Origin of the sequence: Algoriphagus antarcticus (genome assembly GCF_002150685.1) — a bacterium.
Classification (GTDB): domain Bacteria; phylum Bacteroidota; class Bacteroidia; order Cytophagales; family Cyclobacteriaceae; genus Algoriphagus; species Algoriphagus antarcticus.
This window is the reverse complement of record NZ_MSSW01000045.1, coordinates 57672-115342: the sequence shown is the minus strand read 5'-3', so window position 1 is coordinate 115342 and position 57671 is coordinate 57672. Positions and strand designations below refer to the sequence as shown.

Genomic DNA, 57671 nt, shown 5'->3' with positions numbered 1-57671 from the left:
CACAGATTCCTGACCGACGATGACTTTTGCTATCTCTTTTTTGAGCTGAGGGATTTTTCCCACCAGCTCTTTATATGCTGTTAAATCTGTGTTTTCCAAAATCATTGTGTTAATGCATAAACCACTATGTTGACTCCAAACTTGGTATTATCAACCTTTAAGAAGCGCTTGTTTCTAAAGTCATAATCCCATTCGCAGCCATAATCTTTATTGCTATAAAGAACTCCTATCCTGCCATTTACTGTAATTGCTTTCAAGTAATCATGAACAAGGTCATCTCCCCAGCCATTGAGCTCAAATGAGGTAGCTGGTGGGCCATCTTCAAATTCAAAGAAGGAGGAATATATTGGGTGGTTATTGGGAATTTTCTGGAGCGCATCTTCTCCAAAAGTCTTGGACATCTCGGCTTCAAAAGATTTTGCGAAAAGCCCATCGATGTCATGATTGCAATCATCGGCAAATACGAAGCCTCCGTTTTCTACATAAGTCTTGAAGTTCTGCCGCTCTTCGGAGGAGAACTCCACCAACTTATGTCCGCTGATATAACAAAAGGGACTTTTGAAAATCTCCATGCTGCTCAGCTCTACTATTTTCTCCTTCTCATCCACTGGAATGGTGGTGTACTCTACCAGAGAGTTGAGCAAGTTGATCGGCATACGCTGATCTGTATCCCAATTGCCCGAATTGTATTTTATTCTGGTAAAAAAGAAGGCTTGCATTGTAGTTTTCAGTTAGCAGTTAGCAGTCGCAGTATTCAGTAGGCAGTCCCAGTAGGCAGTCCCAGTAAACAGTGAGCAGTAAACACTGACAAGATGGAAGTCCCATTAGGCAGCGGGCGGAGATTTCCATAGTGCAGAAAACAAGAGTGGAGATCGAAGATAATCTCATTCAGTAAACACACTCCCTCAAGTCTACTACTGATACTGCTCACTGCCCCACTGATTACTGCTCACTGACTCCGATAGCTGTCAGGGACTGCCCACTGAATACTGCCCACTGAATACTGAATTAAACGGCGTCAGATAAACTGGTGAAGGTAAAGTCCCGGATTTTCATCGCAGGTATCAAATCACCACCTACTCGCTGCTGCTGTCCAAGTGCTTCGATATTGTTCAGCATGATGATTGGACTTTCGTTGAAACGGAAATTCTTCACAGGGAATTTGATCTGGCCATTTTCTATGAAGAAAGTACCGTCACGAGTCAAGCCTGTGAAGAGCAAGGTTTGAGGGTCTACCGCTCTGATATACCAGAATCGAGTAACAAGAACCCCCCTTTTAGTGTTTTTCACCATGTCGGCGATCGACTGATTCCCTCCTTCAATTATTATCCCGCTAGGTCTTCCTGTAGGCTGTACGCCTTGCTTCTCCGCCCAGTAGCGAGAATAGAACATGTTTGTCACAGCTCCATTTTCAACCCACTTCATAGGTTTCTGAGGATATCCTTCTTCATCCCATGGTGAACCCGGGATCTGCGGACTTAATGGATCGGAGTAGATGTTGACACGCTCATCAAATAGCTTTTCACCCAGGCGAGTTCCTCCACCTTTTTTACTAAGGAAACTCCTGCCCTCGTCAGCGCTTCTTGCATCAAGACTTCTGGTCAATAATCCCATCAAATCTCCGGCTGCTGTCGGCTCAAGAATTACTGTGTATTTGCCGGGCTCTATCGCTTGGGCATTTTGTGATGCTTGTGCTTTCTGCATGGCAATGCTTGTGACATCTTTGGAGTTCAAGAGATTCACGTCATTGAAGTCCCGGATGGCATAGCCTGATCCTGTTCCATCCTCCGTTCTCACGGTGATGGAGAAATCCACTGAGGTTCTTTTATTGTAGCCAAAAAGGCCTTTGCTGTTCCCCTGAGCCACAAAACCCGAGAAGTCCTCTAGGTAACCTGCCGAAACAAGATTCTTCTCACTGCTTGGCCCAATACTGTCAGCTGCGATTTGTGCGCGCTTGTCTGGATCGATTTGATCGGTAGAGCTCACGAAAGTCTTGCTTTCCACATATTCTTGTGGGCCTAGCATTGGCATATATTCAGGATTCTCCGGTGCCAACTGTGCGATTTCTTCAGCTCTGGCCACAGCCTTTTTGAGAGATTCGTCGTCAAGTTCGTTAATCGTGGATGAGCCTGATTTTTTACCATAGACTGAGGTGATACTCAATCCTATTTCGTTAGTCTCTCCGCTGGTGCTCACCGAGTTTCTTGCATAGCGGATATTTCCGGTTCTTCCACCCGATACCGTCACTTCAGTCTCATCAGCTTTAGCGTAAGAAAGTACTTTATCTATAATTTGCTTTGCTTGTTCTTTAGTCAAAATGGCCATAATTCTTGAATTGAGGTTAAATATTTCTTCCCGTATTGATCACATTCACACCGTCGAAACGGGTGGTAGAACTACCATGTGAAACTGCTGAGGACTGCGAAGGCTGCCCTTTTCCATCAAAGAAAGAGCCGAAGAATCGATAGTCATCTTTATCACAAATCTGGGAACAAGAATTCCAGAATTCCTGAGTATTGGACTGGTAAGCCACATCCTCAAGCATACCTACGATTTCGCCATTCTTGATTTCGTAGAATAACTGACCTCCAAACTGGAAGTTGTAACGCTGCTGATCTATGGAGTAAGATCCACGACCTAGGATGTAGATTCCTTTTTCCACATTCTTGATCATCTCCGCAGGATCCAATTTCTCCGTACCTGGGCGCAAAGAAACATTCGGCATGCGCTGGAATTGTACAGAACTCCAGTTATCCGCGAAGCAGCAACCATGAGATTCTTTCTCTCCCAAAATGGCCACTTGATCGCGAATAGCCTGATAGTTCACCAGCACGCCGTTTTTGATCAGATCCCATTCTTTGGTCTTTACGCCTTCATCATCATATCCAGTATTTCCCAGGGAAAAAGGCTGAGTCTTGTCAGCGACGATGTTTACTTTATCAGAACCGTATTTGAAATCACCGGATTTCCACTTGTCCAAAGTCGCGAAGCTAGTTCCGGCATAATTCGCCTCATAACCGAGCACACGATCCAACTCAAGCGGGTGCCCTACAGATTCGTGAATAGTCAATCCCAGGTGATCAGGGTCCAGTACCAAATCGTATTTGCCAGGAACCACTGATTTGGCAGAGATTTTCTCCTGCGCATGCTTGGATGCGTTAGTGGCATCTTCTACAATGTCGTAGGTGTTTTTGTAACTGTTGAAACCAGCCGGGTTCATGATTTTGTCGGCAGCAAGGCCATCCATGTATTCGTATCCCATTCCCATTGGAGCGCTGAGCGCCTGTCTGGTCCGGAATCCTCCCGACTCCTTGTTTATCGCAGTTACGGTGAACGTAGGCCAGATTCTGTGAATATCCTGATCGATGTATGAGCCATCTGTAGAAGCAAAGTACTTCTGCTCATTGATCATAAACAGCGCGGAATTGACAAAAGCAGCTCCATTGTCTATAGCGGCATTATTTGCATTCAGCAAAAGATCTATTTTCTCCTTTACCGGAATTTCCAAAGCATCCTTCTTGATCGGGGTATTCCAAGTCACTTCTCCGTGACCTGGTTCTGGAGCAAGCTCAACAGGCTCTTTCTGAAGTTTGGAATTCGCCTTCGCGATGGCAACGGCTGTTTCAGCACATTGCTTAATCCCCTCTGGTGAAACATCGGACGTGGACGAGAAGCCCCAAGTACCATTAGCAATTACCCGGATTCCAACTCCAAAAGTCTCTCCATTGGAGATGTTCTGGACGTTTTTGTCGCGGGTAAATACATTTTGCCTTAAGTATCTTCCGATTCTGACATCGGTATACGTGGCACCCATTGACCTTGCCGAATTTAAGGCGATGTCAGCAAGCACTTTTTTGGCGGCGGCATCAATCCCTGGCACGAGCAATTGCTCTGCTGAGACTGGATTCCCCATCATGATAAGTCCGGAAGTAGCTAGGGCACCGAGCCCCATTCCGGAAAGGTGGATAAAATCTCTTCTTTTCAATTGACCTCCTGGTTAAAGTTTATGGATTTATACTCCTAATTAAATTCTCTCGTAAGTTGTTTAAAAATAGGTTTATCTCACTTGGAAGAGAATGAATAATACAGGCGTGGTAAAATGTCGGTTTATGCGCAGGTGATTATTTTATGGAATTACGCGCCTTTATTAACCTGAGGTAGATTTAAAAGCGAAAAAGTATTTCAAAATGAAATCATATTTTTTTGACTTCAATTTAAAAAGAGCGGGGTATCAGCGTAATCCATCTTGTATTCACGTCACTCCGAATCAGTTTTAATACTTCAGGGTTATTTCAAGACCCAATTGCGCATTGGCTAATATGATTGTACTGAATAATGCCAGAAGCATCCCTAGTGAGAAAAATCTTCCAATTTCAGTTGTGACTTTGACCAAAAAAAAATGTCTCATAAAAACAGTTAGCGCCTCAATTCACAAACAACTCATCTACCAATAAAAGGCCGCCAGCTCCCTTTCGACCACTCCAGTCTCCTATTTTTTCCACAGGCTTGGACACTACCTTAATATACTTTGCCGTGATTGTTTTAAACTCACAGGTAACGAGTTCTATGTAGGGTTCGCCTTCCTTAGTGGGTTGTTTGGGTCTCATCTTACCAATCAGCTTTAAGGAATTTGGATCATCGCCACCCCAGATTTCAATGGATTCAGGAGGAGAAATAACATTGCTTGGTTCCACCAATACGCGCATGCTTACAGAACTGACTTCCACTTTTTCATCATATTCCAAAAGCAATTCCATAGGATTACCACGAAAACCTGCCCAATTGTTCGCCCATGCCGGGCTGTTTGCATTGAAAGTTCCCTGCTCTGTATCAAAGAAAGTTTTGGATCCATTCGCAGGGTGAACCCTACTCAATTTGCTCAAAAGCATCACGGTATCTGGAAGGTTTCTGTTTTGATAGACATTAAAAGTAGCTACCTCACTGTTGCCCCAACCTTCCTTGTATGCCCTTGCTTTTACCAGTTTTCCTTCGCTCAGGACCGTTTCACCGAAAACAAACTTGGTTGAATTTTCTCTGTCCGGTTCAGAGCCATCCAGGGTAAAACGGATTTCAACATCTCGGATAGGGTGACCGATTTCCAAGGTAAGGGTATCCTTGAAAATATTGGAGACATTGGAAAGTCGGGGTAAGTTCAATTGCAAAATATCCTCATCCAGGTCTTCTCTTCCGGATACCCAATTGATGTTTTTAAACTCATCTCTGAGTGTTTCCAATTCAGGCTTCGACACGGGAGTATCCCAAATAGTTACCGTTTGCAAATTTTCGAAATCCTTAGCCGCCACCTTTAAGGAAACAAAATCCACCTTGGTTCCCGAAACAGAAAGCTGTCGAAGATTTTTAAGCTTTGCCAAATCAGCAAGCCCATTTCCTGTAATTTCTGTAAAGTTCAGATTTAGCCGAATAAGATTTTCAAAGCGCAAAATGGACCGCATATCCTGATCTGTAACAGGCATTTTATTCAAGTTTAGCGCTACCACTTGCTCACTCACTTTCACAAGTTCTTCGATGGAGGCCGGAGTATAGTTTGCCGCGCTGAAAAGCACCACGTCCAACGCAGGTGAATCCTTGGCAAAAGGAATAACTGCCCGATAAGAGGTGTTAAGTTCTTGGATCGTTTTGGGATCTGCAGCAGAGAAATCAAACGACGGTTCAGAAGATTGTGAATTAAAAAATCCCATTGCAATTACCCGCAATTCATCCGACTCAGGAAGTGACACGAGCATTGTCTCTGGTTCTAGATTAGATTTAATCCACTTTACCAAAAGAGCTTTTTCTTCTTCCGTCAACTGGGGTTTTCCGGATGGAGGCATGTGATCATCATCGTCCTCGGGTAAATGGATTCGGGTCAACAGTGAACTTTCTTCAGGTTTTCCTCCAACAAACACTACCCCATTTTCTCCCCCTTTTAGCAAGGTTTTTATACTTGTCATGATCAACTCTCCTTTTGCTTTAGAGGAATTGTGACAGGAATTGCACTTATTTTCCAAAACCGGCAGTATCAAATGATCAAAAACCTGTGCTTCTTCAAATGGCACCATCTTTACTTCGTTCGCGAGAACTGGCTCAAGTATAAAGTTTTCGCCATGCGTGAGAGTAGCTCCAAAATGTCCTGCCAGAATAATTGAAAGTGTGGTTATTCCTATTCCTACTTTGGCCACTTTTTCCCGGTACCACTGATAATCTCGAAAGGCATAAATCAAGGAAGCTAAGAAAACCATTCCTGCGCCGGACCATTTATGCCAATTCAACATTTGACCGGAATACCCTTCCTCCTGAGACAAAAACAGTCCCATGATGGCAGCGATCAATCCTGTCAGGATAGAAAATAGCAGGAGAGATCTGGAAAAATTCTGAAAGAAAGGTTGGGACTGGAATTCTGGCCTAAAGCGGAAAAACTCAAGCAAAAGTGCCAGCAACATCAATGCAATGGGAAAATGCAGCATAATAGGATGCATCCGCCCTATAGGCTGCATCCAAAGGGGAATATGGATATATGACTCAAACAGCAGGAAAAAAAGCAGCAGGATACTGCCTCCAAATAAAATTCTCTCTGCAATGCCTATGAGCTTGCTCTTCATAAATGGGCTAGTGTTAATAGACGGGTGAATTTTTCTACGCAATCAAATCTTTGACCACATGACCGGAAACATCTGTTAATCTGAATCTTCGGCCTAGGTGTTTATAGATCAGTTTTTCATGGTCTAGCCCCATCAAGTGCAGCACGGTAGCCTGAAAATCATGGACATGTACAGGATCTTTGGCCACATTGTATCCCAATTCGTCTGTTTCGCCATAAATCAGTCCAGGCTTTACTCCTCCTCCTGCCATCCAAATACTAAAGCATCGGGGATGATGATCACGTCCGTAATCGGCAGGATCCAATTTTCCCTGGCTGTAATTAGTCCTTCCAAATTCTCCTCCCCAGATTACCAAGGTCTCATCAAGAAGACCACGTTGTTTCAAATCGGTCACCAATGCAGCTGATGCCTGATCTGTATCCTTGGCTTGATGGGTAATTTCATAAGGCAAGTTGCCATGCTGATCCCATCCTTGGTGATAAAGTTGGACAAAGCGGACCCCGCTTTCAGAGAGTTTTCTGGCCAAAAGGCAATTTGCCGCATAAGTCCCAGGAACCAGGCAGTCAGGCCCGTACAATTTGATCACAGAGTCAGGTTCTTTGTTAAGGTCCATGATTTCCGGTACTGTCGTCTGCATTCGGTAAGCCATCTCATATTGTTGGATTTTGGCGTTGATCTCGGGGTCACCTAATTTTTCATGGGAAATATGATTCAGCTCAGAAATATTATCCAACATCACCCTTCTTTCCTCCCTGCTCAATCCCTTGGGATCTTTAAGATAAAGTACTGGATCTTCCCCACTGCTGAATTGTACTCCCTGATGGACAGAATCCAAAAAGCCATTAGTCCAAAGCTTAGAATATACTCCCTGACCGTTACCTATTCCTCGGGAAAGCAATACGGTAAAAGCTGGCAAATTTTGGTTTTCGCTTCCCAATCCATAACTCAACCATGATCCCATACTAGGTCTATTGCCCTGCTGAGCACCCGTCTGGAAAAAGGTAAGCGCCGGGTCATGGTTTATAGCCTCTGTATGCATAGAACGCACGATGCATAGATCATCGGCAATTTTTGCAGTGTATGGCAAAAGGTCACTGATCCATGCTCCGGATTGGCCATACTGCTTGAAATCAACAAAGGATCCAACTAGGGGAAATGAAGACTGATTGGCCGTCATCCCAGTCAATCTTTGACCTCCCCGAACAGAATCAGGAAGCTCCTGCCCAAACATTTCCTTCAGCTTAGGTTTGTAATCAAATGTCTCAATCTGTGAAGGAGCTCCATTTTGGAAGAGGTAAATCACTCGTTTGGCTTTGGGAGCAAAGTCCCGCAATCCAGGAATCATATCGGCATCCATACTGCCAGTGCCTTTAAATAAGTCAGGCATCAATAAGGAACCGAGCGCGACACTCCCCACTCCCATGCTCAGGTGTGATAAAAACCTTCTTCTATTAATGTTTAATCGGTGTTCCAAAATATCTTTTTCCATATCAGGTTTTAGAAATGGTTTCTTCTAGATTATATAAAGTGGTAATCACCTGCATGAGAGAGGCAACCTGGATAGCGTCCAAGCCCTCAGGAGCTGGATATTCTCCCACTGCCAGCAGTTCTATTGCATCTGTCTCTTTCAGGAGCTGCAATCTTCCATCATAGTAATTTTTGAGAATAGCGACTTCCTGCTCGGTAGGTTTTCGACAAACTATGAGTCGGAAAGCCTTTCGGATGTTTGTTTCAGAATTGCTGGATTCTTGAAGTAATTTTCCTGCCAAAACCCGACTTGCTTCCAGAACAGTAGGATCATTGAGCATCACCAAAGCCTGAAGAGGAGTATTCGTAATCGGTCTTTGCACCTCGCATTGATCCCGATTGCTGCCATCGAAAATGGTCATGGCAGGAGGAGGAACAGTCCGCTTGATGAAATTGTACAATCCACGACGGTACAAGTTTTCATGGTGATCCTGTTTGTATGTCGATAAGATTCCCCTTCCTGAGGTTGCACCTTCCCAAAGTCCGTCCGGCTGATAAGGTTTTACACTTGGCCCGCCTATTTCCCGGTTGAGCAAGCCACTGCTCGCCAGGATTACGTCACGGACAAATTCTGCTTTAATGCGATGACGGGGAGCCCGGCCAAGCAATATATTGTCGGGATCTTTTTCTAGCTGTGTTTTGGTGATAACAGCAGACTGACGATACGTCGCCGATGTAACGATGTATTTGATCAGTCGCTTCATATCCCAGTTGTTTTCCATCAAGTCCACAGACAACCAATCCAAAAGTTCCGGATGAGTGGGCAAAGCCCCTTGCATCCCAAAATCCCCAGGAGTAGTAACAATTCCACTACCAAAGATTTCCTGCCAAATCTGATTTACAAAAACTCTGGAAGTAAGAGGATTATCCCTACTAAACATCCAATCAGCCAATCCGAGTCGGTTTTTCTCATACTTTGGACCAAAAGAAAGAATTGCTTCAGGGGTTTTGACAGTCACTGTATCCCTTGGCTGGTCATAAGCCCCACGTTCCAGCACATAAGTGGGCCGAAGGGAATCCAGGTCTCCCATCACGGAAACAATCAGGTCAAGGGTATCTTTTTTATTGATAAAAGTCAGAATAGAATCCACCTCAGCATTGCTTATTTGCATCAGGGGACGTTTTGCATAAGTTTCAGGACCTCCTACAGAAGATTCAATCCCTCTTTCTTTGATGTTATTAAAGAAGGAATAAAATGAATAGTATTCTTTTTGAGAAATGGGATCGTACTTGTGATCGTGGCAACCTGCACACTCCATGGTGATCCCCAAAAGAGATTTGCTTACTGTATTGGTTCGGTCAGTTACGTACATTACCCGATATTCCTCATCCACAACACCTCCTTCTTCGGTGATTTTATGGTTTCGATTAAATCCGGTTGCCAGGATTTGTTCCTTAGTCGCTTGTGGTATTAGATCTCCTGCCAACTGCCAGGTAATAAACTTGTCATAGGGCATATTTTCATTGAAGGCATGGATCACCCAGTCTCTCCAAGGCCATTGGCTCCGGTAGCTGTCATCCTGAAATCCGTGAGAATCAGCAAAACGAGCGATATCCATCCAATAGACGGCCATCTTTTCTCCATAAGCAGGACTTGCAAGCAGTCGATCCACTAGTTTTTCATAGGCATCGGCAGAATTATCAGCCAGGAATGCATCCATCATTTCTAGTGTAGGAGGCAGACCCGTAAGATCTAAACTCGCCCTTTTCAGCAGAGCTTCCTTATCGGATTTCTCATTAGGCTTCATTCCGGACTCCTCCAGTTTGGCTAAAATGAAATAATCAACTTCGTTTATGGGCCAGGATATTTGCTCTATTTTGGGAAGTCCGGATGATTTGGGAGGCACGAAGGCCCAATGCGGCTCATATTCAGCCCCCTGTCGAATCCATTTTTCAATCAGTTTGATTTCCCGATCGGTTAGTTTCAAGTTGGATTCAGATGGCGGCATCATAATAGCGGGATCATCGGAAGTGATTCGATGGTAAAGCACCGATTCTTCGACATTGCCTGCGACTAATGCAAATTTACCTTTGGACTCTTTTAATGCTGAATAAGCACCTTCTTCTGTGTCAAGCCTTAGGTCTGCTTCCCTTTTATTCGCATCCGGACCATGACAAGCATAGCAGTTGTCAGAAAGAATCGGGCGAATATGAAAATTATAGCTGACCTGATCTGGAATTTTAAGATTTTCAGTGCCAGACCCTACTTCTTTTTCGCAAGAAGGAAAGAAGAATAACGCCAAAACAAGCACTACTCCCAGTAGATATAATCGGCTGTGCATAAATAAATTATCCTAAATAAGCAGATGACAAGTGAAGCGATTTTTTTGAAAACACTTCATAATATATAGGTTAAAAATTGATCAAGTATCCTACTCTGTCCTTTTCGTAAAAATTTCATTTAAGAAAATCCTCAATCCTACTAGTCGCCAAATTTTATTTTGCTTAAATCCCAAAATGGTTTGAAAAACTCACCATCCGAGCTCACCTAAATACCCTTTTAATCAAATCCCACTGTTAAAATTTCACACCTTTGTCATCGGGATCTTTCAAGCTCTGGTAAACGGCTGCTGTTCGCATAAGTACTATAGAAACAGCTAGCAACCTTTTAAGCTGACCTCAATTTCTTAATCTTTTAGAATCAACATTGAATATTCGGGTGGCAGAGTAAATCCAATGGGAAGCAGAGAGTTAGGTTGATTTGAAAGAAATGGAGAAATGGTTATTTTGACTTAGTCGTGAAAGATTGAATAAGCTTCTATCAAATACTGGATGGTGTAAAGTAAATCCATCGAAGAAAGACAGGATACGGAAGTCTTCAAATTTGAAAATGGCGAGTATTGAAGGCTTGAAAACTGAGTCAAGGACTAGCTGAAAATAAATACTTGTCTGTGCCATAGACACAAACTATGAGTAAATAATATTATTAAAAAATTCATTGGGCGTGCCGAAGTTACGCTCCTAGGCCTTTATTTCAGAATTTCGAGCAGTCTGAAGACAGATTTATTTTAGATCAGACTGAAGTCTTGAACCAGATAAGTCAAATTCACCTTACAATCGTCCTAAAAGTCAAATTAACCCTTGGCTTCGAAACGAGCTTTGTGGGTGGAAGTCGATGAACCCAGTGTGTTTGGGTAGTTCCTTTCATCACCAGCAAACTTCCATTTTCCAAAACCTGTGAAACTGTCTCCTTAGACACTTTATGCCTGAAGGCAAACTTACGCTCAGCACCAAAGCTGACTGAAGCAATGGCACCATTCTTTTTCATATCCGTCTCTGCGTCGCTGTGCCAGCCCATCCCCTCAGATCCATTGTGATACAGATTAAGCAAACAGGAATTAAAAGTCTCCCCTGTTTTCTCTTCTACTAGTACTTTGAGAGATAGCAATTCTTTTGTCCAAGGCAAGGCTGTTTTAGTGGTATTGGAATAGGTATACTCAAAAGCATTCTCTGCATACCAAGCTACTTTTCGCTTGGTTTCTATTCGTTTCCCAAAAATAATCGCCACATCATTCGTCCACTGAATCTCATTCAATAAATAATCTAGGTAAGTCAAAGCTTGGGGAATGGGCATAATTTTGCCAAAGTAATTCACTGTACCGTCTTTGGGTAAAAGGTTTTCCTTCTCGACAGAGTCCTGATTAAATAAATCCATTTCTTTGTTTTAGCCTTCTCCATTTAGCTGGGCAGCTTCCCAACCGATAATAGCTGATTTCCTGGTATTCCCCCACATGTAGCCTCCAATAGTTCCGCTTGACTGAATCACTCGATGGCAGGGAATCAAGAAAGCAACGGGATTACTTCCGATGGCAGTTCCAATAGCTCGTGAAGCTTTTGGTTTCTCTATCTCTGTTGCAATGCTACCATAGGTTGTCAGGTTACCCATTGGGATCCTCAATAATGCTTCCCAAACTTTCAATTGAAAAGCGGTGCCATGGAGATGCAACTTTATCTGATTGAGTTTGTTCCAATCATGCTGAAAAATAAACAAAGCTTCCTGCTGGATTTCATCTACCAATTGATAGTAAGAAGCATTTGGAAAGCGAGCTTTCATCGTCGCTTCTCCTTCGGATTGATTTGAGAAAAAAGCAAGGTGGCAAATGCCCTTTGGTGTAGAGGCCACGATGATTTCTCCAAAGGGACTGTCAGCAAAGCTGTAATTGATCAGGAGGTTTTCCCCTCCATTCTTAAACTCTCCCGGAGTCATTCCCTCTATTTTCACAAACAAATCATGAAGTCTTCCCGTCCCTGAAAGTCCTATTTCCTGAGCTGCTTCAAAAAGAGTTGCCTCCCTACCTTGCAAAAGCTGCTTGGCATATTCCACGCTGAGGTATTGCATAAACTTCTTGGGACTCACTCCTGCCCAATCACTAAACATGCGCTGGAAATGAAAAGGACTCAGATGAACCTGCTCGGCTATTTCCTCTAAGGATGGCTGCCTTTTGAAATTGGCCTGTATATAGGCAATCGCTTCGGCTATTCGCTGGTAATTTATGGGTTGGCTTTGGCTCATGTTCTGACTGCTAGGTTATCCAAAAGTAAATGGATTCAAAGAATACCAAAACCCGAATCTTGCGGAGATTGGGAAATTTAGGGATGAAAAATACGGATCGTGCCTTTGGCACTCTATAAATATATCAAACATACATATAACCCAGAATTGCATTCTGGGCTTTTACAGGCCTTGCCGTTGGCAAGGTTTCGAATATTAATAATTACCCAATAAGGAAAATCGGTGGCATCTATGATTCCAGAACAAACGAAATTCACATGCTAACATGGCTGTTATTGCCTTGACCTTTTGCCAACGGCAAAACTCATAGCAGCCCCGAATACATCGCAGCGAAATTCGGGGTATCAAAGCCAAATGGAAATTACCAGAGTGCCAACGGCACGATCGGCAATAGACCTATTCTTGCGACCTCCGCAAAAAACTCCGCGCTGCCCGCGGTTAAAAATTCACGAACTGCTAAAATATATTAATGCTGAAATCTTAAATCTTTCCCAATGCACTTGCCAGATCATTCTTCAGATCTTCGGCATCCTCCACTCCCACACTCAATCGGATCAGGGAATCCACCAATCCTACTTTCTCACGCTCTACCTTTGGGATACTCGCATGAGTCATAGAAGCCGGATGTCCGCAAAGTGATTCAACGCCGCCAAGAGATTCAGCAAGAGAAAACAAATGAAAGTTTTCCATTACTTTTCGAGCATCTGATTCCTTATTTCCTACCAAAGTAAAAGAGATCATTCCTCCATAATCTCGCATCTGCTTCCTCGCAATTTCATGATTTGGGTGATCCTCAAAGCCCGGCCAATAGACCTTTTCTACTTTTGGGTGGTTTCTCAGATATGCCGCGATGGTTTTGCCATTTTGAGAATGACGCTCCATACGGAGATGAAGAGTTTTGATTCCTCTCAAAACCAAGAAACAATCCTGAGGGCCTGGTATCGCACCAGAGGCATTTTGGATAAATTTCAGTTTTTCTGCGAGCTCATCTTCATTTACCACTAATGCTCCCATCACCACGTCGGAGTGACCACCAAGGTATTTGGTCACCGAATGCATCACGATATCAGCTCCAAGATCGAGCGGGTTTTGCAGGTAAGGAGAGGCAAACGTATTGTCCACAGCAAGTATGATTTTGTTTCCACTACTTAGCTTTGCCACCGCTGCGATATCGATGATATTCATCATCGGATTAGTAGGCGTTTCCACCCAGATCATTTTGGTTTTGTCTGTAATATGGTCAGTGATTCCCCCAGCATCTGACATGGAGACGAACTTGAATTTGATCCCATATCGTTCGTACACTTTGGTGAACAGACGGTAAGTTCCGCCATACAAGTCATTGGTGCTGATGATCTCATCACCTGGATTGAAAAGCTTGACCACCGCATCGATGGCTCCAAGACCAGAGGAAAAACAAATGCCATGCTTTCCATTTTCCAGCGCCGCCAAGTTATTTTGCAAAGCAGTACGGGTGGGATTGTGGGTGCGCGAATACTCGTAACCCTTATGGTCACCAGGTGACGTTTGCACGTAGGTGCTCGTCTGGTAAATCGGAGTCATAATTGCCCCTGTGGCTGGATCCGGTTCTATTCCGGCATGTATGGCTTTTGTTCCAAATTTCATTCGTAATTAGTTTAGATTTTTTTTGGCGTTTGAGAAAAAAACCTTTTGACATTTTCGGGGTGATTTTAGGCCATGCATGTTAAACTTGCAGACTTTCCCAGTGAAAAGCTATAGATGATAAATCAAATATGACAAAAATGGGCAGCATATTCAAAACAATCCGTAGCTACTTCGCCACTCATCCTGCCGGGATTTTTGCATGGCTTTGGGTTGTCGCAATGCCTATTCTGGGAAGTGTCATTTTTGCTGCTAATTATGATTTTCTGGAAGCTTATCCTCTCCACACACCCTTGGACTACCTTGCTTATTTAGTGATTGGAGCTCTGCTGATGGGCTTGGCACTACTTCCCACCACATTGATTGCCATAGCTTCAGGTTTTTACTATGGATGGGTTTCTTTGCCATTTTTGATTTTGGGTTATTCGCTGGCTTCTGTGTTGGGTTATTCTTTGGGAAAAATCACCAATATGGCTTTCACTGAACTACTGTTTAAGAAAAACCCAGGCTTTCGAAAGGCAGTAGAATCCAGAAAGGAAAAAGAAGGTTCGCTGGTATTCTTCGTAAGAATCTCCCCTGTTGTTCCTTTTGCCATTTCCAATTTTCTCTTTGCATCCATGAATATCAAGCTGTGGAAAGTACTGGCCTATGGTATTCCAGGTATGCTTACCCGCACGGTTATCGCCTTTTCAGCCGGTGTACTAGCGAGTTCTTTCCTTGCTGCCAAAGAATCTCTGAACAGTCCCTCGCAATGGACTATTGGAGCAGCTATGCTAATAATCGGTGTGGGAGGGATTTATAATTACTTGAGGAAAAAATGATTACTTGTCAATTGAGAATGTTCAATTCTCAATGGTCATTAAATTTTGCTAAGGCTGGAAATATCATTTTGGTTTTATTCCAAGTCAAGTATAATCTTTAAATTTTCTTTTACTTGCTCAATTAAATCCGATGGAAGATTTCCAATTTTTTTGATTAATCGCTTATTATCTATCGCCCTAATTTGGTCAATTAGTACATCACAGTCCTGATGAAGGGTTGCCATTCCACTTTTTAAGTGAACTCTCAAAATATCCACACCTTCGATAATATTTGTAGTGATTGGGCAAATCAGCGTTGAAGGATGAGGTATATTGTTCAACAAGTTTGTCTGTATTATCAAGATAGGTCTCGTTTTTCCAGGCTCTGTTCCGATTTGAGGATTTAAATCAGCGATCCACAACTCATACTGCTTAATCTGCATAGTCAATTGCTTCAAATTCTTTGAGAACGCTCATTGATTCATTTTTCACCATCTCAGATTCCTTTTTAAGCTTTTTCTCCAGAAGTTTACGTCTTTGAAATCGATTATAAAATTCAAGCGCTTCATTGATGTACCTATTTCGAGGCTTCTTGAGGTGAGCAAGAATTTTTTCAGTTTCTCCAAAAATGGAGTCGTCAATCTTTAGAGATACAGTTTTCATATTTTAAATATATATACTATAAAAGTATATACCAAAATGATGTTAAAAAAGAAAGAAGGATAAGGCTTGACGAATGCAAAACACAAAATCAGAGCTAATTTAGTGATTATAGGAGTTCGTGAAATGTACATTGAAACCAAACGAATAGTACCACAAGCCAAATAAAATCTTTAGACACCTCAACAAGCTCTGCATCCGGAGATATTTAATCTAGATGAGGGATCTGTCGAGGCCATTTGGGTAAATATTACCTAATTACCTACTGGCAAAGATGCTTATAATCATAATTTACAGTTACTGGCAGAAAAGAAAAAATAGCTTTGAACAAAGTTCAATCATCAATAATCAAGGAATAATAGCTGTTTTGAGACGTTACCTTTTGTTTAGCCAAGTGAATTACTCTTATTTCTTCGACACTTCTCACTACAGTACTTCACCTCTTCCCAGTTCTTTTCCCATTTTTTGCGCCAGGTAAATGGCCTTTTGCAAACCAAGCAAACCTTGGTGGGTAAGTCAGCCTTTTTCATTCGAAATCGGGAATTTCATCCTCTCGTACATAAGGAAAGGAATCCAGTTTATTTAAACTATAATAGGTGTTCAACCCCGAAATCCCAACGCCTGAATAGCCCTCCAAATTCAATTGCCCCAAGTCATTGATCGTATGATCGGGAATGACAATCATTTCCACCGAACCGATTACAAAAATGCATCCATTAGGCAAGGGAACGCTATCCATATGCTTCATCCCGATTTTGACTGCGCTGTCCCTTACAAATGGCGCATGAAATTCTCCGATATACTCTTTTTCCAGTTTCATCCGATCAAATTCAGATTCTCCCCTTTCCAATTTGGCTGAGGTATAATGCGCCTTTTTGATGAATGATTCTGACACATGGTTGATCGTGTAAAACCCCGTTTCCAAAATATTGGAATAGGTATCGCGTGGGATCTCTGACTGTGGACGCATGATAAAAGCGAGTTGAGCTGGACTAGAACCCAAATGTACCACGGATGAAAAAATGGCAACATTCTCCTTCTCGTTTAAGGATTTGGTACCTATCAGATTTGCTGGCTTGACTCCTGAAATCGAGTTGATCAGATTCAGTTTATACTTTTGCTCCAGACTTTCAATTTCCTCTTTTTGTAATTGCATTTGTTATTTATTGATGCTGTTTCTTTTGAGAATCCCCCTTATTCCGACTTAAAATCTATCTCCTTTTTACATTTTTTCCAGAAGGCAAAAAATGAAGGATAATAACCTTCCACGCTGCTCATCCACTCTCTTGACTCTTCTTGCCCTTGGTAATGGCTGTTCGTGGGATGCTCCTTGAAAATAAGATTTTTAGAATTGATTTGTTCTGCCAATTCTGAAAATTCACCTACAAAGATTTTTGTTCCTTCTATGTTTTTAGATAGATCGAGAGCGAAATCAAGACACTTTTGACTCACTGGATTCTCTTTAAAAAAGGACGGTTCCATCAAGAATACCCGTTGCACATCTTGCCCCTGATGCCAGTAGGGATCGATGTTGTAATAATTATAGATGAGTGTGGTTTTATGCTTCTCAAGAATTGGAACTTCCCGACTTGGTAGGATTGTCTCCAGTTCGAAAGGAATTGTTTCGAGCAGTTGACTTGGAACTTCCAGATTCTCAAATACCTCGTATTCCACATCCAAAAAGGTGTTTTGCTGGGTTCCTCTAAAATACTTATTGATGTTCCATTGATTGGCGTAGTATTTCTTGCTGGAAAAAGCCCCTGCTACCCACTGCCAACTTAAATGATTGCTCGCCAAATCTCCATCCAAGAGATGGAAATACAGCCACTTTGCTGGTTGAAGCCAATGAGAATTGGCAACATTGCAGCAAATCGAAGCAACATACATACGCATGTGATTATGCATATAGCCCGTCTCATATAGTTGTTTGATCGCCTGATCTACCTCTTCGATTCCAGTTTCAGCATTGACTATTGCTTCAGGAACTTGGTGATTTGATATGGGGCTTTGCTCTTGTTTTAAATCTTGCTTGATCCCCTCTCCTTTCGCTCTCCATACCTGCTGCCAATAGTCCCTCCAGGCTAATTCCTGAATGAGTTTTTCGGCTTGATACCACTTCAAATCCAGCGTTTTGATGTACTCAAATACTTGCTTGGTGGAAATCACTCCGCGTGAGATATAGGGGCTCAAACGAGTCACCGCTCCGTCTTTATGATTTCTGCTCGCAGCATAATTCACAGGATCAATGGATTGAATCCTCTTTTCTATAGATTCTAAATCCGTTGGAAAATGATTCATTAGCTGAATTTATTCAAAGAAATACTTCGTTGTCTGGTGCATTTGAAGCGCTCAATATCAGGATTTCTCTTTTTTAGATGCTTCTGACTCACTCCGCTATTCACGCGCTTTCGCCACATTTTGAAAGAACTTTCTTTGAGTTCCCTTCGCATCAGCTTGATCACGTCAGATTCACTGATACCAAACTGGATTTCTATTGCTTCGAATGGCGTTCTATCTTCCCAAGCCATTTCTATAATTCGATCTGTTTCTCGCTCAGTCATTAGTAGTGTTCTAATTGTTAACCTCATTTTCCGAAGAAAATAGGGCTTCATTATTTACTACGTTTAAAGCAAGCAGCCGTCAGAAATGTTTTGACAAAAGGAGATTTTCTTAACTAGCATCTTGATCCCAGCACTAGTATGTATTAGTGCCAAAAGAAACTTCCGATTGTAATAAAAGTGCATAGCGCCAGAGCCAAAAGACTCACAATTGTTAATAAGCGCTTTTCATTATTCAAGATGAATTTTACCCCAATGACTAAAAAAACCAGCTGGGCGAGCAGAAATGGAATTGTCAGTAGTTCCACAAAAACTCCAATAATAGCAAAGTTTATTTGAAAGTAGTTCACCAGCCAAAGTAGTATGAAATAGCCAAGAATTAAAAAATTGATACTTGTCAAGGTCTTGTCATTTATTCCTCCATTCATTAACTAGGCTTGTTTAAATTTATAGCTTGGCGGTATGCAAACTATCTAATATCTAGAGCTTTCTCTCTTTGAAGACTTTCTCCAGAGCTGTGTACTTAATCTTATTTCTTGCAGCGATAGGCAAGTAAACTAAAGGCAGAAAAGTAAGCAACCCAAACCCATTTTTAACCGAACTGTAAATCGCAATCCCAATCAGTACACCGAAGATAACAGCATCATAGATTCTAGCAGTCTTACTTTGCTTCACTTGAGCTCGCAACTCTTCGTCTGTCAATACTGCAAATTGATCTTGGTTCATTCATTTGATTTTTAGATTTAACAATACCCATATTACAAATTTCAATTGATAGAAAGCTAGGGTCAAGCGCTAAAAATGCCTTGGTAAAGCATTTTAGCGAGAGGCCAGGATACAGGGCTGGAAATCTACACCTAAAAACCTCAACGCCTAGACTGCGCTCAGTGGGGGAATTGACCGTCGGAAAATCTGCACGACCGCAAAAAAAGTAACCATTTTTATATATTCATCTTTATGGTAGATTAATGCATTGATAAATTTTTTGTCCAAAAAATCAAACAGCTACTCAACTCAAACCCAAATTCCCAAACCGATATGAAAAAATACACACTTGCTTTATCCCTCTGTTTATTGTTTTCACTAGTTGCTTTTGCACAAGACAGTAAGGTTTTTGACCAAATGACCTTGCAGAGCAAAATCCTCAATATGGAGCGCAAATATGCGATCTATTTACCACCCGGATACGAGACCTCGCAGCGTGCCTACCCTGTCTTGTATCTCCTTCATGGAGCCGGAGATGATCAGACAGGTTGGGTGCAGTTTGGAGAAGTCCAATATATCGCTGACAAAGCCATCTTAGAAGGAAAATCCACCGCTATGATCATCGTCATGCCGGATGCCAATACCAGTAAGCGGGGTTACTTCAATGATGTCTACAATGAATGGAGGTATGAAGATTTCTTTTTTGAGGAACTGATGCCTGAGGTAGAAAAAAAGTACCGAATCAAATCTGAGAAAAAGTATAGAGCAATAGCTGGCTTGTCCATGGGAGGCGGTGGTACATTTTTCTATGCCATGCACCGCCCTGACTTGTTTTCTTCCGCTTGCCCTTTAAGTGCAGCGTTGAGGAGTAGCACTTTTGAAGAATTCAAACAAGGACTTCCAACCAATAAAACCGAAGTGAAAAATACTGATTCCCTCCAAGGCTATTATGACCGGCATTCCGCACTAAGGCAAATCGAATTAAATGACTTGGCAGCGATGAAATCTGTAAAATGGTATTTTGATTGTGGCGATGATGATTTCCTTTACGAGGGAAATAGCATGGTACATATCGCAATGAAGAAAAAAGATATCCCCCATGAGTTCAGAATAAGGGATGGCGCTCATAATTGGACCTATTGGAGAACATCCCTTCCCGAAGTATTATCATTTGTATCAGATACCTTTCGTCAGAAATAGGCATTAGGTAGATTTAGAACTGTCCTTGTAGGAGTAGGAGTAATTCGTGTGGTTTTAGTCCGTGGGTGTAATCAATAGCTTGCTGGTAGGCTCAGAGGAGAGATTTCTCTCTCAAATGTACTTAATGTTCAACCCATTCAGGGTTGGGAATACAGATAATCCATTTTCCTTTTTTCCATGGGTTGCACCCATGGCTATTGATGGTTTGATCCTTTCAGGATCGTCTATATGAATAATAGTTGATTAGCTAATATAAGCAGTTAACCAATGACCACGAAGTGGTCAAACTATCAATAGCCCCGTATGAAATGCGGGGGTATATCAGTGCATAGAGTACAGGACAACTCTGGAAGAGTTGAACTTGTAGAAATTTTTCTTCCGAGCTTGACTTGGTAATCCCGATAGGTATCCAGATGTAACTTCGCCCTCTCCTTAATATCAATTTCAAATTGATAAGGATATGAAGGTGTAATTACAAATTACACCTAGCGCAACGCCTAGTCTACGCTCAATGGGGGCAGTAGCTAAAACAGAACAAACTCAACAATCCTCGCACTGTCGCCGGGAAGCCCCCTGTGTCCGTAGATATGTGACCAACCGTAATAAATTCCTTTATTGCGAAGCTCATTGCACAAAAAATCATGGTTTTTCCAGTTTTCACTCGTAATTATGGTGGAATGAATTCGATCGGTTGCGTCCCAGGTGAATTTATGGAAACGCACGCCATTAAAGCCAAAGCGCAGTAGGAAATCAGCCCACCTGGTTGATTCTTCGGGTTTCATAAATGGAAGGTGACCGGCAAGATTTGTTCCCCAAAATTTTACAGGAGTACCATCTTCAAAAATAAGTTGGTCGCCTTTCATTACCACAAAGCCATGCTTACCTGCAGGTTTATCGACCAATTGTCAAGGGCAATTTCAGAACTTCAACTTTCCCGCGTTGACCGAAATTCAAACCAATTTGTATCGTCTTGAGCAAACAAAAACACTGGAGACATTACTGAAAACAAGAAACTAAAAAGGCAGATTATATATTTCATAATGGATTTATGAAGCTTTATATATAATTTTTTCATATCGATTGTTGAAAAGATAAGAAAAAAAGTTAGCATGACTCAATATTGCAAAATCAGCTTGTTTAGGATTTGGAACTTCCCGGAAATTATGTTCAATTATTGTTACCCATTTTTAATGCGCGAATGCTTTTTTATCAATTAAAACCGGGAAGGTTGCTTTTTTAGCTTCTTTTGGATCAAAAGCTGTAATGTAAAGAACTTTACCCTTACGTGTATCATACAACTTCGCACCTGTAAACAATCCGGGTGACCAGGCATGAATAAATGTCCCATCAAAATAGCCATCGGAAGTGTTGCCAAAATTATGCGCATCCTTTTTATTTGTTGCATCGTACCATGGCATATATTGCAGCTGGTGAACAAAATAATTCATCAATTCATTATCTGGCAATAGTGCCCATTCTCCACTATTTCTTTCATTCCTGTCTTTATCTCCACATTGATCTGGCCTGGGTAAAACTTCCCATTCATTTTGACAATCGGTATCACGCCACCAAGTCAACTCAGGACCAAAATTAATAACCCGAAAGTGCTGAGCGACGAGTTCGCTCGCCCACTTGTAATGACCATTGTATTGAGAAATTGCCGTATAATAAACGATGCATTTTTCGGAAATTCCCTTATCAAGAATCCAAGCGGAAGCTAGCGTAGCAGCCTGACCGCCGATATTTACAATTACCGGTTGATTGGGGTTCTTAGCATACTGCTCATTAATAATGCTAACATATAGTTTTGCGCCCTCCGACAACTTGTTCTCGCCTTCTTTCTCTGAATTTGCTTCTGTTCCAATGGTCACTTTGGGAATCCGCGTTTTAGAAATTCCAGATCTTAATGCTCTACCGTACATCTCATAAAACTCTTTCTTCCATTCCGGATTATAAAAGCCCCAGCCATCTGTCAATACCGGCGTACAGATATAACCTTTTAGATTCATTTTCCCTAAGGAAGCCATTAGAAAGGCCCATTCATCATCCAGAACATCATCCACGATATCATTATCGTATATTACCGGATTTTTAACGGAATTTCCTTCTTTAACCGTCACGCCTTGTATATAAAGGCCTTTTGGATATCCCGGGCGGTCAAATCCCCAATCACCGATTTGTGGTGATGGTTTTTTTACCCAATCGGCTGTTTCGGGGTTCCATTGGGCATATAATTGAAACTTGAAAAGAACTAAAATTAATAATAATATAAGGTTTTTTTTCATTCCGCAAGCTTTAAGAACATTACAAGAATTCGAATCTATGAATACGATCTCGAAAAACATAAAATTGTTCTTAATTTGTAAATGAAGAATAAATTATACCTTATTGTTTTGGTTTGCCTGATAGGGGTAGAAGCTTTGTTTGCCCAATCAACAGTGCCGGGGAAAGTAACCACCTCATGGATTGGAAATACCTGGGGTGGCGATATCGGCGAAAGACATGCCATGAACTGGATCAATACATTCGCAGTAGATAAAGATGGAACGGTTTTTTGCAGTTCTTATTGGGAGGAAGGCGGGAAGGAATTTGGTATCTATAAGGACGGAAAAGATCTTGGAAGACTGGAAAATGGACATGGATCTGCAGATGGCGGTGCAATTGCGGTAAACGGAAATGCTGTTTGGGTTTCAGTTCATCAAAAAGCAATTCGAAAATATTCAAAATTAACAAAGGCACCAACTGGTTTGGAGTTTACAGTGGGACGGCAAGTTAACGGACTTGCTGCACAAGGTGAAAAGTTGTTTGTAGCCACTGATGGTAAAGACGAAATTGGCGTTTATGATACCGAAGGCAAATTGCATTCTAGTTTTAGCGCCCATCATCCGGGAAAATTAGCCGCCGATAAACGGGGAAACGTCTGGATGATAGAATGGCCATTCTCCAATAAGCTATATTGCTATAATCCTTCCGGTGCGAAAATCAAAGAAATAAATTTAGGTCAAAATGTAAAAGCTGCTGCTATCGGGTATTCAGAAGCGAAGGATTTGCTGGTTATTGCTAATTATGACATAAACAGTCAGCAAGTGTTTGTTTATGGAAATCTGGCGACAAATCCTGTTAGGAAAAGAACGCTCGGAGTAAAAGGGGGAATTTATTCAGGAACGCCGGGTCTCATTAAGCCTTTAAAGCTTAATCATCCATATAATGTTGGCATGGATGATCAGGGCATCATATATGTAGACGGATTTGGATTGTATCCGGATTACCATGCGGACGGTATGAACCGTTCTGATGGTTTTGGCTCACACCTAAAGGCATTTGATCAGTCGGATAAACTGAAATGGGAAATCATTTGCACCAGTTTTGTAGATATGGCCGCAATTGATCCCAGATCTGACGGCTCTACTGCCTACTCTAAACACGAACGTTTTGATCTTGATCTTTCCAAAACAGTAGCCGGAACGGAATGGACATACAAAGCATTTACAGTGGATAAGAAAAACTATCCCGAGGATTTGCGATGGAACAACAAAGGGCATCAAAGTACGGTCTGGATAAGATACATCAACGATAAAAAGATGCTTTATGTAGGCGATATGTATTGTACCGGTCTACGGATTTATCGATTTGAGGGAGAGATCGCTGTTCCGGCGGGATGGGTTGGCAGAGACAAGATCTGGATAGATAAAAACGGAAATGGGAAAGAGGAAAAGGAGGAGACAGAAAGCCACACCCATCATCCGCCCGATAGCTGGGCACTGTGGCCTGATGAAAACGGAAATATTTGGTCTGCAAAACAAGAAGGCCCTATTTACTTTTGGAAACTGAATGGTCTAAATCAATATGGAAATCCACATTACAAGCTGTCTGATGTACAAACTTTTGCCAGACCGGAAGAGTTTAGATCAGTTCAGCGGGTTAGATATGATAATAAAAATGACCGGATGTATATTGGCGGGTGGAAGAAAGGAACAAAATATGCAGACGAATGGTGGGGAATAATCGGAGATCAGATTATAGCCTACGATGGATGGCTTAAAGGTAACAAGAATAAAAAGTATGCGCTGGATTTGAAGTACGATATTAATTCAAAAATCCCGTTGGGCGAAGTCAGTTTTGCCTATGCAGGAGACTATTTATTTGTTGTAGGTTCCCGCACCCGTGCCCGAACATTAGTATACAATAACCTTGATGGCAGTTTCAAAGGCGAAATCTTGCCAGGTGAAGAAATTGGGGGAGTGGATAAAACAGGATGGATAGATGTAAGAGATGGCGTTGACGCCTACTTACGTAGTACCGGCGAGTACCTGATCCTCGTCGAAGAAGATTATATGGGAAAGGTAATCATGTATAGATGGAAGCCTTAAACTTGATTTACTAATCAAAAAATATTACTACATGAAAGAGCCTTTGTTGATTATTCCTGAAATTTTTCGCTTAAGTAAAATCTCAGCTCGTTTTAAAGTATTAGTCTTCCTTTTTTTTACGTTTACCTGCATAAATCATGCTGAAGCATCCGATATAGGTCCCCCCAGCATGGTGGAAAAATCACACCTAAACCCACCTCTATTCTACGCTCAGCGGGGGAAAATCACTCCTAGCTTAACGCTTCTACATTCAGAGAGGACTAGCTTTAGTTGAACTCGTCAGAAATCATCTGACCTTTCTATACATTAATTCAAATCAAGCACTTTCCATAACAATCGAATTAAAAATTCTACTTGATAGAAAGGTGTAATTATATCCGGCCATTGTACAGATTACACCTAACTCAACGAAAATTCTACGCTCAGCAGGTTTTCTAAAGATGCTTTTTCATGATATGTTCTTGGATTTGCTCATCAGATGGATTTACGATAAAATGTTTAGCCATACCAATATTTTGCTCAATGAGCTTGTCATGTATGCCTCGGTGTCTTTCCTTAATTAATAAATATATTCTTATGTATTGGCGAGAAATTAAAATAACATCTTTTGTTTTGATATCACTAATAAGATACCTATGGATAATAATGTTCCTTTTGTTATGTAGAAGATTAAGTTTTTTTTCGATTGCTTTTGTAATAATTCTATTCTCTGTTGCTCTCCTATAAATTATTCTTTCAGATAAAAATTTCTTTTGTCTTTTGGATTGAAACAAAAGTATAGGATCCACAACTCCTTTTCTTGTATCTAACTGTTGTTGCATTACTAATGAAAGGCGTAGAAGTCCATCAATTAAAGTCGCAGACAAGCAAACTTGCTCAGTAAATGATGTATTAGACTCTATCGCATTAGCTAATAAATTATGTGCTGCTCCAAAACCACTTAAAAAATTTGAAATCAAGAAATGTCTAGACTTTGCCATATTATTTTAAAATTTAAACGAATTACTACAAACATTTTGGCGTTGAGCGAAGAAGCAGTTTTAAACCATTTTTTCAATTGATAATTGGATGATATAGAAAGGTGTAGATACAATCTACACCTAGCGACCTCAACGCTTAAACTACGCTCAGCGGGGGCACCCCAACGCTTTACTACGCTCAGAGGAGGTGACCACAACCCCTTGACTACGCTCAGCGGGGACGTTTTACCAATCAAAAGGTCTCTCGTATCGAATATTCCTCTCAATAATTTTTTTTTCTATATCAATTAACACATATTGAAATATATCAACAAGTTTATAAAAATAATCTATTTCTATTGTTGTAAACTTAGTTTCATGTACAACAGTGTTTCGCCTATCTTGTAGGTTTTGAAGAAACATTATAATATCTGCTGAAAATTTAAGACCAACTAATTTATCAATTCTTTTTAAGCTCTTGTCAATTCTCCCAGTTACAATATATTTACAAGCCCTATTACAAATTGATTTCATTACATCCTTTGTAAATTCAGTTTTCAACAATATATCCAAATCAAATGATTTATTAATTTGAAATTCCAAATTGATTTGTTGAGTTCTTTTTAGAAGATTGCTATTATTATATAAAAAAAGATAAACACTCTCTTCCAGAATCTGTTCGAGAATGGAATATTGAAAAACTATCAAATTATTTAAATATTTGGTCCGAATATTTTCAAATTCTGTATGTAATTCCGAGGAGAATAACTGGCTTGTTTGATCATTTGCAGACATTATATCACCGCTTTCCAAATCAAATGATTTCACAGATTCATTTTTCTTTAAATGTAGATTAATAGATTCCTTATCTCCTAGGTATGATAATAAGTCATTTAGTCCATAAATTGAAGTAAAAATCTTTCCCCACCACAATCCAAAATCAAAATATTCAGTATCATTTGTCATAATATTAACTTAGATTTAAAGTGCCTAATTCATCTTTCCTTTCGTAATGGTTCGTAACGTTTCTTGAATTGGTGATTTGTCAGAGAAATAACAACTATCCTTCAATTTTGCATTTAATATCATTTGTAAGTCTGAAAGTAATGTAACCATTGAAACTGTGATCCTCCAAATGTTTCAATTGAAAATTTGATGGCATAGAAAGGTGTAATTACAAACTACACCGAGACTAAGTTTTTATTCTTGACTTATTACTTCAATTACGTTTCCGTTAAAATCAACTTTTGCTGAAACTGTATTAATTACTTTCCCTCCAAAAGCGTTTGTACCTCTGAATTTTGTTATAACGAAAATATTATCTCCGTCATCTCTAAATCTTGTTTCAATATGTTCATAGCTATCAGGGTCATTCATACTTTTCTTGATTAAATTAGTCAAACCTGTATGTGAACCATCCCAAGAGCTAAATTGACTTTCTACCTTGATTTGTCTTTCTGTCTTAGGTGTTCCGTCTGCATTCGTTTTACTTTCTTCGTCATCACTTCCAAATGCAATAAAAATAAAGAAGCAAACAGTTAAAATTGAGAAGAAATGCTTCACTAGACTTTTTGTTTTCATACGTTTTTAATTTTTATGGATTTTAATTTTGTTAAAAATTTGAATGGCAGAATTGTTGCTATGATAAGAAGTATTAAATCTATTTTGTCAAATGTGCCGGGAATTAACCCTGTTAGCTGTCCTACTTCTGAAAATATACCGATCATAGGCGCAAAAAAAATCCAAAAAACAGATTCTCTATTTATCTTATTTTCCCAAATTATTAATGTAATATAGGTGAAAGAAAATAACCACAATGCATCTGGGAGGCTAAATTTTATCCAATTGGGAATTGTTAAATTTTGTAATTGATAGTTTGAACGTAATAGTCCAATTTTGTCAGAAAGGCCTATTTCATTAAACCAACCAAACATAACAAGAGAGTCAGTTCTGTATGTAAGATAAATCAGTCCGCCTAATATAACTGGTATAATTCCTATGACTATTCGTTTAATCACTCGTTGTGTCGTTTTTTTTTAATCACAGCTATCGTTTTGGCGCTTAGCGAAGAAGCGGATTTCGAAGCACTAAACTGTCTGCCAGCACTGAACTTGATACGAAGCACAAAACCTCATTTAACCACTGAACCGCCAATTTTTTGTAGGTGCTGTTAGCGGTTCGTGCTTTTCTGTCCACGAAGTAGTGTCGGTCAATGTTTACTGTCATTTTACTCAGGGTTAAAAAAATAGTCCGCAGTTAATGATGTTGCCTCCCAAGGTATTTGTTCGTTCTTTGATTTAGTCATAACGTCTTTTCTAACATTTTGAAACATTGACATTACGGTTACTTTTTTACTCCCGATGTGTTCTAATAGAGAATGAGTATAAAGTCCATTAACACCGTCACCGTCTGAAGCTGTCTTGCCAGGAGAAGTTGAATAAGCGATTAAAGAACCACTCGGTGCACTCATAGTCGTCAAACCTCTTAAACTTATTCCACGTCCCCAACTTCTTTCAAATGGATTGTCACGGCAAGCATCAAGTATCACAATGTTTACTTGAGATTTGCTGTCCTCCATATATCCTAAAACACGACCTGCCTCTACGCAGTCATATTCAACCATTCGTTCAGTTTTCAAATTTGCATCAACGGGAATGAGATAATTCAGTCCTTTAACTTGAACTCCGTGTCCTGCGAAATAAAACAAGCCAATGTCATAACCCTTTAATTTGTCGCCAAAGTCATCAATTATTTTTTTGAGGTCTTTTTGATTTGGATTTAGAATTTTCAAAACGTCAAATCCTAAACTTTGAAGTTTTTTCTCAACTGAATTTGCATCGTTAAGTGGGTTTGCCAAAACGCCAGCAAAGTTGTAGTCAGAACAACCAATAACTAATGCAAGTTTTGTTACATTATGAGATTTGGCAGGAACAGCGACTGCTACTTGTATTTCCCTCGCTTCAAATTTAGGTCTACCCGCAATGTCACCTGCTTGATAAAGTTCGTAACTATTCTTTGACAGATTGTTGTTGTAAATTTCAAGAAGCGTTACAACTTGGTCTTGGTTGTCACGGACTGTCGGATGAATGGTTAAGCATAAAAATTCAAGAAATAATTTATCTTGGATATGCAGAAAATTAAACCTGCTGTCTGTAAAAACCCATTCGTCAGGCCAGTCATTATTTGCTACTGTGTGTTTCCAAATATCTTCGTCAGCCGTCTTGTAACGGTGGTCAGTTGATGCTAATTTTGAAAGGTCAAATAGTCGCCCTAAAAAATTTACTTGCTCCAGGTTACCATACCAAGAAATTCTCGTTACAATAAATCCGTCAAGAATATTTCGTCTGGTTGATAGTTCTATCTTGTTGTCCATTTTAATATTTGTCCTTTAAAAGCTCCAATGTTTTTTGGTTAGCACTGTCGTCATAGCATAACCGCTAACTCATTTATTGCTTAACCCTTCCTACCTCTACTTACCCAAATCAGTTAAGAATATATACCTTTATTAATCTCTATTTTTCAATATCACACCAGATTATTTCACTCCTTCGTCGTTCGCATTCGATAGCTATCAGATGACGACAATCACCTCAACAAATACATCTTCCCATAGCCCTTCTTAAATGCCTTGTCACCGGCAGTAGGTCTATGCTCCATAAATTGGCCGTTTTTGCGGACTAGGACTCGATAAATATACACACCATTTGCAAGTTGGTCGCCAAATTCATCCTTGCCGTCCCAAGCGTATTCAGTTAGGTTATTCCCTATTCGGATTGGCCCGAGTTCATTCTGCAAGATTTCCCGGACGACCTTGCCCGTGACGGTCATAATCTGAATCTTGATTTCATCGGGCACTTCCATTCCCGTCACTGTAAAGACGAAGCGTACAGAGGTGCTGAATGGATTCGGATAAGGATAGAAATTGGTGATCTGGGATTCATTGATCACTTCAAAAGTAATCTCATACGGCTCGGCAGAATCCTCATTGGCGATTCTCAGCGTGTAAATCCCATCTTCCAAGGGTCCTGCAAGCAGAGAAACCTTGAAGTCTTCATCTTCCGAAGCAGGAGTCCAAGTCAGGTTTGGATTGGAGAAACTTACCCGCTTGAAATCACAGCTTTCACAGTTTTGCTTGAGATACAGATCCAGCCCGACGGTATCTTTCTTATAAATCAGTGTTTGGTCATTCTTCAGCAAAGCCGTAACCAGCACATTTGGAGAGACGATATCGCCATCCATGATATAAATTCCGTCGAAATTCACATCCAGAAGCGCCGAGGAATTATCTCCCTCCACGATGAAATAAGCACCCATATCCACCTGATTGTTGCGATAGGTCTGCTCCCGCTGAATTCTAGGATTGGCAAAAATCTCCAATCTATTCTCCCCGCTTTTCCCGATGGAAATAAATTCTATGGTAAAGTCAAATGCCTCTCCAGCTTTCAGGACAGGGAATTTCTTGGTATACTCCTCCACTTTCTTACTCGTCAGATTGGTCATTTTCCAATCCACCTGAATAGAATCCAGGAAGTTATACTTGGAAATATTCTTGAATTGCAGTTCCAAAAGCCCCGGCTCGCCTTCCCGAAGATTGACTTGCTCCTTGGCGGATTTCTGGATCAACACTCCTTCAGGAACGCCTGTATAATTCACCTGCCACTTGTCCAACTGAGCCGGAGCAGTGGACTCCGGATCATTCATGCTGTAGCGCAGTTTCAGATAAGGGTAGGTCTCCGTGCTGATAAATGACAGATCCATTTCCTGATCATAGGTATTCCCAATCAGCAGATCCTCCTCGCCATTTTCCTTCACTCCAATGATATCAAAGTAGGTTTTCCCTTCCTCGTTGATCCAGTTTCTGGAATTAACATTTTGGAAGAAACGCTCCCAAGATGACGCTGGCCCAACTCTCGGAGTCAAAATAATCCCTGACGTCAGGTAACCTGAAAGCTCGGTATCGAATGAAAGCGTCTGCTGATTTGCCGGAACTTCCATTGTTCTGTCACCCACGATCTCAATCGCCTCACCCGGACGCATGCCTTTTCTACCGTAAAGAATATAAGGATCGCCCGTTTTCAAGGCTCTAAGCGTAGCTTCACTTGCTCCAAACTCTTTCAATTTCTCAATGGCAACATCCGGCCAAGCTTCAAACGTGACATTTCCTACAGAGAAAATAACCACGTAATCACCCGCTTTCACATTATTCACATAGTCCACCAGCATCCTCTGACCTGGCGTAGTAATCCAAGCATTCTGAATGCTCTGAATCATCTGTGGAACGCGACCACAAGCCCGAGCATCCAATATATCAAAGCCAGGAACAGGAATCGGCAAGTATGGCATCAGACTCTTTTGCTCAAAAGCTACCAAACCAAGCGAGCCATTTGGACACAAGCGGCTGTTGGCATTATTCACATTATCAATGATCTGGGGAATCTGATCAAGGTAAAACTGGGTATTCTTAAAGGATAGTGTATCCACGCCAGCACCCACGGTAAAGACTTCAATTTTCTCTTGGATATCTTTGTATTTCCAGCTTCTATCCGATTCATTGATCTCCAGATTTGTCAATTGATCTTCATCCAGCTGGTAAGTGGTGCGCTGCGTCCAGCCTTCTGGGCCAGATGGAATGTAAGAGAAACTGGAATTTGTCCAGGAATCCGTCTCACCGGGCTTGGCTTCCTGGAATTTTGACCTCCAATAGAAAGTCGTGCTATCTGAGAATGCTGTCAACGGTAAAGGCATTTCTGCCAAGCCACGCGTGGTGACACGAACTTCTTTGCGATAAGCAGAATTGAACCCAGCCGCAGTATCCACCTGAATGATGACGGTACGATCTTCTGTGGTTTTACCCGGAACCTGAGCTACCAATCTTGTGTCAGTTCCGTTGACAATCCCATAATCCAGCGGATATAGATTCAGCGTGCCACTGAGCGGAATAAACTTGGCGTAAGTGACTGCATTATTGGCAAAAGTCATTTCCGGTACTTCCATCTTGGAATTCACCTCAATCGTGAACGTGTTCTCGCCAGCAGAATTTCGGCCTGTGTTGGGTATGGTGAAAAAGAGTGAATCAATTCTGGCGATGTAGGGAATCTTCACCGGAGAAAAGGATTCAGTTGACCCATCAGGGAATCTTCTACTCACCTTGTATTCTATAGAATCTGTATCTACTCTTCCTATATTTCTCAAAACAAAACTCAATTTCAAACTATCAGAAAGCACCGAAACAGGTATTTCATCAAAACTATCAATTGACACTTCTTCCACTTTGATTGCGTAGTCGGCTTTGTCCGCAGGAAAAATTCTCAAACCTGGATCACCATAATTAATCATTTGCTCCATATGGGAATAGGAAAGTGGACTTGTGCCATAGCTGGTTACAAAAGCCTCCTCAGCTTCCCGCTTCACCTCACCCAGTGTGCGATAAATCAAGGTGCTGTCTGCAAAAGCCTTTCTATAAAACATATCGGAATAACGTCGGAGATACACGTCCACTCCTATTGCAGAATTAGCCAAAACTGAAACTGCTCCTTTATCTGGCGTGATCACCCAGTCTTCTCCTTGGGTATAGCCGTTTGCATAAGCACTTCCATAGTCGCAGCCATTGAAGAGCATGATGGGATATTTACCCTTATTCTGGTAATTCAAGGTAGGATCAGATGCAAAACCGATTTCTATATCGATGACAGTTGGTGCCCCATGTCCAAAAAACGTAACCATGGAGCGACCTTCATTCAAATCTCCCGTGATATCGATCACCTCAATGGTTGAGTTGGATCGTTTTCTATAGGTAGTCACATTTCCACCAAAATAAAGACCTTCAGCAATGGTCTTGAAGCCATTCATAAAATTGAAATACCTGTCCAATTCAAATTCTGACTCACCGCCACTGAGGTGAATCAACTCTTTTTGCCAAGAATCTGAAATCCCGACCGCATCCTTTTCTATCGCTTTGCTCAGATAATCCGCCAATTGCTGAGAATTTCTGGCGGGAATCCTTCCTACTGCCAGCGCGGGAACAAGTGGCTTGGAAGGGTCCAAATCCAGGGTGTAGATATTATCTGAAAAAGGAAATCCACCTGCAGGAATCAGATCTCGAAAGCTAAATGCAGCGGGGTTATTTCTGTAGAAATAAGTCACTCCACCCGAACGGGCAGTGGAATACATAGCCAAGGCTCTGCCAGCAAGAAGCATATGTGTAGGTTTGTGAACGGGGTAATACGCTCTCAAAAACTCATACATCGCAACAGGCGAATACTCACCATAAGCGAATTGATTGTACAAATCCTCCATTTTCACAGTCAGCGTATCAAAACCTCCACCCGCAGGAGAAGCTCTATGTTCTGCATAGGCTTTGAGTGGATTGTCAAATTGGGTAGTGGGTTGCTCTAGCACATGGTGACCTACCAAGATGTAATTAGCAGGCTGGCCTAGGTAATTTCTGAATTTCACTCGCTCAAGAGAGGTTGCTGAAATAATACTTCCCTCATTTTGCACCCAAACTTTACTGGAGTCATTTGCTACTGCGGACCTGAACGAGAGCGATTGACCACTTTTGGTGAGCTGTACTTTTTGAGGATTGTCAGGATCAGAAACCTCCAATGCAGAATAAGTACCTGAAAGCTGTGAGAGTTGGATTCGTTGATTTCCCGCAGGGGAAATAAAAAGCTCCGAAGCAAAATCTCCCAAACTCACATTATTCTGAAAAGTGATTTTGGCGAAAGCCACAGACATATTATCAACAGATGCTGATCCTGCGGATTCGAAAGAAATGACTATGCTTCCGTCGGAGTTGAAATCAGACATTGCCAAGTTGACCGATTGCTGGGGATACTCATATCCTGAGAAACTTACGGTAGCTAATAAGCGTTTGCTGGCTGCATTTGGTCCAGCATAAATCTTGGTGGCATGTGCTGTGGCTGATCTGCCTACGAGACCAAACTCCAATTTGGCAGCCCCACTTCCCATTGCTCCCAATTGATTAAAGGTGAGCTGCCGGGTATTTCCCTTCGTGATCACAGCCGACATCCAGCCTTGTCCCTGATCAAACTTGGACAATCTAAAATCAAAAGAGTACCCAATTCCAAGCGAGTACTGCTCACCCAAAGCCAGTAACTTCTCAGAAGAATAACTAGTCGCCACTGGCAAAGAAGTCTCAGGAGCTGATCTGAGATTCATTCGCTTTCCACTCTGCCCATTGGTGACGGTTAGGAAAAAAGCGGTCGTATCAGAAGTGGTATTAAAATAAGGATTGGGAAGCTGATCAAATTCCGTGTAAAGCAATTTATCCAGCGTAGCATCATTCCTCTTTCCGAAGAAATCTATGTAATCGTCTGTATCAAACTTCCCGTCATTTTCGCCCTCAATGTGTATAGCAACTTCTTTTCCACGATGGTAAAGTCTGATATTCCTAGGATCTAAACTGTTTAAATTGATTCCTGAGCTAGTTAGAGTAGCTGCCGGAACGCGATGAATCCCGTCAGCGGCAGTAGGGATTTTATAATACGTCTGGTCGTAATTGTACCAAATAGGCTCTTGTGCCTCAGCAAGTGCGGAGAGCATGATAAATGCCAGAAAAACGAAAAGTATTCTTTTTATCATTTGTCTGTCCAACCTTTAAATTTCCTGAAATCAGGATCCAATTTCTCCAAACTCACTTTTACACTAAAAACATGGGAATAGGGCGTTTCGGATACATTCCCGATATCGGAAAGTGCATAATCGATTTGGAATCGCTCGCTTAAAAATACGCCAATACCCATACTAGGCTGCATATTCAAGCTTTCTTTTCCTTGAAAATCCTTGATGAATTGAAAGTTTCCAATGCCCGCACGTAAGAAAGCGATATTTTGAAATCCTGCCTCCAATCCGAACCTGGGATCTATGCTCAACAAAGGAGTGCTTATCACGGTATTTCTTTCCCCATCAAAAGTCATATCCAAATCCAAGGTTGTCAGTAAACTAAACTGTTTTCCGATCTGCCAAGTGTAACTAGCGCTAGAAATCGCACGAGGTAAAGTCAACTCCACGGAATTCACAGGAATCTCATTATCGGTCTGCGAATAGATCTCCCGAACCAGCTCGGCATTATGTGACCAGGCATTGAACGTAGTCGTGATATCACGCACCATCAATCCGAGTGTGAGTTTATCTTTTACGTAGATCCCGCCCACATCCAAGCCAAAGCCCCAAGCTTGGGCAAACTTGCCAACGTTTCTGTGGATGACTTTGACGTTCATTCCTACTTTGAATTTGTCCGAAAGATCTCTCGCATAGCTGAGAAGCATGGCATAATCTGCTGCATTGAAAAACTGAATGTTATTGTAATTCAAAGCACCATTGGCATCGTAGAGAAATCTCGTGTCGGGAATATCATCCACACCAAATCGAATCAGGGAAATGGCTACCTGGCTTTGGTTTTTAATAGGTGCAGAAAACCCCAAGTAATCGTATTGAGCGACCCCTGCAAAATACTCGGAGTGCATCAGGCTGAATTCGTACTTATATTGAACTCCCATCAATGCCGCCGGATTCCAGTAGGCCGCGGTCACATCACGCACGGCGGATACCTGCGCTCCGCCCATTCCCAAAGCTCTTGCTCCTACTCCTATACTTAGAAATTCATTGGAATATTTGGGAGACAGATCCTGGGAAAACAGCTTAGAATGACCAGCCCAAAATGACAGTAGTAGTACGCAGAAAAAAAATTGACCCCTAAATCTATATTTCACCCTCCAAAATAAACCATTTTCTTAATGGTATTTTAATTCCAACTAAAATTCCTGAAAATCAATAATTCACCTGTCCGTGTCCGTACATAAATATGTTCAGAAATTTAACATTTTACTGAAAGTCTAACGATCCCATTTTTCCAGAATGAATTTTTCACGTAATCTAAAAATAACAGCAATCATCCATTCAAGAGAAATGAGCAACTTTTTTACTTTATCTTTCTATACATACTACCTGTTTATCACAAGGAAATAGGTTATACAAGGTAGCTTGGAAAAGATTGGTATAATTTTTCTTTATCAAGAAGGGACGGGAATAAGAATTTCCGAAACACTGACACATAATCACCTAAATAATGAATGTCGCCAACACACAGATTCAAATGCGCAAGGGACTCTTAGAGTTTTGCGTGTTGCATATTATCTCCCGAGGCGAGGTTTATACTTCAGATCTGATAGAAGAGCTGACCCAGGCTCAAATGATTGTAGTAGAAGGCACGCTGTATCCACTTCTCAATCGCCTGAAGTCAGCCTCATTGGTCGAATATCGCTGGGTAGAGTCTGAATTGGGCCCTCCGAGAAAATACTACTCCATCACGGAAGAAGGAAAAACCTTTCTGGGCACACTTTCAAGCACCTGGGATTCACTAGTCAATTCCACCCTTCTCATCACCTCAAAGAATTGATCATGAAATCGAGCATGTTACAGGCAACAGACGGAGGGAAAATTATCCGTTATGCGAGATTCCATCCCGATATATCAGGACAGGTAGTGGCCTTTCAAAGAAAATTATAACACATGAAATCGAGCATGACACTAAGTATCTCACAGTGCGGCAACTCTCTATCAAGCGAGATTCCATCTGACCATAAAAAATCAATGACAAACAGATGAAAAAGACTATAAGTATAAACATCAGTGGGATACTTTTCCACATCGAAGAAGACGGTTACGAAACGCTCCGAAAATACCTGGATGCGATCAACCACCACTTTTCTTCTTATAAAGACAATCATGAGATCATATCTGATATTGAAAATCGGATAGCTGAGATATTCCTGAGCAATCTGAAAAACAATAAGCAGGTAATCACGGCTGAGAACGTAGATAAGCTCATTGAGAAAATGGGGACTATTGCAGATTTTGCTTCCATAGATGATGAAAAAACTGACTTAGATCAGGATGTAGAAAACACTGGATATGATCAGGATTTCTACAAGTATGTGACACCGCCTGATGCAGAAAAAAGGGGTTACAAAAAGCTGGTACGCCTTGAAAACCGAAAAATTCTGGGTGGTGTATGCGCGGGTGTATCGCATTACTTCTCCATAGATCCACTTTGGACAAGGCTCATTGCTATTCTTCTGCTGTTCAGTGGCAATCTGCGCTTCAACTTTGGATTGTTGGATATCTGGCCAATGGATAACTTCAGACTGAACCTTAGTTTTGGGATCTTTGCAGCAATAGCCTACATCGTACTGTGGATTATTTTGCCTGTTTCCTATGAAATAGAAGAAGATAAAAACATCAAAAAACTCTATCGAAACCCTGATGACAAGGTAATCGGTGGCGTGGCCAGTGGATTGGCTGCGTACTTTGGTGTGGAAGTGATTTACACCCGATTGGCTTTAGCGTTTTTGATTCTAGCTGGCGGTTCAGGCTTTCTTATTTACCTGATCTTGTGGATTATCACCCCGGTAGCAAGTTCTATCACCGAGCGTATCCGTATGAAAGGTGGAGAAATCACCTTGGACAATATTGATTCTACGCTTAAGGAAAATATCAACCCTATTCCCAAAGCCCCTGAGTCTAAAACAAGACAAATTCTCCTGACTCCCTTTAGGGTGATTGGTCAGGTAATCGAAGCTATCGGAAGTGCTTTGGGGCCGTTGGGAATGTTCTTCCTGAATGTGATAAGAGTACTCTTCGGTTTGTTTGTATTCTTCATCGGTTTGGGACTGACCATCGCTCCGATCTTTAGTTTGGCAGTGTACATGGGAGTATTTACCAATGATGACTATAGAGTCTTGATGGACAATTTCCCGGTAGAGCTATTCTCAAACCTTGTCCCAATCTGGCTTGTAATTGGAGCTTCATTCCTGCTGATCATCCCCGGCATCATCATCATTCTACTAGGTCTCAGCGTATTGATGCAAAAGAACCTAATAGGAGCCAGATTCGGCTTCGTTGCACTGGGATTATGGCTGCTTTGTGTAGGGATCTGCGCATTCCAAATTCCACTGATAGTAGCACAGTTCAAAGAAGAAAACTGGCATAAAATAGAGAATACAGTACCGGTGAGCGAAGGGATCATGATCTTGAGATTGAATCCTATCAGCGAAGAATCAACCTTCAATACTGTGAATCTGAAGCTTAATGGCACATCTGACAGTCTGGTGACACTTCGGGAGGATTTCTTCTCCAGAGGAAAGACTAAAGAAGAAGCAATGAACAATGCCAAAATGATAGGCTACAACTATACTGTTTTGGATTCTATGATCACCTTTGACGAGGGCTACGATATCTCAAATCTGAATACGTTCCGTGATCAAAAGCTGAACCTGTTCCTTGAGATTCCTTATGAAAAGCCGTTTATCATGGAACGATCACTTCTCGAAATCCTCAGAAATACCATTTATAGAAACGGGTTCCGATCAAGTGATATTTCTCAAAATACAGTTTGGGCATTCAACCAGCAAGGTTTGGTATGTCTGACATGTAAAGAAGATGTTGAGTTAGATGAAGATTCTGAGGGAGTAAATTTTGAAGTAGAAGAACCCGATACAGGAGACTATAACCGAGAGCAACTCGATAGTATCAGCAGAGCAAAATTTAATCAAACTAAAAATCCAGAAGACAGCGCTGTAGTAATTGACTAAGCTAAGAGGCATCCAACCGGGTGCCTTTTTTTTAGCTTAAAACCGCGGTGTACACAGAGTTTTGCACAGAGGGCGCTATTTTATCTTTGAATTATAAAAGATTTGAACGCCCTAAATATCTTAGCCCCGCTCGTATTCTAAAGTAAAAACAAGGGAGCAAAATACAATGTGCCAGCATGATTCAAACAGTACCGATCGTGCCGTTGGCACTCTGGTAATTACCATTTGGCTTTGATACCCCGAATTTCGCTGCGATGTATTCGGGGCTGCTATGAGTTTTGCCGTTGGCAAAAGGTCAACGCATGAACGTTCATGTTATCACGTGATTTTTGTTTGTTCTGGAATCATAGATGCCACCGATTTTCCTTATTGTGTAATTATCAATATTCGAACCCTTGCCAACGGCACGGCCTGTAAAAGCCCAGAATGCAATTCTGGGTTATATGGATGTTTGATAAATTTATAAAGTGCCAACGGCACGATCAGTATTACCTAACTAGGGTTCATATTTATTACCGATCGTGCCGTTGGCACTCTGGTAATTTCCATTTGGCTTTGATACCCCGAATTTCGCTTCGCTGTATTCGGGGCTGTTATGGTTTTTGCCGTTGGCAAAAGGTCAACGCATGAACGTCCATGTTATCATGTGATTTTCGTTTGTTCTGGAATCATAGATGCTACCGATTTTCCTTATTGGGTAATTATTAATATTCGAAACCTTGCCAACGGCAGGGCCTGTAAAAGCCCAGAATGCAATTCTGGGTTATATGGATGATTGTTATACTTATAGAGTGCCAACGGCACGATCAGTATTACCTAACTAGGGTTCAAATTTATCACCGATCGTGCCGTTGGCACTCTGGTAATTTTCATTTGGCTTTGATACCCCGAATTTCGCTTCGCTGTATTCGGGGCTGATAAGGGTTTTGCCGTTGGCAAAAGGTCAAGGCAATAACAGCCATGTTATCACGTGATTTTTGTTTGTTCTGGATTCATAGATGCCACCGATTTTCCTTATTGGGTAATTATCAATATTCGAACCCTTGCCAACGGCAAGGCCTGTAAAAGCCCAGAATGCAATTCTGGGTTATATGGATGTTTGATATATTTATAGAGTGCCAACGGCACGATCAGTATTACCTAAATAGGGTTCAAATTTATTACCGATCGTGCCGTTGGCACTCTGGTAATTTCCATTTGGCTTTGATACCCCGAATTTCGCTTCGCTGTATTCGGGGCTGTTACAGGTTTTGCCGTTGGCAAAAGGTCAAGGCAATAACAGCCATGTTATCATGTGATTTTTGTTTGTTCTGGATTCATAGATGCCACCGATTTTCCTTATTGGGTAATTATCAATATTCGAACCCTTGCCAACGGCAAGGCCTGTAAAAGCCCAGAATGCAATTCTGGGTTGTAGGGATGTTTGATATATTAATAGAGTGCCAACGGCACGATCAGTAATCAATTATGCGGAATTTCGAACAATCCTTAATTTATCTCTGCGGCAAATACTTTGCGACTTTGTGGTAAAAAGTTTCATACCATCGCGTTTTGAAAAATCCCTATTCATGAACGTTTTGTATATTCTAGCCTAAACCCAAAAGAAAATGGATGTAAGCGTAAAATTTTTAGGAGCAGCGGGAACAGTGACCGGTTCACGATATTTATTGGATCTGGGAGATTTTGAATTCCTGGTGGACTGCGGACTCTTTCAAGGAAGAAAAGAACTGCGACGCAGGAACTGGGACAAATTCCCCATGCCTATTAAAGACATGGAGGCGATCGTGCTTACTCACGCACACATGGATCATATTGGTTACTTACCAAAGCTGGTCAAAGATGGCTTTACCGGGCCGATCTATTGCACAACTGTCACTGCAGAGCTTGCGAAAATTCTACTTTTAGACTCTGGAAAACTACAGGAAGAGGAAGCAGAATACGCAAGAAAAAAGGGCTACTCCAGGCATGAAAATCCAGAGCCACTTTATACGGTGGAAGACGCAGAGGCTGTTTTTCCGCTTTTTGTTCCTCAGGATTTCAAAAAACCTTTTTCCATTCACCCATCCGTAGAAGTCACCTATTATTATGCCGGCCATATTCTGGGAGCTGCTATTACCAAAATTGTAATCAAAGGAGACACACAAACGAAAAAGCTTGTTTTCTCGGGTGATTTAGGTAGATATCATGACCCTATTCTGTTCCCTCCTACTTTGATACCAGACGCTGATGTGATTTGGATTGAGTCCACTTACGGTGATCGTATTTCCACTACAGTGAAGCCTGAGGACGAACTTGCCAAAGCTATCACTGATGTATTTGACAGGGATGGCTTGGTGATTATCCCTGCATTTGCAGTAGGTCGTACCCAGCTGGTGATGTACTATTTGTATCAATTGATGAAAAAGAGAAAAATCCCAACTGTGCCTATTTACTTGGATTCACCGATGGCTATTAATGTATCCAATTTGTACAAGCAATTTCACCAAGACCACCAACTGGCGGCAGTCTTGGAAGGCCAGGACCAACATCCATTTCAGCATTCGCAATTACATTACTTCCAAAAGCAAGAGCAATCGCGCACGCTCAATGACCTCAAGGGGAAGGCTATTATCATCTCTGCCAGCGGCATGGCAACAGGAGGACGTGTGATGCATCATTTATTTCACCACCTGCCAAATGAAAAGAATGGAGTTGTTTTCGTAGGCTTTCAGGCTGAAGGTACTCGAGGAAGGAGGCTTGTAGATGGTGAACCTATGGTGAGGATTTACGGTCAGGAAGTACCCGTAAAGGCTAAAATCTACAGCGTAGAAGGTCTTTCAGCACATGCTGATCAAAATGAATTAATGGAATGGGCTGAGGGATTCAATGAAAAGCCAAAACTCGCATTTGTCGTTCACGGCGAAGAAAAGAGTGCCGATGTGCTTGCAAGAAAACTTAAAGATGAGTTAGGCTGGAATACTATCATCCCAAATTATTTGGAATCATTTATGCTATTTGAAGGAATTTGATAATCAAGGGGTATTTATCCTAAACTCAATCTTTCAGACCAAAACCACATGAACCAACTAGTCAAATTACTCTTCGCTTCTGCATTTACTTTGATGCTTTTCCAATGCGCCCCCTATCAGCCAGAAGGTCAAGGTGTGGTGGGTCAAGTCACTTGGCTGGAAGGTAATCATATGACTATGATAGCAGAGGAGGGAAAGAAAAACAAGAACACCACTATCGGCGAACCAGTAAAAAGAACAGTGCGAGTCTATCCGTTAATGAAAATCTCTGATGTGACCTTGGAAGATGGACTATTCAAATCTGTAGCAGCAAAACCACTCAAAGAAATTGAAACTGATGAAAACGGCCAATATACAGTTACCCTAAATCCTGGTAGATATTCTCTGCTCACAGTAGAGGAAGGCGGTCTTTTCGCCAGTATTTTTGATGGCGATGGAAATATTCAGCCCGTCACTGTGAAAGAAGGTGAGTGGACATTGCTTAATATCGCGGTGAATTATAAAGCGGCTTATTGAAAGATTATTCTTAGAATCCATCTGCTAGTACTATAAAAGAAATGTGACAGATCAATTTGATCAAAATAATGATCCTGAAAGGATAAAACCATGAATAGCCATGGGTGCAACCCATGTAAAAGTAAAAGTGTGTATCTGTATAAAACCCTGAAAGGGTTGAACCAATTTTTTCGACAGCTTCGCCGTCTTGAAATGAAGCTTTTACTCTTGGTTGTTTCTAAAGAAATTGACAGATTTCAGAAACATTATTAATTCTAAGAATGCAACATGAGGTCTCTGAATGACATTAAATTTGATCATAAGGAGACCTTTTATTTTTAATCCTTAATTTCGACACAATATAAAACGATAAAAAACGTGGCTTTTCAAACCCTACTAAAACGCTTGTTTTAAACCGATAACAGAAATATCAAAATTCGAAGAGCTCAAACAACAAATATTATTAACTTTTTTTCACTAACCCACGCAACCATTTTTTCAAAACGGGCATCTACCTAATTGAAAGCTAATTCAAATGTTCAGCAGAGTCAATTTTTCAAACGAATCAGGATTATTACAAGGATGCCTCAATGGCGACCGGATGGCGCAGCGCCACTTGTATGATCAGTATTCAGGAAAATTCTTGGCCATCTGCATCCGATACTTAAAAGACCGGGAACATGCCGAAGATGTGATGATCGAAGGATTTATGAAAATCTTCGAAAAACTACCCCAGTTTCAGTCAAAGGGAAGTTTCGAAGGCTGGATGAAAAGAATCATCGTCACTCAAGCTCTCATGACGCTGAGAAGTCACCGTCATCTGATGATGGAGATCAATATGGAAAATGATGCTGAGTATCAGGATCACAACTACGAACTCAATCACATGGAAACTGAAGATTTGATGCGAATGGTAGAAAGCCTCCCGGTAGGATATCGGACAGTTTTCAACCTCTTCGCAATCGAAGGTTACTCACACCAGGAAATTGGAGATCTCTTGGGAATCAGCGAAAGCACTTCGAAATCCCAGCTCAATCGGGCACGGAATACTTTGAAGGAAAAAATTGCCAGTCAAACACCAAAAGAAAGGAGAATCAATGGCTAAGGAAAAAAATAATCTGGATCAGTTTTTCAAAGAAAAACTAGAAAACCATACCGAAAAACCAAGCGCACTTGCTTGGGACAGACTAGAGTCTCAGCTACCTGAAAAATCAAAATCCTATAAAGGAATTTGGTGGGCAGCAGCTGCTTCCCTGACTATCCTATTTACTGTTGGCTACTTGGTGTTGAGAGAAGGAGATGTAGCTGTGGAAAAGCCTCTTCTATCCGAAAACAAAACCGAAGAAATAATAGAAAGTGCGACTCAAACTGAAATCACTGCATCTCAGGAAATCGAAGAGAAGCAAGCAGAAATTGAAAATCAGCAGGCTGCCGAGGAATTGAAAGCTAAACCAACTACGACAAAACCTAACCCAAAGCCAGTTGATTCCTCTTCCAAAACTCAGAAATCTCAACCAAAGATTCCTCAAAACCTGATTGCTATTTCAGAGTCAAAAGAGGAAACAGATCCAGTAAAAGAGGCGAAAGTAGAGATGCCAAAAATCATGTTGGAAACCCCGGAAATCCTACAAAGCGAACTTCGCCAAGTGGAATTGGAAAAGGCTGTATCAGAAGTAAGTGAGCCTGCGGAGGCGGAACCAGCCTATAGATTAAAAATTTACTCTAACGGCCTGACAGAAGAACCAAAAGATAAAAACCTATTGGCAGAGATTGGCAAAACTGTCAATGAAGTGGAAGGATTACTTGGCAAAGTAGATCAGGGATTTGCAGACCTGCAGGATGCAAAAAATAATCTCTTCGCCAGCATCACCACCCGCAAGTCAAAATCTGAGGAATAAAACTTCCTAACCCTCATTAATCAAAACTTAAAATTAAACCGAGCATAATCCAAGCGTCACACGGATAGATGATTATCCGTAATCCGAGATTCCATCCCGATATATCGGGACAGGAAGTGGCCTTTGCAATAAAATTATACACACATGAAAAAATACCTTCTATTATTTTGTTTGATGGCAATCGTGCAAATAGGATTTGCCGGAACTATGCCATCAAGAGACCACAAAGTCGCCAGTGACAGCATAGTGGTAGAATTCGGAAAATCCGGAAGAATCGTAATCATCGTGGATAGCAAAGAAGACTTTGAAAAGCTAAAACTGATGAATATCAATCAGATCATCCGAGAGCTTGATCTGGAGGAAAATGAAGACAGCGGAGAGACCACCATTGTCGAAATCAAGAAAAAAGATGGCACTTCCAAGCAAGTGGTGAAGGTGACAGAAGATGGAGCCGAAACTGAAGTCTATATCGGAGGAATGCGCCTTCTAGTAGATGAAACAGGAGAAAATACCAAAGTTCGCTTCGAACCAGGCTTGAGAAGAAAAAGTGATCCTCCATTCAGAACTTATTTCAATCTTGATCTGGGTGTGAATAATTACTTGGAAAACGGGAAATTCCCTACGTCTGATAAACCCTATGCTGTAAAAGGCTGGGGAAGCTGGAATGTGGGACTCAATTGGATGGCTGCACAGCGAATTTCCAAAGGATTCTATTGGGACTTTGGCTTAGGCTTTCAGTTCTACAACTTCAAGTTTGAAAATCGAGACTTCCAAGCCGTGAGAGGCGATGGATCGATTGATTTCATACCGAGAACTGATGTAGATGGATTCAAGAGTAAAATTTCTGCTTCCTATATCACAGCAATGACCATGTTGGAGCTGGACTTTGGGAAAATGAATGACAACGGACAGAGAGGAGTGAGAATTGCCGCTGGGCCATATGCCGGGTACAGACTTGGTGGTCAATCCAAATATGTTTATCGCGAATTAGATGGCTCTGGTCGTCGCAAAGACAAGCAAGACACTGGTCTTTACCTCCAAAATTTCAGATACGGTATCCGGGGAGAACTTGGAATCGGAAGGGTCAAATTCTTCACCACCTATGACTTGAATGAATTATTTCAGGAAGGCAGAGGTCCAGAACTTAACCCTATCACAATCGGGATTGTATTTTAAACAATTAGGCTGAAAAGGCCTACACTCTTAAAACTTTTAATAATGAAAACGACACTACTACCCCTTGTATTCTTTGTCCTAAGCCTAAGCCAAGCTTTCGCTCAGAACGAACCTGATACTGTGATTTACACTAAAACTAAAGTCATTCAGGTTTTTGGAAATACTTGGTCATATAAGCAAAAAGAGGATGGGAAATGGATTCTCGACGTCCAAGAAAGTGATGAGGTAAAGATAAATGATATTCATCAGAGACGTCGATTCACTGCAGGACTGGTCACCGAACTAGGGATCAATCAAGTGACTCCTACTGACCGAATGCCAACCGTGAAGCCTTGGGGATCTTGGTACTACGCCATCAATGTGCTGGGTACAACAAAAATTGCCAAAAATTTTCACCTGTATTCTTCTATCGGTGTAAACTGGTACAATTTCAAACTGGAAGATAGAAGCCTGATAGCCGTAAAAAATCCCGATGGAATCGACTGGGAAGAATATATGGGTCCCGGCACGGGAACAAAGTCTAAAATATCCGCTTCCTACCTCAACTTCACCTTAGTGCCTACCCTACTTACCACTAACCAAAAACTCCGCTTTGGACTGGGTGGATATGCAGGAGTCAGGATTGGTGGCCGAGGCAAATATGTTTACGACGATGAAAATGGTAAAAAGCAAAAGCAGTTTGAAAAGTCTAATATGTACGTGGAAAACTTTCGCTATGGAGCCCGTGCAGAGATCGGCGTAAGTGATGTCACGCTATTCTTCAACTATGATTTAAACAACCTTTTCCAAGAAAATTTAGGTCCGGAAGTTCAAGCGCTGAGTTTCGGAGTCACTATCAGATAAAAACCACAACTATGAAATCGAGCATAACGCAGGCGGCACTCGCAGTGGTGATTATCCGTAATGCAAGATTCCATCCCGATATATCCGGACAGGTGTAACCCTTAAAAAACAATTAAAAACACATGAAAACATTCTTTAAATTATCAAGTTTGGCTTTGGCCATGATGCTGATCTCAGTTGTCAGCTTTGCACAAAAAGTATTGGTAGATGCCAATAAAAACTATTCTAATATCAAGGCAGTCGAAGTAAGCGGCGGCTGGCTGGATGTATCCTATACGGGTGGTTCTGATTCTGATGTGAAAGTGGAAGCTTTCCTTGAGTCGACTGATGAAAATCAGGATATCATCTTTGTAACTATCGGCGACGTACTAAAAATATCTCATGAGCAAAGTTCGAGAAACTCATCCTGGGGAAATACCAGAAGCAAAGGTTACATCAAAATCACTGGCCCAATGAATATAGATCTGGATATGAAAAACTCATCTGGCACTCTTACAGTGGACAAAGTAGTTGGAGATAAAACCAACTTAAGAGTTTCATCAGGCAAGATCACTGCTACTAATATCTCAGGCGACTTGGCTATCAAAGCAAGTTCAGGCTCTCTTACTATAGATAAAGTATCTGGAGATGTCGAAGCGGGAGTCACTTCGGGCAATGCTGACATTAGCAACGTGGGCGGCAGCGTAGATTACCAATCTACCAGTGGATCATTGACAGCAGATCGGGTGAAAGGTGAGCTAAGTGTTGCTCTTACCTCTGGAAATGCGAAGTTGAGTAACATCGGTTCATTAGGATCCATGAAATTCACTTCTGGAAATATACGTGCTACTAATGCCGGCTTGAGCGGAAACACCAATTTCAACGGTACCTCTGGGAATTTCAAAATCCAGACTCCATCTAATTTGAAAGACTATAATTTCTCGTTGAAAGCATCTTCAGGAAATCTGAGAGTTGGCGGGATCAACACGGGTAAAAACTTAGAAATTGATAATGATGCAACAGATTGGGTGAAAGGATCCATTTCATCTGGAAACATTACAATTGAGAATTAATTAGCTATAATTATGTAATTCGATTATCCGCTTGATGCCAGTAGCGAAAACTTCTTTGCTCAATTGGCTGGAAGACCGAAGACTGAAGACCGAAATAGCCTAAATCTTAGAATGAGGCTTATTCTAAGATTTAGGCTATTTTAATTCCAGAAAATCGGATATACATATTGTCCAAAAATGCCAATCCACATGGGTTGGCTTTTTACATACTTTTTTCAGCCAGAAATAACCACGGAAGCTATTGCAAAGGAAAATATACGCCAGGCTGAAACTCAGCCTTCCACAGGGCATGAAGTCGAAGCCTTCTATTTGCAGACCATCTTCACCTCATTTGGTTCTAGTTTCTTCGGATTAAAACTTAAGCCAATAGTTTCTATACTGAAGTCTGTCACTTATTTATTAAAACTGATCTAAGTGATTGACTGATGACTATTTACCACATTTTACCTCTTACCGTAAATCTGCTGATTTTTCACTTTCAGCCTAATAAATAAGAGTTTCTAAAGCCTTCGTCGGTTGGGATGCAAGTAAATGTACCCCACAAGCTGATCATACCGTGAGCCTAAATTCCGGAAATAAACCAGCACCTCGTATTCATTCTCAGTTTCAAAATAACTTCCTTCAAAAGACTGAGGCTCGAATTCTTCCTCCACCAAATGGGCGTATTTATAATCATACCAACCTTGTTTCAATAAAAGCGATGAAGTGTAAACTCCCATTTTTGGATCCCATTCCATCTTTGCTTCCGGAGCCTTTCCCCAATTAGTTAAAGAACCAAACAAATACACAGGATTGGAGCTTTGCTCTATTGCCAATCTAAAAGTCATCAGCATATATTCACTTTCCACATCAGGATCTGCACCCGGTCTATCCTTAGTTTCAATCAGGTATTGCCCATTCAGATCCAAGTATTGCGAGTATGCCGTTTCAGGTCTTGGCTTATCAATAATCCCATCAGCAAAAATCGCATCTGTCTCTACTCGAATATCTGCTACATTCACGCCATTTGCTCTGATGAATCGCAAGTCAACAAAACGAAATTCATTGCCCGCATCGAAGGTATTTCCGCCGTCAAATGATTCATACCGGAGTATCTTCGAACTTACGTTCATAAACGTAGGCTTAGTTAAATACTTTGCATTGTCCCAGCGTTGATTTTGACGCATAACTATTTTGATCTGCCCCTCAGGATTGGTCACCTCACCTGCTGAATAATTAACTACCACATTTATTTGTTGGGAATTTCTCCGATCTGCAGTCTGAGTAGGAGGAACTATCGATGCTCCAACTGTAAAAATCTCCTCATAAACCATAAATCGCTTGGTCAGAATCACATCTGATTCATCTCGCTGGCTATACACTTTTAGAAGGTAATTTCCAGATTTGGTAACTCTCGGCAGTTCAAAGCGATAATGAATGTAGGGGATCCGTGTATTGATAGAATATCCATAATCCTGAATATTAAACTCATTGAAAGTAGGCAAGTAATCATTGTACTTGAGTTGAGATTTTTGCCAATCAGCATCACAGTGAATCAGCTTAGCGGAATATAATTGTGGATCAAAAGCCAGATCGTCAAACAACAGCACTAACGGTTTACCTGATCGCAGTGAGATTACAGGAGCATCTAAGGAAGCATCGAAAGTGTTTCCTGCAGGGAATAAGCGCACAGACTGTATATGATCTTTGTACACTTTATCTTCCAGTTGCTGCGCAAAAACCTGGAAAATAGCGGTGCTACTCAGCAAAAAACTAATTAAAATGAATTTGGTCTTCATTCTGAAAAATAGGCAAAATGAAGACCAAATCTAAAATTTTCTAGGAAAGTACCTCTTGTAGATTTGAAATTTTGTCTACCAAATCTTCCCATTGCTCATTTGAGTCCATAAGCTTGGCTTGAAGTCCCTGATAGTTTTCCTGAATTTCCTGAGCTTCTTCTTCACGCGAATACAATTCCGGATCGGCCATTTTCCGCTCCAAACCCAACTTCTTCTCTTCCAGCTTCTCCACTTCCTTCTCTACCCGCTCCAGCTCTTCTTCGAGTTTACGCAGATCCTTTTTTGCCTGCTGCACTTCAGGATTATTCACCTGAACTTTAGGTTTTTGCTGCTCTTTTTTCTCTGCTTTTGTAGCCGTCACCACAGGAGCTACTGCTACCTGATTCTCTCGCCAAGCCTCATATTCCGCATAGGTTCCAAGGTATTCTTTGATCTCATGATTCTCGATATACCAGATTTTATTGGCCACACCTCGGATGAAATGTCTATCGTGAGATACCGTCACAAATGTCCCTTCATATTGCTGAAGTGCCTGGATCAAAATATTAACCGACTGGAAATCCAGGTGGTTAGTAGGCTCATCGAGAAGCAGAAAGTTAGATTCTGAGATCAACGTTTTTGCCAAAGCAACCCTGGATTTCTCCCCTCCAGACAGCACTTTGATCTTTTTGAAAACTTCCTCATTAGTAAATAAGAAGCATCCTAATACCCCTCGAAGCTCCATCTCAGATTTTGCACTGCCGGCCTGAGCCATTTCTTGAATGATCTCATTGTCAAGTGTCAAAGCTTCCAGCTGATGCTGCGCAAAGAATGATTTGTTGACGTTATAGCCTTCCGTTCTTCCCGATATATGTTTTTCTGAACCATCGATGATTCTGAGCAAAGTAGATTTACCTTTTCCATTTGCTCCAATCAAAGCAATTTTGTCACCTCTTTCGATCCGGGCTGTGGTATTTTTCAAGATGACATTATCTCCATAAGCCTTAGAGATGTTGTCAAGGGTGATCACATCACGGCCAGACTGCTTTGTGAATTTGAATTTGAAATTCACAGACACCTCATCACTTACCACCTCGTGTACGCGATCTAATCTGTCCAACGCTTTGATCCTAGACTGAACCTGATTAGACTTGGTAGCTTTTGCACGAAATCGCTCGATGAATTTCTCTGTCTGTTTGATCATCTGCTGCTGATTCTCAAAAGCATTCTGCTGGATCTCCATCCGCTCTACCTTCTCTTCCTTGTAAAAAGAATAATTACCAGAATAAAGTGTCAGCGTATTACTGGCTACCTCCACGGTACTGCTAATGCAATTATCCAAAAAAGTCTGATCGTGAGAAACGACGATAACCGCTCCATCGTAGTTTTTCATGTAGTTCTCTACCCATTCGATAGAAGGAAGATCCAAGTGGTTGGTAGGCTCATCGAGCATCAGAAGTGAAGGCTTTTCAAGTAATAGCTTGGCGAGCATTACGCGCATTCTCCATCCTCCGGAAAAAGTACGAAGTGGTTTTTCCAAATCTGCGGATTTGAAACCAATTCCTTCCAGTACTTCTTCGGCTTTTGCTTTGATGGTATAGCCTTCATTTGCTTCAAATCTTTCCTGAAGAAATGCCAGTCTATTGATAATCTCCTCAGAATAATCAGTCTCCATCTTTTTCAATACTTCATCGATCTCATCCTGAAGTGCCAAAGTTTCCTTGAAAGCCGCCAAGGCCACATTCAAAATACTGTCGTCAGACTGAAAAGAAAGTAAATCCTGATTCAAAAATCCAATCGTACAATCCTTTGCCTTTTGGACTTCTCCAGAACTAGGCTGAAAGTCACCATTGATAATTTTCAATAAGGTGGACTTACCAGTACCGTTTTGACCTACAAGGCCAATCTTGTCTTTAGGCTTGATGTGTAAATTGGCGTTTTCATAAAGTGGACGCCCTCCGATGAAGTAAGAAAGGTTGCTAATTGATAACATTGCGCAAAATTAACCATTAACCCGTTCATAACCTTTTCAATCCCAAACATTCTGAATGTTTCTTAACTTACTATCCAAATGAAACTTCCAATTATGAACTATCTATCCAAAATCTCAGTCGCGCTAGGAATAGGAATCACATTAGTCACTTTCGGTTGCCAGCAAAACCAAAAAGCTGAAGCTCAAAGCGTTAAAACTCAAAATAGCGCTAACAAACAAAATATCAGCGGTGCTACCTCGGAAGTAAAACTCGACAAAATCAAGCTCCCTCCTAATTTCAAAATTGATGTGTGGGCGGCAGATATTCCCAATGCCCGAGAGATGGCAATTTCAGAAGATGGGATTGTTTTCGTAGGAAATCGTCAGGAAAATAAAGTATATGCGGTCATTGATGAAGATGGTGACGGAAAAGCTGACACCAAGTTTACGCTAGCCGATGACCTCCACATGCCAAATGGCGTTGCTTACAAAGACGGGGATCTTTATGTGGGTGAAGTAAGTAGGATCATCAGATTCAAAGACATTAAAAACAATCTGAACAATCCTAAATATGAGGTTGTCTATGACGGTTATCCTACAGAAACGCATCATGGCTGGAAATTCATAGCCTTTGGGCCTGATGGAAAGTTGTATGTACCAGTTGGGGCTCCTTGTAATATATGCGAGCCTGAGAAAGAGATTTTTGCTTCCATCACAAGATTGGATGTGGACTCACCAAACCCAACTCCAGAAATCTATGCAAAAGGGGTTAGAAACTCGGTAGGCTTCGATTGGGATCCTAAGACTGGCGATATGTGGTTTACAGACAATGGTCGAGATATGATGGGTGACGATGTGCCAAATTGTGAATTGAATCATATCACAGAAGCTGGTCAGCATTTCGGCTATCCATATTGGCATGAAGGAACGGTAAAAGATCCTGAGTTTGGCGATAAAGGTGGTCCTGCAAGTGATTATGTCGCTCCTGCTGCAAAACTGGGAGCGCACGTAGCCCCATTGGGAATGAGATTCTATGAAGGAAACATGTTCCCTACTGAATACAAAAATCAAGTGATCATTGCCAAGCATGGTTCATGGAACAGAAGCAAGAAATCTGGCTATGTACTAACATCGCTTAAAGTAGATGGCTCTAGTGCAACGGACGAAAAAGAATTCGCAACGGGATGGCTGGATGAGGAAGCACAAGAAGCTTGGGGTCGTCCTGTAGATGTGCAGGAATTGAAAGATGGAAGTCTATTGATTTCCGATGATATGGCTGGAGTGATCTATCGGGTGACTTATTCAGCAAAATAATTCATCAAAAAAGGGAAGCGTTTTGCTTCCCTTTTTTAATCTACTAACAAATCCACTTGAATATTATAAGCTTGATTCAGCTTTTTGTTGTGCTTTAAACCTAGCTTCCTCTTTCGATTCATTATTTCAGAAACTCTGCTAGGTGGACCTAATTCAGGAACGAGATCATTTTGCTTATGAATTTTCTCGGCTATATAGAAACTCAATACATCAAAAGTATCTAATTGGAAAATTTCGATTTTGTAAAATCATTCATTTAAGAGACAATATCTTGCTAAAGTTTATAGGATCGAAAATTCAAAGACACATTGAATTCTGGTTTACTTCGGTCTTCGGTCTTCCAACCCATTGATTTTCTACTGGCAAGTTTCCGTATAATCACCTAGAATAATATAGCAATCACACAAACTTAGGAGTAAAACCAATTCCTATTTAAACTCTACTTCTTTTAATTCATCTGCAAACTCTTTAAGATTCTTCTCAATTTTCTCTACTGTTTTTTTTCCAGGCTTTCTGTGACCCGTTGCATAGTGACTTAATTGCCCTTGATTTACGCCTGTGATCCTTTCTAAGCCTGATAGACTTAATATTTTGCTATAATAACTTAGAAATGAAGCTAAGTCATAAACAAAATCAAATTCACTTTCTGTAAAACTCTTATTTATTTTATTATAATATTGTTTCATCTCTATATAAGAATTTTTAAAGTCTTCTATAGCTTCATTAGAAGTATTACCTTCACCAATGATTCCATAGGGAAGAGAATTGTTCTCAATATATGCACCATAAGTGCCATCATCTCCTCTTTCGATATTTACTTTAGTTATCATATATTTTACGATTGAGATATTACGATTACTTATTTATATATATACAGACTACAAAGTAAGGCATTCAATTGACTCCCGCATCCTTCATAATTGATTTCAAGGTTCCTTTTTTTACTTCTTCACCCTTATGATGTGACAGCTGAAACTCCTTGCCAGTAATAGGACTGTACCACACTGGATGCTTTTTCCCGTCATACACCAAGTAGCATCCTTGCTTTTTTAATTTTCTTTCCAGTTCGGAGTACTTCATAGGCATTTGTTGCTATGTATCTCATGGTGTAATGATACGAAAATTAATATCAATTATTTTTCTTTTTTGATTTTTTAATTGACAAAAACTTAAAATTTCCATGGATTTAATCTATAGTTTTCCCGATTTTTCCAAACACTAAACTTTTACTCAAAATGATTTAAATATCGAAAATGCATTTAAGCTCAACTCAGCTTTGACTTTCCTCGGTTTGGAGTATTTGGGAGCTTTGGCAGGAAGGAAATGGAATCACTTCAACCAATCCGGCTTTGTCGTCACCACTTCCGCTTGGAGTTGATTAAGTAGATTGTACAATCCAAAATATGTTCTGTTTACATACAGGCCATGTCTGGAACCTCGAGCCTGTCTGGACTTTTTGAACATCTTATCATTGGAAATCCGATCTCCCAATTCGAAAATTCGCTGAAAGAAACTATCATCCGAGAAGTCAAATGTATCCACATGGAAAGGCTTGCCTAGCAAGGAAATCATTTCCCTAAAAACCGATTTGAAGTACTCTTGCTCGGTTGGTGTATCCTTGTCAGAGATAAATTCCAAGTCAAAGAAAATCTGATCAAGCTCATCATTTTTGATTTGAAGATCCTTTCTGATCAGTGCGAAATAGCCTTCATAAAAATCTTCTGGAATCACTTTCACACAACCAAAATCAATAATCCCCAACTGATCATTCTCCTGAATGATAAAATTTCCTGGATGCGGATCGGCATGAACTGTCTTCAGATTATGCACCTGATGATGGTAAAAATCCCAAAGTGCCTGTCCGATCTGATTTCTGGATTCCTGACTAGGACTGGTTTCAAGCCATTCTTTCATATGAACGCCCTCAATCCAATCCATCGTAATGATTCGATCAGCACTTAGCTCGTCGTAGTAAGCAGGGAATTTAAGGTTAGCTATATGGCTGCATTCTTCTGAGATCTCTCTAGATCGTCTCACCTCCAACACATAATCAGTTTCCTCCAGAAGCTTCTCCTCCACTTCTTCCATGTAGTGATCCAACTCCCGCTCGTTCATATTCAATAGGCGTAAAGCAAAAGGACGAACGAGCTTCAAATCCGAGCTGACAGAATCAGCTATGCCTGGATATTGAATCTTTACCGCGAGAGTTTTATCTCCTAGCGTGGCCTTATGGACCTGTCCGATAGAAGCAGCATTTACTGCAGATCTAGTGAATGTATCGAAGATTTGATCTGGAGTCTTACCGAAATATTTCTGGAAGGTCTTTAGCACCAAAGGGTAAGACAATGGCGGTGCAGAATACTGCGCCATGGTGAATTTGTCCTGATAGGCTCTTGGCAAAAGATTCTTGTCCATGGACATCATCTGAGCCACTTTGAGCGCAGAGCCTTTTAGCTGACTAAGTGAAGAGTAAATATCTGTTGCATTATTCTGGTGTAGCTCCTCTTTATCCATTCCTGGATTCACCATCTTTTTAGCGTAATGCTTCACGTAATTCCCTCCTACTTTTGCTCCTGTAGAGATGAACTTTGCGGCACGCTGAACTTTAGAAACAGGTATAGCCTGCTGCTCATTTAAGTGATCTATCATAGCTTATTTGGACTGATACATGAATTTTGCGAAGTCTAGAAATGAATCTAGCGCACTTTTTCCCATTAGGTCAAAACCCAGATTCACTGATTTTTCAATCGCAGCATCTGTCTTTTCAAATCTCGGCGATCTATCATCCAGCCAATACCTGAATACGAATCCTACCTGAACCCATAGTGCTTCATCGTATCGATCAGAAATAATAGGACGAGTCGCGATTTCCTCTGTCTCTTTACCTTCGAGAATTATTTCATTGGCAAATGCCTTAAACTTCTCTTTAAACTCCGCAGATTCCTTTGGCAGGGTGAGGAATGATTTTGATTTGATTTCATATAGACTCAGCAGATAAGATCTATTCTTTTTCAGTTCTTCTATCCAAGTAAATAGAAAGCTCAAAAATTTCTCTCGTGCAGAATACTCCTGAAAAACGCCTTGGGCTTCTATTTGAGCTAGGGTTTCTTCAAAAATTTCAACCAATATAGCTGATTTGATGGATTCAAAAGAGGTAAAGTAGGTATAGAAATCCTCCTCTTTCATTTTCAAATCCTTGGCAAATTTGAAGACAGATTTGGGTAAATCGCCATGCTCAAGCACATGATTTTTGAAGCCATCCAAAATATGCTTCCTGTAATCTTTCTTGGTAGTTTTCTTAACAGTGGTAGTTTCCATAACTTCTCATTTATTCAGTTGCTTAACAGCTAAGAGAGCAAACAGGTTTAGAAATACACAAAAAACATTCGTTAATTATGGGCTTTGCATACAGGAATGAAAATTCTATTCCGCTCTTTCAAAGCTCAAGTATCAATATTCTCTATAATTCCAGCCCTAATGAGCTAGGCTTTTTTTTATCGGACTTTCAGCCCTAATGAACTAAGTGATTTTCTAACTAGCTGCAGTCCCTCTTTAAACAGCTGTGCTTAAAAATGACCTGACCTAAAATCCCCATACCCCTGTGTAATTTGAAGTCCTCAAAAATAAACCTGATATCAAGGGGTAGTTTGTGTCGTCAATCTCAAAACTTCATCTAAAAGGCCTAAAGAAAATTGTAGCCTCTGCGAAATAATCCGTGTACACAACTGTTTATTTTTCCATAAAAAAACCGAAGTAATCAGCTCCGGTTTAGAAATATATTTATGGTAAGAATTAGCCTGTTACTTTCTCAATGACTAAGTTATGATTGGTATAGATACAGATATCGGCAGCGATATTAAGACTTTCCCTCACCATTTCTTCTGCTGTCATATGAGGCGCAAACTGCTTCATCGCTCGTGCTGCCGACTGTGCATACATACTACCAGATCCGATAGTTGCGATTCCCATATCAGGTTCGATCACATCACCATTCCCAGATATTATCAAGATATCATCCATATCAGCTACGATCATCATAGCTTCAAGCTTGGAAAGCATACGATCCGTTCTCCATTCTTTAGCTAATTCTACGGCTGAGCGCTTCATATTATTGCCAAAAGCGCCGAGTTTCTCTTCGAATTTATCTAAAAGTGTAAAGGCATCTGCAGTAGAACCTGCAAAACCAGTGACGATCTTGCCGCCCTGCAACACTCTCAATTTTTTAACGCTGCTCTTTGCTATGGTATTTCCTAAAGTCGCCTGGCCATCTGCTCCTATAATTACTTCTCCATTATGTCTGATCGCGACTACGGTTGTTGATTTTATTTTTGTCATGTGACTCGTATTCTCGTGTTGTTAATTAGTTGTTTGTTTTTGGTGAAAGAGTTTCTCCAATAACTGAGAATCACTTTACTAGCCAAAAGCGTACAAAAAGCAAAAAGTCCTGAAATCAGGACTTTTTGGCAGTTGATAATATTTCTAAACCAGTATTCTGACTGGATCTTCGAGTAAACTTTTCAGAGTAATCAAGAATGCAGATCCTACAGATCCATCTACTACTCTATGATCGCAAGACAAAGTCACCTTCATCAGGTTACCTATTTTCATCTCACCATCTTTCACGATTACAGTTTCCTTGATACCTCCTATTGCTAGGATACATGCATCTGGTGGGTTGATGATCGCAGTGAATTCATCGACTCCGAACATCCCCAAGTTAGAGATGGTGAAGGTATTTCCTTCCCAGTCCTTTGGCTGAAGTTCTTTTGTTTTTGCTTTTCCACCTAGACTTTTAGCCTGAGTAGAAATCTGAGAAAGTGAAAGGCTATCAGCAAATCTGATCACCGGAACCAAAAGTCCCTCATCCACTGCTACTGCCATACCGATATGGATATGGTCATTGTATCTGATTTTGTCGCCTAGCCAGCTTGAGTTTACTTTAGGATGCTGACGCAAAGCTGCTGCTGTAGCCTTAATCACCATATCGTTAAAAGAAATCTTCACCGGAGAGATTTCATTCATGCTTTTTCTAGCTTCGATCGCTTTGTCCATGTTGATCTCCATGGTCACATAGAAGTGTGGCGCGCCAAATTTACTTTCTGCAAGTCTCTTAGCTATCGCTTTTCTCATCTGAGAAACTTTCTCCTCTTTGAAGCTCTCCACTCCAACTGCTGGAGCTGCTGTACCAACGGCTGCACCACCTTGAGGAGCAGCGGCTGGAACAAAGTTCTCTACGTCTCTCTTGATCACTCGTCCACCGTCACCAGAACCACTTACCGTACGGATATCTATTCCTTTATCTTCAGCCATTTTCTTAGCCAAAGGAGATGCTTTCATTCTCTCTCCATCAGCGGTAGCCGCCGGAGCACTACTTTGCTGAGGAGCATCTGTAGTCTTAGGAGCTTCTTCTTTTTTAGCTTCTTCAGCTGGCTCAGGTTTAGATTCATCAGGTTTTTCGGAAGACTCAGATTTCTGGGCTTTCAAAAGCGTCTCAAAATCTGCTCCTTTTTCACCAATCACAGCGATCACTCCATCTACAGCTACACTGTCGCCAGCTTCCACTCCGATGTAAAGCAAGATACCGTCGTCATAAGACTCAAGTTCCATTGTCGCTTTATCAGTTTCCACTTCTGCGATAATTTCTCCCGCTTTCACATCATCCCCCACTTTCTTCAACCAAGATGCAATCGTTCCCTCTTGCATGGTATCAGACATTTTGGGCATAGTGATCACTGTAGCATTGATGTTTGACACATCAATCTTCTCCGCTGCACCTTTAGACTTTTCAGAATCAGCTTTTTTGTCTTCTCCTTTTGGAGCCTCTTCTTTATCCTCTTTCGCCGGAGCTTCTTCTGTATCTTCTTTTGCTGGAGCTTCTTCTTTGCTATCTGACTTTGGAGCATCGGCACCATCAAGTAGGTGCTGGTAATCCTCACCTTTCTCTCCGATCACCGCTATTACCCCGTTCACAGGTACAGCATCTTTTTCTTTTACTCCAATATATAACAGCACACCTTCATCGTAGGAT

Annotated in this window: 48 protein-coding genes (2 of these 48 cut by a window edge); 14 read left to right on the top strand and 34 right to left on the bottom strand. The window is 41.0% G+C overall.

Features of this window, described 5'->3' with window-relative positions:
- From BVH04_RS15405 to BVH04_RS15355, 10 genes are all read right to left on the bottom strand, one after another.
- A protein-coding gene (locus BVH04_RS15405; RefSeq protein WP_086542369.1) for an AAA family ATPase crosses the window boundary here: on the bottom strand, positions 1–99 show its 5' portion. Its footprint begins 900 nt before the window's first position; only the first 99 of its 999 coding nucleotides appear in the window; it begins with the start codon at positions 97–99; its stop codon lies beyond the left edge, outside the window.
- 2 nt (positions 100–101) lie between these two features.
- Positions 102–719 (bottom strand): DUF4159 domain-containing protein, encoded by a 618-nt coding sequence (locus BVH04_RS15400; protein ID WP_086542359.1) that lies wholly within the window; start codon positions 717–719, stop codon positions 102–104.
- Between the two features lie 289 nt (positions 720–1008).
- The gene (locus tag BVH04_RS15395) at positions 1009–2325 is read right to left on the bottom strand and encodes a TldD/PmbA family protein (protein ID WP_086542358.1); all 1317 of its coding nucleotides are present in this window, start codon (positions 2323–2325) and stop codon (positions 1009–1011) included.
- 16 nt (positions 2326–2341) lie between these two features.
- Positions 2342–3985, bottom strand: a complete 1644-nt coding sequence (locus tag BVH04_RS15390) for a TldD/PmbA family protein (RefSeq protein WP_086542357.1) — start codon at positions 3983–3985, stop codon at positions 2342–2344.
- 439 nt (positions 3986–4424) lie between these two features.
- Positions 4425–6599 (bottom strand): c-type cytochrome domain-containing protein, encoded by a 2175-nt coding sequence (locus tag BVH04_RS15385; RefSeq protein WP_086542356.1) that lies wholly within the window; start codon positions 6597–6599, stop codon positions 4425–4427.
- 34 nt (positions 6600–6633) lie between these two features.
- Positions 6634–8088, bottom strand: a complete 1455-nt coding sequence (locus BVH04_RS15380; RefSeq protein ID WP_086542355.1) for a DUF1501 domain-containing protein — start codon at positions 8086–8088, stop codon at positions 6634–6636.
- 1 nt (position 8089) lies between these two features.
- Entirely contained in the window at positions 8090–10408 is a 2319-nt protein-coding gene (locus tag BVH04_RS15375; RefSeq protein WP_086542354.1) for a PSD1 and planctomycete cytochrome C domain-containing protein, read from the bottom strand.
- A 764-nt stretch (positions 10409–11172) separates the two neighbouring features.
- Entirely contained in the window at positions 11173–11781 is a 609-nt protein-coding gene (locus BVH04_RS15365; RefSeq protein WP_086542352.1) for an alpha-ketoglutarate-dependent dioxygenase AlkB family protein, read from the bottom strand.
- A 9-nt stretch (positions 11782–11790) separates the two neighbouring features.
- Positions 11791–12639, bottom strand: a complete 849-nt coding sequence (locus tag BVH04_RS15360; protein WP_086542351.1) for a methylated-DNA--[protein]-cysteine S-methyltransferase — start codon at positions 12637–12639, stop codon at positions 11791–11793.
- 480 nt (positions 12640–13119) lie between these two features.
- Positions 13120–14265, bottom strand: coding sequence for a cystathionine gamma-synthase (locus tag BVH04_RS15355; protein ID WP_086542350.1), 1146 nt, complete (start codon positions 14263–14265; stop codon positions 13120–13122).
- Positions 14266–14402: 137 nt separating this feature from the next.
- Between BVH04_RS15355 and BVH04_RS15350 the strand changes: the two genes are divergently transcribed.
- The gene (locus tag BVH04_RS15350) at positions 14403–15083 is read left to right on the top strand and encodes a VTT domain-containing protein (RefSeq protein WP_169714446.1); all 681 of its coding nucleotides are present in this window, start codon (positions 14403–14405) and stop codon (positions 15081–15083) included.
- 74 nt (positions 15084–15157) lie between these two features.
- Here BVH04_RS15350 and BVH04_RS15345 read toward each other — a convergent pair whose 3' ends face one another.
- From BVH04_RS15345 to BVH04_RS15310, 7 genes are all read right to left on the bottom strand, one after another.
- Positions 15158–15505: a type II toxin-antitoxin system PemK/MazF family toxin gene (locus tag BVH04_RS15345; protein ID WP_086542348.1), complete on the bottom strand. Its 348-nt coding sequence runs from the start codon at positions 15503–15505 to the stop codon at positions 15158–15160.
- Positions 15495–15725: a hypothetical protein gene (locus BVH04_RS15340; protein WP_086542347.1), complete on the bottom strand. Its 231-nt coding sequence runs from the start codon at positions 15723–15725 to the stop codon at positions 15495–15497. The genes BVH04_RS15345 and BVH04_RS15340 overlap by 11 nt, the downstream gene beginning before the upstream one ends.
- A 383-nt stretch (positions 15726–16108) precedes the next feature.
- A complete protein-coding gene (locus BVH04_RS15335; RefSeq protein ID WP_086542346.1) occupies positions 16109–16252 on the bottom strand; it encodes a DUF2256 domain-containing protein in 144 nt (47 codons plus the stop codon).
- Positions 16249–16878 (bottom strand): flavin reductase family protein, encoded by a 630-nt coding sequence (locus tag BVH04_RS15330; RefSeq protein ID WP_086542345.1) that lies wholly within the window; start codon positions 16876–16878, stop codon positions 16249–16251. Before BVH04_RS15330 ends, BVH04_RS15335 begins: the two co-directional genes overlap by 4 nt.
- A 38-nt stretch (positions 16879–16916) precedes the next feature.
- Positions 16917–18020 carry an FAD-binding domain-containing protein gene (locus BVH04_RS15325; RefSeq protein ID WP_086542344.1) on the bottom strand — a complete coding sequence of 368 codons (1104 nt, stop codon included), beginning with the start codon at positions 18018–18020 and terminating at the stop codon, positions 16917–16919.
- A complete protein-coding gene (locus tag BVH04_RS15320) occupies positions 18020–18283 on the bottom strand; it encodes a TIGR03643 family protein (RefSeq protein WP_086542343.1) in 264 nt (87 codons plus the stop codon). The genes BVH04_RS15325 and BVH04_RS15320 overlap by 1 nt, the downstream gene beginning before the upstream one ends.
- Positions 18284–18760: 477 nt before the next feature.
- Positions 18761–19006 carry a hypothetical protein gene (locus BVH04_RS15310; protein ID WP_086542341.1) on the bottom strand — a complete coding sequence of 82 codons (246 nt, stop codon included), beginning with the start codon at positions 19004–19006 and terminating at the stop codon, positions 18761–18763.
- 312 nt (positions 19007–19318) lie between these two features.
- Between BVH04_RS15310 and BVH04_RS15305 the strand changes: the two genes are divergently transcribed.
- Positions 19319–20185 (top strand): alpha/beta hydrolase, encoded by an 867-nt coding sequence (locus BVH04_RS15305; RefSeq protein WP_086542340.1) that lies wholly within the window; start codon positions 19319–19321, stop codon positions 20183–20185.
- A gap of 524 nt (positions 20186–20709) precedes the next feature.
- Here BVH04_RS15305 and BVH04_RS15300 read toward each other — a convergent pair.
- Positions 20710–21087 (bottom strand): hypothetical protein, encoded by a 378-nt coding sequence (locus BVH04_RS15300; RefSeq protein ID WP_116116489.1) that lies wholly within the window; start codon positions 21085–21087, stop codon positions 20710–20712.
- A gap of 285 nt (positions 21088–21372) precedes the next feature.
- The gene (locus BVH04_RS15295) at positions 21373–22470 is read right to left on the bottom strand and encodes a hypothetical protein (protein WP_140160603.1); all 1098 of its coding nucleotides are present in this window, start codon (positions 22468–22470) and stop codon (positions 21373–21375) included.
- Between the two features lie 81 nt (positions 22471–22551).
- Between BVH04_RS15295 and BVH04_RS15290 the strand changes: the two genes are divergently transcribed.
- Positions 22552–24555 carry an NHL repeat-containing protein gene (locus BVH04_RS15290; RefSeq protein WP_086542337.1) on the top strand — a complete coding sequence of 668 codons (2004 nt, stop codon included), beginning with the start codon at positions 22552–22554 and terminating at the stop codon, positions 24553–24555.
- 434 nt (positions 24556–24989) lie between these two features.
- Here BVH04_RS15290 and BVH04_RS15285 read toward each other — a convergent pair whose 3' ends face one another.
- The 7 genes from BVH04_RS15285 to BVH04_RS15255 form a co-directional block, all read right to left on the bottom strand.
- On the bottom strand, positions 24990–25535 hold the full coding sequence (locus BVH04_RS15285; protein WP_086542336.1) for a hypothetical protein: 546 nt from the start codon (positions 25533–25535) through the stop codon (positions 24990–24992).
- Between the two features lie 225 nt (positions 25536–25760).
- Positions 25761–26480 (bottom strand): hypothetical protein, encoded by a 720-nt coding sequence (locus BVH04_RS15280; protein ID WP_086542335.1) that lies wholly within the window; start codon positions 26478–26480, stop codon positions 25761–25763.
- Positions 26481–26714: 234 nt separating this feature from the next.
- Positions 26715–27095: a hypothetical protein gene (locus tag BVH04_RS15275; protein ID WP_086542334.1), complete on the bottom strand. Its 381-nt coding sequence runs from the start codon at positions 27093–27095 to the stop codon at positions 26715–26717.
- The gene (locus BVH04_RS15270) at positions 27092–27532 is read right to left on the bottom strand and encodes a hypothetical protein (RefSeq protein WP_140160602.1); all 441 of its coding nucleotides are present in this window, start codon (positions 27530–27532) and stop codon (positions 27092–27094) included. Before BVH04_RS15270 ends, BVH04_RS15275 begins: the two co-directional genes overlap by 4 nt.
- Positions 27533–27741: 209 nt before the next feature.
- Positions 27742–28887, bottom strand: a complete 1146-nt coding sequence (locus tag BVH04_RS15265) for an AbiJ-related protein (protein ID WP_086542332.1) — start codon at positions 28885–28887, stop codon at positions 27742–27744.
- Between the two features lie 212 nt (positions 28888–29099).
- Positions 29100–34118, bottom strand: coding sequence for a putative type IX secretion system sortase PorU2 (gene porU2, locus BVH04_RS15260; RefSeq protein WP_086542331.1), 5019 nt, complete (start codon positions 34116–34118; stop codon positions 29100–29102).
- Positions 34115–35203, bottom strand: a complete 1089-nt coding sequence (locus tag BVH04_RS15255; RefSeq protein ID WP_086542368.1) for a putative type IX sorting system protein PorV2 — start codon at positions 35201–35203, stop codon at positions 34115–34117. The genes porU2 and BVH04_RS15255 overlap by 4 nt, the downstream gene beginning before the upstream one ends.
- Positions 35204–35604: 401 nt before the next feature.
- On the opposite strand from BVH04_RS15255, the gene BVH04_RS15250 reads away from it, so the two are divergent.
- From BVH04_RS15250 to BVH04_RS15205, 10 genes are all read left to right on the top strand, one after another.
- The gene (locus tag BVH04_RS15250) at positions 35605–35934 is read left to right on the top strand and encodes a PadR family transcriptional regulator (protein WP_086542330.1); all 330 of its coding nucleotides are present in this window, start codon (positions 35605–35607) and stop codon (positions 35932–35934) included.
- 205 nt (positions 35935–36139) lie between these two features.
- The gene (locus BVH04_RS15245; RefSeq protein WP_086542329.1) at positions 36140–38128 is read left to right on the top strand and encodes a PspC domain-containing protein; all 1989 of its coding nucleotides are present in this window, start codon (positions 36140–36142) and stop codon (positions 38126–38128) included.
- A gap of 1607 nt (positions 38129–39735) precedes the next feature.
- Positions 39736–41136: an MBL fold metallo-hydrolase RNA specificity domain-containing protein gene (locus BVH04_RS15240; protein ID WP_086542328.1), complete on the top strand. Its 1401-nt coding sequence runs from the start codon at positions 39736–39738 to the stop codon at positions 41134–41136.
- A 48-nt stretch (positions 41137–41184) separates the two neighbouring features.
- Positions 41185–41652 carry a hypothetical protein gene (locus BVH04_RS15235; protein WP_086542327.1) on the top strand — a complete coding sequence of 156 codons (468 nt, stop codon included), beginning with the start codon at positions 41185–41187 and terminating at the stop codon, positions 41650–41652.
- Positions 41653–42166: 514 nt separating this feature from the next.
- A complete protein-coding gene (locus BVH04_RS15230; RefSeq protein ID WP_086542326.1) occupies positions 42167–42736 on the top strand; it encodes an RNA polymerase sigma factor in 570 nt (189 codons plus the stop codon).
- Positions 42729–43529, top strand: coding sequence for a hypothetical protein (locus BVH04_RS15225; protein WP_086542325.1), 801 nt, complete (start codon positions 42729–42731; stop codon positions 43527–43529). The genes BVH04_RS15230 and BVH04_RS15225 overlap by 8 nt, the downstream gene beginning before the upstream one ends.
- Before the next feature lie 144 nt (positions 43530–43673).
- Entirely contained in the window at positions 43674–44705 is a 1032-nt protein-coding gene (locus BVH04_RS15220) for an outer membrane beta-barrel protein (protein ID WP_086542324.1), read from the top strand.
- A 42-nt stretch (positions 44706–44747) separates the two neighbouring features.
- Positions 44748–45548, top strand: a complete 801-nt coding sequence (locus BVH04_RS15215) for a hypothetical protein (RefSeq protein WP_086542323.1) — start codon at positions 44748–44750, stop codon at positions 45546–45548.
- Between the two features lie 122 nt (positions 45549–45670).
- Positions 45671–46600 (top strand): DUF4097 family beta strand repeat-containing protein, encoded by a 930-nt coding sequence (locus BVH04_RS15210; RefSeq protein ID WP_086542322.1) that lies wholly within the window; start codon positions 45671–45673, stop codon positions 46598–46600.
- Positions 46601–46789: 189 nt separating this feature from the next.
- Positions 46790–47014 carry a hypothetical protein gene (locus tag BVH04_RS15205; RefSeq protein WP_140160601.1) on the top strand — a complete coding sequence of 75 codons (225 nt, stop codon included), beginning with the start codon at positions 46790–46792 and terminating at the stop codon, positions 47012–47014.
- Between the two features lie 86 nt (positions 47015–47100).
- Here BVH04_RS15205 and BVH04_RS15200 read toward each other — a convergent pair whose 3' ends face one another.
- Both BVH04_RS15200 and BVH04_RS15195 read right to left on the bottom strand, forming a co-directional pair.
- Positions 47101–48378 (bottom strand): type IX secretion system plug protein, encoded by a 1278-nt coding sequence (locus BVH04_RS15200; protein WP_086542320.1) that lies wholly within the window; start codon positions 48376–48378, stop codon positions 47101–47103.
- A 40-nt stretch (positions 48379–48418) separates the two neighbouring features.
- Positions 48419–50350, bottom strand: a complete 1932-nt coding sequence (locus tag BVH04_RS15195) for an ABC-F family ATP-binding cassette domain-containing protein (RefSeq protein ID WP_086542319.1) — start codon at positions 50348–50350, stop codon at positions 48419–48421.
- A 93-nt stretch (positions 50351–50443) separates the two neighbouring features.
- Between BVH04_RS15195 and BVH04_RS15190 the strand changes: the two genes are divergently transcribed.
- Complete coding sequence (locus BVH04_RS15190; protein ID WP_086542367.1) at positions 50444–51643, top strand: PQQ-dependent sugar dehydrogenase; 1200 nt, start codon at positions 50444–50446, stop codon at positions 51641–51643.
- Positions 51644–52071: 428 nt separating this feature from the next.
- On the opposite strand, the gene BVH04_RS15185 is transcribed toward BVH04_RS15190, so the two are convergent.
- From BVH04_RS15185 to BVH04_RS15160, 6 genes are all read right to left on the bottom strand, one after another.
- Positions 52072–52473, bottom strand: a complete 402-nt coding sequence (locus BVH04_RS15185) for a helix-turn-helix domain-containing protein (RefSeq protein ID WP_086542318.1) — start codon at positions 52471–52473, stop codon at positions 52072–52074.
- Positions 52474–52537: 64 nt separating this feature from the next.
- Positions 52538–52723 carry a type II toxin-antitoxin system HicA family toxin gene (locus BVH04_RS15180; RefSeq protein WP_086542366.1) on the bottom strand — a complete coding sequence of 62 codons (186 nt, stop codon included), beginning with the start codon at positions 52721–52723 and terminating at the stop codon, positions 52538–52540.
- Between the two features lie 249 nt (positions 52724–52972).
- Positions 52973–54292 carry an ABC1 kinase family protein gene (locus BVH04_RS15175; protein WP_086542317.1) on the bottom strand — a complete coding sequence of 440 codons (1320 nt, stop codon included), beginning with the start codon at positions 54290–54292 and terminating at the stop codon, positions 52973–52975.
- A gap of 3 nt (positions 54293–54295) precedes the next feature.
- Positions 54296–54961: a TetR family transcriptional regulator C-terminal domain-containing protein gene (locus tag BVH04_RS15170; protein WP_086542316.1), complete on the bottom strand. Its 666-nt coding sequence runs from the start codon at positions 54959–54961 to the stop codon at positions 54296–54298.
- Positions 54962–55435: 474 nt separating this feature from the next.
- Positions 55436–55978: an ATP-dependent protease subunit HslV gene (gene hslV / locus BVH04_RS15165; RefSeq protein WP_086542315.1), complete on the bottom strand. Its 543-nt coding sequence runs from the start codon at positions 55976–55978 to the stop codon at positions 55436–55438.
- 144 nt (positions 55979–56122) lie between these two features.
- Positions 56123–57671: the 3' portion of a pyruvate dehydrogenase complex dihydrolipoamide acetyltransferase gene (locus tag BVH04_RS15160; protein ID WP_086542314.1), read on the bottom strand. Its footprint extends 146 nt past the window's final position; only the last 1549 of its 1695 coding nucleotides appear in the window; its start codon lies beyond the right edge, outside the window; it ends in the stop codon at positions 56123–56125.

What these genes read in the sequence shown, in the direction of transcription:
- BVH04_RS15395 (WP_086542358.1), bottom strand. Translation starts at nt 2,325, where the DNA reads ATGGCCATTTTGACTAAAGAACAAGCAAAGCAAATTATAGATAAAGTA.
- BVH04_RS15285 (WP_086542336.1), bottom strand. Translation starts at nt 25,535, where the DNA reads ATGGCAAAGTCTAGACATTTCTTGATTTCAAATTTTTTAAGTGGTTTT.
- BVH04_RS15380 (WP_086542355.1), bottom strand. Translation starts at nt 8,088, where the DNA reads ATGGAAAAAGATATTTTGGAACACCGATTAAACATTAATAGAAGAAGG.
- BVH04_RS15220 (WP_086542324.1), top strand. Translation starts at nt 43,674, where the DNA reads ATGAAAAAATACCTTCTATTATTTTGTTTGATGGCAATCGTGCAAATA.
- BVH04_RS15230 (WP_086542326.1), top strand. Translation starts at nt 42,167, where the DNA reads ATGTTCAGCAGAGTCAATTTTTCAAACGAATCAGGATTATTACAAGGA.
- BVH04_RS15335 (WP_086542346.1), bottom strand. Translation starts at nt 16,252, where the DNA reads ATGAAAAAGGCTGACTTACCCACCAAGGTTTGCTTGGTTTGCAAAAGG.
- BVH04_RS15170 (WP_086542316.1), bottom strand. Translation starts at nt 54,961, where the DNA reads ATGGAAACTACCACTGTTAAGAAAACTACCAAGAAAGATTACAGGAAG.
- BVH04_RS15365 (WP_086542352.1), bottom strand. Translation starts at nt 11,781, where the DNA reads ATGGATTTATTTAATCAGGACTCTGTCGAGAAGGAAAACCTTTTACCC.
- BVH04_RS15330 (WP_086542345.1), bottom strand. Translation starts at nt 16,878, where the DNA reads ATGCAATTACAAAAAGAGGAAATTGAAAGTCTGGAGCAAAAGTATAAA.
- hslV (WP_086542315.1), bottom strand. Translation starts at nt 55,978, where the DNA reads ATGACAAAAATAAAATCAACAACCGTAGTCGCGATCAGACATAATGGA.
- BVH04_RS15340 (WP_086542347.1), bottom strand. Translation starts at nt 15,725, where the DNA reads ATGAAAACTGTATCTCTAAAGATTGACGACTCCATTTTTGGAGAAACT.
- BVH04_RS15310 (WP_086542341.1), bottom strand. Translation starts at nt 19,006, where the DNA reads ATGAACCAAGATCAATTTGCAGTATTGACAGACGAAGAGTTGCGAGCT.
- BVH04_RS15245 (WP_086542329.1), top strand. Translation starts at nt 36,140, where the DNA reads ATGAAAAAGACTATAAGTATAAACATCAGTGGGATACTTTTCCACATC.
- BVH04_RS15205 (WP_140160601.1), top strand. Translation starts at nt 46,790, where the DNA reads ATGGGTTGGCTTTTTACATACTTTTTTCAGCCAGAAATAACCACGGAA.
- BVH04_RS15185 (WP_086542318.1), bottom strand. Translation starts at nt 52,473, where the DNA reads ATGATAACTAAAGTAAATATCGAAAGAGGAGATGATGGCACTTATGGT.
- BVH04_RS15265 (WP_086542332.1), bottom strand. Translation starts at nt 28,887, where the DNA reads ATGGACAACAAGATAGAACTATCAACCAGACGAAATATTCTTGACGGA.
- BVH04_RS15225 (WP_086542325.1), top strand. Translation starts at nt 42,729, where the DNA reads ATGGCTAAGGAAAAAAATAATCTGGATCAGTTTTTCAAAGAAAAACTA.
- BVH04_RS15190 (WP_086542367.1), top strand. Translation starts at nt 50,444, where the DNA reads ATGAACTATCTATCCAAAATCTCAGTCGCGCTAGGAATAGGAATCACA.
- BVH04_RS15355 (WP_086542350.1), bottom strand. Translation starts at nt 14,265, where the DNA reads ATGAAATTTGGAACAAAAGCCATACATGCCGGAATAGAACCGGATCCA.
- BVH04_RS15400 (WP_086542359.1), bottom strand. Translation starts at nt 719, where the DNA reads ATGCAAGCCTTCTTTTTTACCAGAATAAAATACAATTCGGGCAATTGG.
- BVH04_RS15200 (WP_086542320.1), bottom strand. Translation starts at nt 48,378, where the DNA reads ATGAAGACCAAATTCATTTTAATTAGTTTTTTGCTGAGTAGCACCGCT.
- BVH04_RS15240 (WP_086542328.1), top strand. Translation starts at nt 39,736, where the DNA reads ATGGATGTAAGCGTAAAATTTTTAGGAGCAGCGGGAACAGTGACCGGT.
- BVH04_RS15275 (WP_086542334.1), bottom strand. Translation starts at nt 27,095, where the DNA reads ATGAAAACAAAAAGTCTAGTGAAGCATTTCTTCTCAATTTTAACTGTT.
- BVH04_RS15215 (WP_086542323.1), top strand. Translation starts at nt 44,748, where the DNA reads ATGAAAACGACACTACTACCCCTTGTATTCTTTGTCCTAAGCCTAAGC.
- BVH04_RS15195 (WP_086542319.1), bottom strand. Translation starts at nt 50,350, where the DNA reads ATGTTATCAATTAGCAACCTTTCTTACTTCATCGGAGGGCGTCCACTT.
- BVH04_RS15180 (WP_086542366.1), bottom strand. Translation starts at nt 52,723, where the DNA reads ATGAAGTACTCCGAACTGGAAAGAAAATTAAAAAAGCAAGGATGCTAC.
- BVH04_RS15250 (WP_086542330.1), top strand. Translation starts at nt 35,605, where the DNA reads ATGAATGTCGCCAACACACAGATTCAAATGCGCAAGGGACTCTTAGAG.
- BVH04_RS15360 (WP_086542351.1), bottom strand. Translation starts at nt 12,639, where the DNA reads ATGAGCCAAAGCCAACCCATAAATTACCAGCGAATAGCCGAAGCGATT.
- BVH04_RS15280 (WP_086542335.1), bottom strand. Translation starts at nt 26,480, where the DNA reads ATGACAAATGATACTGAATATTTTGATTTTGGATTGTGGTGGGGAAAG.
- BVH04_RS15175 (WP_086542317.1), bottom strand. Translation starts at nt 54,292, where the DNA reads ATGATAGATCACTTAAATGAGCAGCAGGCTATACCTGTTTCTAAAGTT.
- BVH04_RS15235 (WP_086542327.1), top strand. Translation starts at nt 41,185, where the DNA reads ATGAACCAACTAGTCAAATTACTCTTCGCTTCTGCATTTACTTTGATG.
- porU2 (WP_086542331.1), bottom strand. Translation starts at nt 34,118, where the DNA reads ATGATAAAAAGAATACTTTTCGTTTTTCTGGCATTTATCATGCTCTCC.
- BVH04_RS15350 (WP_169714446.1), top strand. Translation starts at nt 14,403, where the DNA reads ATGGGCAGCATATTCAAAACAATCCGTAGCTACTTCGCCACTCATCCT.
- BVH04_RS15320 (WP_086542343.1), bottom strand. Translation starts at nt 18,283, where the DNA reads ATGACTGAGCGAGAAACAGATCGAATTATAGAAATGGCTTGGGAAGAT.
- BVH04_RS15210 (WP_086542322.1), top strand. Translation starts at nt 45,671, where the DNA reads ATGAAAACATTCTTTAAATTATCAAGTTTGGCTTTGGCCATGATGCTG.
- BVH04_RS15295 (WP_140160603.1), bottom strand. Translation starts at nt 22,470, where the DNA reads ATGAAAAAAAACCTTATATTATTATTAATTTTAGTTCTTTTCAAGTTT.
- BVH04_RS15345 (WP_086542348.1), bottom strand. Translation starts at nt 15,505, where the DNA reads ATGCAGATTAAGCAGTATGAGTTGTGGATCGCTGATTTAAATCCTCAA.
- BVH04_RS15375 (WP_086542354.1), bottom strand. Translation starts at nt 10,408, where the DNA reads ATGCACAGCCGATTATATCTACTGGGAGTAGTGCTTGTTTTGGCGTTA.
- BVH04_RS15290 (WP_086542337.1), top strand. Translation starts at nt 22,552, where the DNA reads ATGAAGAATAAATTATACCTTATTGTTTTGGTTTGCCTGATAGGGGTA.
- BVH04_RS15385 (WP_086542356.1), bottom strand. Translation starts at nt 6,599, where the DNA reads ATGAAGAGCAAGCTCATAGGCATTGCAGAGAGAATTTTATTTGGAGGC.
- BVH04_RS15325 (WP_086542344.1), bottom strand. Translation starts at nt 18,020, where the DNA reads ATGAATCATTTTCCAACGGATTTAGAATCTATAGAAAAGAGGATTCAA.
- BVH04_RS15305 (WP_086542340.1), top strand. Translation starts at nt 19,319, where the DNA reads ATGAAAAAATACACACTTGCTTTATCCCTCTGTTTATTGTTTTCACTA.